Raw genomic sequence first — 55,895 nt, 5'->3', positions numbered from 1 at the left:
AAATCATCGTCATGCCCGGGCTTGACCCGGGCATCCACGTTCTTGCTTCATCGCAAGCGTATAGACGTGGATGGCCGGGACAAGCCCGGCCATGACGGAGTGTGCGGATTATTTCTCAGGCGGCTGCGGCCAGGGGCGTTGCGGGCCGCGCAGGGCCTCGAAGGCCTTGCCCATGCCGAGCACGCCGATGTCGTCGAAGCGGCGGCCGATGATCTGCACGCCGATCGGGAAACCCTTCTTGTCGTAGCCGCCGTTGATCGACAGCGCCGGGTTCTCCGACATATTCCATGGCACGGTATAGCAGATGTGCTCGAACGGCTTGTCAGGATCGTTGAGCGAGGCGGGGAGCTCGGCCGCGAAGTTCACCACCGGTGAGACCGGCGAGATGATGTAGTCGAAGTCGCAGAACAGTTTGGCTGCGGCAGCGCGGATCGCCATGGTCTGGTTGAAGCCGCGGATGACGTCCACGCCCGACAGTTTTGCCCCGGCCTCGCCCCATTTGTAGATATAGGGCAGCACCTTTGCGCGCTCGTCCGCAGACAGTTTCGACAGATCGTCCCACATCCGCGCGCGCCAGAAATTGTCGAGACCCTCGAGCATTTGCCGGGTGAAGAAGCCGTCGATCTCGGTGACGACGGCGCCTGCGGATTCGAAGGTTTTCGCCGCCTTCACCACGACGTCACGCACTTCCTTCTCGAGCGCCTGGCCGACGTCGAGATCGAGCATCAGGCCGAGGCGCATCTTGCGCGGCGACTTCTCCAGCGTCTTCCAGTTGATCTCATGCGCCGGCAGGCTCATGCCGTCGCGGCGATCGGGGCGCGACAGCACGCTCATCATCAGCGCGGCGTCGTCGACGGTGCGGGTCATCGGACCCGCGACGCGGCCGACATAGGGCGGATCGATCGGGACGCGCCCGAGGCTCGGCTTCAGCGCGACCAGGCCGCACCAGCATGCCGGCAGCCGCACCGAGCCGCCGATGTCGGTGCCGAGATGCAGCGGCCCATAGCCGGCCGCACCGGCCGCACCTGCGCCCGCGCTCGAGCCGCCGGGATTCTTGCTGAGGTCCCAGGGGTTGCGGGTGAGGGGATGGAACGAAGAGAGCCCAGAGGACAGCATGCCGTAATCCGGCATCGTGGTCTTGGCGAAGATCACCGCGCCCGCTTCGCGCAAGCGTGCCGCAGGAGGAGCATCCTTTTCCGCCGGCACGTGCTTGACGCTGGCGGCACCGAGCGGCACCGGCTGGCCTTTGGTGGCGATATTGTCCTTGATCGTGACAGGCACGCCGTCGAGCGTGCCCATCGGCTCGCCGGCCTGCCAGCGGTCGGCCGAGGCCTTGGCCACTGCACGCGCGCCATCCGGGTCGTACAGATAGAGCGCCTTGATGTGCGGTTCCCACTGCGCGACATGGGCGATCACCTCGTCCAGCACCTCGAGCGGCGAGAACTGCTTGGCGCGGTAGCCTGCGATCAGGTCGGTGGCGGAAAGGTCGTGCAGCGAGGTGACGGCTTCTTCGGGGGCTGGTTTATGCATGGGCACCTACCGGCAAACGAGTCTCGATGATGCGTGCGAACATGCTGGCGCCAACAGGCAGAATCTTGTCGTCGAGGACATAACCGGGATTGTGCACCGGCACCGAGCCATCATGGCCGACCCAGAAATAGGCACCGGGCACGGCCATCATCATGTCGGCAAAGTCCTCGCTGCCCATCTTCGGCTGCGAGCGGGTGATCACCTTCGACGGATCGACCACCGTGCGCGCGACCTGCTCGACCACCCTGGACTGTTCTTCCTGGTTGACGAGCACGCTGAAACCGTCGCGGATGTCGACGGTGATCTCGGCCTGGAATGTCGCGGCAATGCCGGCGCAGATCGCCCGCATGCGTTCGCGGATCAGCGCGCGCACCTCGTCGGAGAAGGCGCGCACGGTGCCGCACAGCTTCGCGTCGCCCGGAATGACATTGTAGGCCGAGCCCGAGTGTATTTGCGTGATCGACAGGACCGCTGCCTGCAGCGGATCGACATTGCGGCTGACGATGGTCTGCAGCGCCTGTCCGAGCGTCATCGCGATCACGACAGCATCCTTGGAGCGCTCCGGCATCGCGCCATGCGCGCCGTAGCCCTGGATGGTGATGTCGAAGAAATCAGCGCCGGCCATTGCCGGCCCCGGCAGGACCGCGATCTCGCCGTGGTCCAGATCTGGCGCATTATGCAGGCCATAGATCTCGTCGCAGGGAAACTTTTCGAACAGACCGTCCTTGATCATGGCGCGGGCGCCGCCAAGGCCTTCCTCTGCCGGCTGGAAGATGAAATGCACGGTGCCGTCGAAATTGCGGGTTTCGGCGAGATAGCGCGCACTGCCGAGCAGCATGGTGGTGTGGCCGTCATGGCCGCAGCCGTGGAAGCGGCCGGGAATGGTCGAGCGCCATTTCAGGTTGGTGTTTTCCTCCATCGGCAGCGCGTCCATGTCGGCGCGCAGGCCGATGCGCTTGCCGCCATTGCCCTTGCCCTTGAGCACGCCCACGACGCCGGTGCCGCCGAGGCCGCGATGCACCTCGATGCCCCAGCTCGCGAGCTTCTCGGCGACGATGCCGGAGGTGCGGACCTCCTCAAAGCCGATCTCGGGATGGGCATGGAAATCCCGACGGATCGCCGTGAGTTCGTCGGCAAAGCCTTCGATGCGTTCGATGGTGGGCATTTGGTCCTTATCCGGTTGAACGTGATGTGTTGACAGGCGCAAAGGCGGGCCCGTTCGGCTTGATACGGATTCCCGGCCGCAATTTGGTCCACGGCAGCGAGGCGGTGTCGGCCGGCATCGCGCCGGGTGCGGCGCAGATCAAAAGCTTCTCGGCGATCGGCTCGAAATCGGCACGGAAATGCACCGAGCTCTTGTTGACGAGGACCGCCTGCTTGGTCGGCTCGATACCGACATAGCGGTACATCGCCTGGTCGGCGAGCTGCGCCTTGTGCGAGCTGACGACCACCCTGACATCGCCGATGCGCAGGCACGCCGATGGTCCCATGTCCATGTCGCGGCCGCCATAATAGGGACCGGGCGCCACGAACTTTCCATCCGAGAGCTGCTCGACGACGAAGGTTTCCTTGTAGGGCGCATCGCCCGGGATGCCCGACTTGCCGCCGAGCGCGAGCGTTACGGTGGCGCCGACGCCCGCGGCATGCGCCGCCTTCGCCGATTGCGGGTCGTAGATCACGCCGGTTGCGGCGCGGGTCGCATTGTTGCGCACCAATGCGCGCAGCATCCCTGTGGTGTCGGAGTCGCCGCCGGCGCCGGGATTGTCCTGGGTGTCGGCAATGATGATCGGCCTGGTCGCGGTCTTTGCCAATTCCATCGCATGGCGCACACCGTCGTCGGGTGAATAGATGCGGCCGTCGAAATCGTCCTCATGGCCCGCGATCAGCGCCGCAAGCTTGTCGGCGGCGGCATCGGCGTCGGCCTGTGTCCTGCCGTAAGCGAACACGCTCGGCCCGCAATGTTCGAAATCGGCAGCGGGAAAGCCCGGCGCAAAGGACAGGGTCGGCACCGCATCGCTCTCCATCGCGGCGAGCTTCTCGTAGATGCCTCTGGTCGGCTGGTCATTGGTGCACTGCCAACTGATCGGGATCAGGAACGGCAATTGCCGGAACGCTTTTGCAAAGCGCTGCCTGGTCTTCAGTAGCAGCGCGAGATGTCTTGCGGATGCGCGGCCGGTGTCGGCCATGTCGACATGAGGGTAGGTGCGGTAGGCGATCAGCGCATCGGCATGCTCGACCATCTCAGGCGTGACATTGGCGTGTAGATCCAGGCTCACGACCAGCGGCAGGTCGTTGCCGATCACCTTGCGCACGCGCGCCAATATCTCGCCTTCGCCGTCGTCGAGATGCTCGGTCACCATCGCGCCGTGCAGGTCGAGATAGACAGCATCGAGCGGGCCTGCACTGGCGATGCCGTCGATCATTTTCTTGACGATACGCTCGAACGCATCTTCGGTCACATGGGCGGACGGGCTGGCGCCGCAGGAGATCGTGGGGATCAATTCCCAGCCATTGGCTTCGGCGGCCTCGACGAAGCCGGCTAGCCCGACATTGATCTTGCGCATCACCTTCAACACGTCGGCGCCGTGCGCCATCGATGGCCAGCCGCCGCCATGCACGAAATCATCATAGGTCGCTTTGGTCGGCGCGAAGGTATTGGTCTCGTGCAGGAAGCCGCCGACGGCGATACGGGTCATTGATCAGGGTCTCGTAAAGAGGTCGTGGGGCGCGACGTTAAGCGTGTCGCTGCGGCCAGCGCAAGCCGCGAAGCATTGCGAATGATGCGTAGCCCGGATGCAGACGCGTAGCCCGGATGGAGCGTGGGGGCAATCTGGGATACCGGAACGCCGTCATTGCGAGCGGAGCGAAGCAATCCATCTCTCCGCTTGTTGAGGCATGGATTGCTTCGTCGCTGCGCTCCTCGCAATGACGGAGGAGGACCGGCTACTCCGCGGCCTCAGCCACCGGCCGGAAATTGGCAAAATCCCAGCCGCGGCCGGGTGCGGCATCAAGTAGCGCCCTGGTGTAAGCCTCTTTCGGGTGAGTGAGCACTTCCGCCGCCGGCCCCTGTTCGACGACGCGGCCATGCTGCATCACAACGACATCGTCGCAGATTTGCGCCGCAACGCGCAAATCGTGGGTGATGAACAGCAGCCCGATGCCGAGCCGCTTCTGGATCTCATCCAGGAGATCCAGTACCTGCGCCTGCACGGAGACGTCGAGCGCGGACACCGCCTCGTCTGCCACCAGCACCTCAGGGTCGAGCGCGAGCGCGCGCGCAATCGCAATGCGCTGGCGCTGGCCGCCGGAGAACTGGTGCGGATAGCGCGAGATCGCGTCCGCCGGCAGGTGCACCAGTTCGAGCAGTTCGCGCGCTTTGTTCAGCGCCTCCTTGTGCGGCATGCCGTAGTTGATCGGGCCTTCCGCGATCGACTCGCCGACACTGACGCGCGGGTTGAGCGAGCGATAGGGATCCTGGAAGATGATCTGGATTTTCTTGCGGTGCGGCTGCAACAGCCGCCGCGACAGCTCGGAGATTTCGCGGCCGACCAGCCGCACGCCACCGGAGGTCGGGTCGATCAGGCGCACGATGCAGCGCGCCACCGTCGATTTGCCCGAGCCGCTCTCGCCGACGATGCCGAGGGTGCGGCCCTTGCGCAGCGTCAGCGTGACGTCCTTGGCGGCCGCGACCTCGCGGATTTTGCCGAGGAAAGAACGCTCGCGATAGATCTTGCAGAGCTCGTTGGCCTCCAGCACCACCGGTTCCCTGGTCTCCTCGCGCGGTGACCGCGGCACCAGGCTTGGCACCGAAGCCAGCAGGTTGCGGGTATATTCCATCGACGGATTGCGCAGGATGCCGTCCAGCGGCCCGCTCTCGACCAGCCGGCCGTGACGCATCACCGCGACGCGGTCGGCGATCTCCGCAACCACGCCCATGTCGTGGGTGATGAAGAGCACCGCGGTGCCATGGTCGCGCTGCAGGTCGCGGATCAGCGTGAGGATCTGCTTCTGCGTGGTGACATCGAGCGCGGTGGTCGGCTCGTCCGCGATCAGGAGCTTCGGCTCCAGCACCAGCGCCATCGCGATCATGATGCGCTGGCGCTGTCCGCCGGAGAGCCGGTGCGGGTAGGAGGCGAAGATGCGCTCCACGTCGGGCAGCCGCACCTGCTCCATCATCGCAAGGATCTTCTGCCGCCGCGCGCGGGCATCGAGATTGGTGTGCACGCGCAGGACTTCGTCGATCTGGCGGCCGACCGGAACCACCGGGTTGAGCGCCGTCATCGGCTCCTGGAAGATCATCGCCATCCTTGTGGCGCGCAATTGCCTTAAGCGGCGGTCGCTTGCAGTGAGCAATTCCTCGCCCACCAGCTTGACGCTGCCGCCGGTCGGGATCAGCGAGCCCTTCTGCAACAGGCCCATCACCGTGAGCGAGGTCACCGATTTGCCGGAGCCGCTCTCGCCGACCAGGCACAGCGTCTCGCGCTCGCGTACCTGAAGCGAGATGCCGTCGATGATGCGGCTTGCGCCCGGCTTATTGCCGAGGGCGACGACGAGATTGTCGGTGTCGAGGACGATGTCGGTCATTCAGTTACTCTCTCGTCATTCCGGGGCGCGCGAAGCGCGAGCGCGGAATCCATCGGGCCACAAGTGCAAGCGGAGAATGGATTCCGGGTTCACGCTTCGCGCGCCCCGGAATGACGGAGTGAATGGCTTCATCACTTCCCGCTCCCCCGCTGCTTCATGCGCGGATCGAGCGCATCGCGTGCGGCGTCGCCGATCAGGTTCACGGAGAGGATCGCGATCGATAGCAAGAGGCCGGGCCAGAAGATCAGGGACGGCTTGATCTGAAAGTACGCGCGTCCCTCGGCCATGATGTTGCCCCAGGTTGGCGTTTCCGGCGAGATGCCGGCGCCGAGGAACGACAGGATCGCTTCGGTCAGCACGGCGGAGGCGCAGACATAAGTGCCCTGCACGATCAGCGGCGCGATCGTGTTCGGCATCAGGTGCCGCCACATGATCTTCGGCAGGCTGGAGCCGAGCGAGATCGCGGCTTCCACATAGGGCTCCTCGCGTGCGGTGAGCACCACCGAGCGCACCAATCGCGCCACCCGCGGCACCTCGGGAATGGTGATCGCCACCAGCACGGTCCAGATGCTGGCGCCCGACAGCGAGACCACGGCGATCGCGAGCAGGATGCTCGGGATCGCCATCAGGCCGTCCATGATCCGCATCATCACCGCGTCGACCCATTTGAAGAAGCCGGAGACGAGACCGATCACGAGCCCGATGCTGATCGAGAACACGGCGGCACCGAGCCCGATCAGAAGCGAGATCCGGCCCCCATAGATGATCCGTGACAACAGATCGCGGCCAAAGGCGTCGGTACCGAGCGGGAACTCGGCGCTGGCCGGCTTCAGTCGCAGTGCCGGTGCGAGCTGCACCGGGTCATGCGGCGCAAGCCATGGCGCGAAGATCGCCATCAAGATGATCAGCGACAGGCAGATCGTCGCCACCGTCATGATCGGCGTCGAAGTGAGGAATCCAAATCGTGGCCGCAGCGGCGTCGTGATCGGAAGCGATGACTCGGGGAGGGTATCGATCGCCATCAGTAGCGGATCCTTGGATCAAGCAGGGTATAGGCGAGGTCGATCAAGAGGTTGACGGCGACATAGATGCCCGACGTCAGCAGGATCATGGCCTGGATCACCGGATAGTCGCGCGCCAGCACCGCATCGACGGTGAGGCGGCCGATGCCGGGCAGATTGAACACGCTCTCGGTGACGACGACGCCGGAGATCAGAAGTGCAAAGCCGCTGCCGATCACGGTGATGACAGGCACTGCCGCGTTACGCAGCCCGTGCCGCAGCAGCACGCCCATCTCGCCGATGCCTTTGGCGCGTGCGGTGCGGATGTAATCCTCACCCATCACATCAAGCATCGAGGCACGCGTCATGCGTGCGATCAGCGCGACATAGATAAAGGACAAAGCACAGGTCGGCAGGATGATGCGCTGGAAGAACGGGCCGAAGCCGGCGGTGATGCTCTTGAAGCCCTGCACCGGAACCCAGCGCAGATCGATCGCGAAGATCTGGATCAGCACATAGCCGATCACGAACACCGGCACGGAGAAGCCGAGCACGGACAGTCCCATCACGAAGCGATCGATCCAGGTGCCGTGCCGCCAGGCCGCGATCACGCCGAGCGGCACCGCCACCACGATCGAAAGCACGATGGTGGAAAGCGCGATCGAGATCGAGGGCTCGATGCGCTGGCTGATCATCTTCAACACCGGCACGTTCGAGATCAGGGACACGCCGAGATCGCCGTGCAGGAGTTTGCCGACCCAGGTCACGAACTGGATATAGATCGGCTCGTTCAATCCGAGCGAGGTGCGGATGCGCTCGAGCTGCTCGGGCGTTGCGTTGTCGCCGGCGAGGATCGCCGCGGGATCGCCCGGCGTCAGCCGCAGCAAGAGGAACACGAACAGCGCCACCACGCCCATCACGGGAATAGCGGCAAGGATTCGGCGAAGCAGATATCCCAGCAATGTCGATCCGTCAGATTAGGGTCAGTTAAGAGTGACGTCGGCCGTTAACCTGAGTTCCGTCACCAGCGTAGCATTTCAGCAATTCCCGTGCCATCGGCCTACTCACTGCCGTCATGCCCGGGCTCGTCCCGGGCATCCACGCCCTTTCACGCGGCAGCGGCACGTGGATGGCCGGGTCAAGCCCGGCCATGACGAGCCGACTGCAGCGTCTGGGCAATCACTGCAACGTCGCCAATAACCCTGCCATCAGCCGGCCGCGCTCGGCAAGGCTGTCGACCTCGATATGTTCATTGAGCGTGTGTGCATCGGCACCGCGCACACCGAGGCCGTCGAGCGTCGGCACGCCCATCGCCCCGGTGAAATTGCCGTCGGAACCGCCGCCCTTGCTGCCGTGGGGTAGCTTCAAGCCCATCCCTTCCGCAAGCGCGCGGGCCCTTTCATAGAGCGCCATGGTGCCGGCATCCGGCTCCCACACCGGGCGGGTGACGCCGCGCGTCACCGTGAAGGTGACGTCGTTCGACGTGCCCGACAGCGCCAGCATGCGCTCGACGCCGCGGTCGAGATCGGCTTGGCGCTTGGCCATGCTCAGCGCTTCGCCGGTGCAGGTGGTGGCGACGCAATTGACCCATTGGCCGCCATGCACGATGCCGACCGAGAAGGTGCAGTCCTCCGTCGTCATGCCGTCGATCGCGAGGATCTGCCGCGCCATCTCGCGGATCGCCGATCGGCCGGAGGAAAGCGTCGCGCCGGCATGGCTCGGCCGTCCCGTTGCCTCCAGGTTGAAGCGGGCGATCGCATAGCGGCCGGTGACAACGCCGTTGTCGGCGGTGCCCGGCTCCGGCACCAGCACATATTTATTGCGCGCGGCTTCGGCCTCGATGATGTCGCGCGTCGACGGCGTGCCGACTTCCTCGTCCGGCGTGAACAGCACGGTGATCGGCAAGGGGGTCGTGAACGAGGCGCGGATCAATTGCCGGATTGCTTCCAGCGTCAGGTAGTTGCCGCCCTTCATGTCAAAAATGCCGGGGCCGAAGCATTTGTTGCCTTCGCGCCGCCACTTCAGCTTCTCGATGGTGCCGACCGGATGCACCGTGTCGAGATGGCCTGCGATCAAAATGCCGGGGTCGCCGAACTTCATATGCGGAAAGCGCGCACGCACGCAGCCGGCAAAGCCTTGGCGGCCAGCAATGCGCTCGATCGTCGCACCCATGATCGCCATCTCGCGCGCTGCAAGGTCGAGCATGCGCTCGACAGCCGCCGCGTCCCAGGTCGGACTCTCGCACTCCACCCAGCTACGCAGGCCCTGCAGCATCACTTCGGAATCAAAGGGAAGATTGGCTGGATTCATGAGGTCTCTCTCTTCGTTGCTGCAGGTGCGCAATGCAGTCAGATCGCGATCGTCGAAATCGGCCGGCGAAGTTGTAGCGTCAAATGCGGGGAGCCGCACCATTCGTTTGTGTACATCCGATCTCGACTAAAACCCGATTGACGCAAAACACGCTTGGTGCAAGTCTCAAATTTGCCGCCCTTGCAGCATGTTAGTCCGCCTAAATAACGGACCGAGTGCATAACGAATAAGCCGGCTTTGACCAGTTTCACGTCAGGAGAGACACGAATGTTCCAAACGTCCAGTTGGAAGCGCAGGGCGCTGGCATCAGCGTTATCAATCGTTGCGCTCTCGGTGGCGCTGAGCGCGCAGGCGCTCGCGGCCGGCAAGACCATCACCGCGGTGATGCATTCGGACTTGCGCGTGATCGATCCGATCATGACCACGGCCTACATCAGCCGCGATCATGGCTACATGGTCTATGACACGCTGCTCGCGACCGACTCCAATTTCAAGATCCAGCCTCAGATGGCGGACTGGAAGGTCTCCGACGACAAGCTCACTTATACTTTCACGCTGCGCGACGGATTGAAGTGGCATGACGGCACGCCGGTGACGGCCGAAGATTGCGTCGCTTCGCTGCAGCGCTGGGGCAAGGTCGACGGCATGGGCCAGAAGCTGATGGACTTCGCCGAAAGCATCACCGCGACCGATGCCAAGACGATCACGCTGAAGCTGAAGGAGCCCTACGGCCTGGTGCTGGATTCGATCGGCAAGCCGTCCTCGCGCGTTCCGTTCATGATGCCGAAGCGTCTTGCCGAGACCCCGCCCGACAAGCCGATCCCCGAGCAGATCGGCTCCGGCCCGTTCAAGTTCGTGCAGGCCGAATTCCAACCGGGCGTGAAGGCGGTCTACGAGAAGTTCAAGGACTATGTGCCGCGCAAGGAGCCGGCGAACTGGACCTCCGGCGGCAAGGTCGTGAAGGTTGATCGCGTCGAATGGATCACCATGCCTGACGCGCAGACCGCGGTGAATGCGCTGCAGTCGGGTGATATAGATTTCATGGAATTTTTGCCGCTCGATATGCTGCCGGTGCTTGAGCCGAACAAGGATCTCAAGATCGAGGTCCTCAATAAGTTCGGCTTCCAGACGCTGGGGCGCATGAACTTCCTTTATCCACCGTTCGATAACGTGAAGGTGCGGCGCGCCGCCTTCCTGGCGATGAACCAGAAGGACGTGCTCGATGCGTTGGTCGGCAATGCAAAGTACCAGACGATCTGCGGCGCCTTCTTTGGTTGCGGAACGCCACTCGAGACCGACGTCGGTGCTGAGACTCTGGTGAAGGGCAACGGCATGGCCGAAGCCAAGAAGGCGCTGGCCGAGTCCGGCTATGACGGCACGCCCGTCGTGATCATGGCGCCCGGCGACGTGATCACGCTGAAGGCGCAACCGATCGTCGCCGCTCAGTTGCTGCGCGATGCCGGGTTCAAGGTCGACCTGCAGGCCACTGACTGGCAGACCGTGGTGACCCGTCGCGCCAGCCAGAAGCCGCCGAAGGAGGGCGGCTGGAATATGTTCTTCACCAATTGGGTCGCTGCCGACGTTGCCAATCCCATCGTCAACGCCTCCCTTACCGGCCGCGGCAAGAACGGCGGTTGGTTCGGCTGGGCTGAGGACGCCAAGATCGAGGAGCTCCGCGACAAGTTTGCCCGTTCCTCCTCGCCGGATGAGCAGAAGAAGATCGCCGCCGAGATCCAGAAGCAGGCCTACGACCAGGTGATGTATATCCCGCTCGGCCAGTATTCTCTCCCGAGCGGCTGGCGCAAATCGCTCACCGGCGTGCTCGACGGCCCGGCGACGCCGATCTTCTGGAACATCGACAAGAGCGAGTAGGGCGCTTCATCGAATAATGAAGCAAAATGGCCGGGCTCAGCCCGGCCATTTTCATTGAGCGAGCGAGTTTCGTCCGCGCTCAGCAGTGACTCTCGCGCACGCGTTCCAACCCTTCGTTCAGAAGCGGCGGAGCGGGTTCCGGCAGCGAAGCCGGCCTGCGCGTCTCTTGCTTCTGCTCTTGCGGTTCCGGATGCTGTTCCGCCGCCCGTTGTTCCCCTGGATAGTCTTTCGCCATGTCAATCGCACTCCAATGCTGCATCACAACATTTTCGGCGAGAGAATGTTCCGCACCCGCTGCGCGCCCGGCGACGGTCTCTAATGTCCGAATTTACGGGAACACAGTCATTGTCGCGAAATCGCCGAGTGCCGTGCCTGGCGACATCGCGGCGGCGTACAACGCGACGAGAAACAGCCGCGATAAGAACAGAACACCAATGATGATCGCTACGCGGCCGATCCAGGCTGTCTTCTCCGCAAGCCGATCCTGCTCCGAACTTGCCATCGTCACATCTCCAATCCATACGCGTTGAGATTTGACAGCCGCAAGATTGCGGTCGGCGCGCAAAGACTAGGTTTCTGTGGCAGGCGTTGATGTGATCCCAGCCACACCTGACGGGAACGTGATGAGTGAGCGCGCGCGAGCATGCTGTTGCCTCACCGCAACTCGAACGTTCTCGTGCTCTCGCCAGCAATCAAACGGTGCTGATTTACGCTTTGCGTCGAGTTGTTTCGGACGATCTCGTGAGAGTGGCGTGCAGTGATGCGATCGGATGCATCATGGTCTCAAGGCGCGCTCAAAAAAATCTGGCTCAAGCGACCGCACGCACGTTCATCTCTACGACCTGCTCGTCCGCCGCTTTTTGCGCGGAATGGGCTTGGCATAGTAAGGATTGACCACGCACTGAGCCGCCCGGCCGGAGGCTGATGCCTGACACTGGGGTATCGAGGTGTAGCGACATTCGAAGTAGTAATCCACCATGCCCTGGTAGATCTGCAGGCAGACCGGATAGTTCGGATCGTAAGTCTGGGCCTGGGCTGGCGTTGTCTTGCCGAGCATAACGACTGCCAGGATAGCCAAAGCCAGAATGCGCATCATGATATCCTCGTTCCTGGTAGGTTATGGTCTCGGTCCAGACCGCCATGTGCCGGCTGACTTGCCGGCTCTGGTCGTGTCGTCGTCGTAGCCAAAGCGAGATTCGTCTGATTCGATTGGTGCGGGCGGTGGGACTCGAACCCACACGACGTTGCCATCGAGGGATTTTAAGTCCCTTGCGTCTACCAATTCCGCCACGTCCGCGTTCGTCGGGAGAAGGATATCTAGCGCGTTTGGTGACGAAGTGGAAACAGGATAATTGTTGCCGAATACACGTTATTTCAACAGTTTAACGCGTAACGCGACGACGCGACGTCTTGCGTATCGCGCTGCGCGGTGGCCGCCCAGCCTCAATCCCGACATTTCGCGCTGCTTTAGCCAATCTCAACACTTAACCGTTTCCCAAGGCGCCATGTCCGTCCGCACCTTCCTCCACCTGCCGCCGCGCGCGGCCGTGACCGCCGCGCTGCTTGCGCTTGGCGGCCTGCTTTGCGGCTGCGCCCAGATGGGCGAGACGCTCAGCCCGGCCTTCGTCGATCCCGCGAAATACGATCTTTACGACTGCAAGCAACTCGAGACGGAGCGCGCGGCGCTGACGTCGCGCGCGGCGGAGTTGCAGGGGCTGATGTCGAAGGCGGAGACCGGGGTCGGCGGCGCCGTGGTGGCGGAGGTCGCCTACCGCAACGATTACGTGGCGGTGCGCGCGCAGCAGAAGCTCGCCGAGGAAAACTGGCGACGCAACAGATGCCATGAGACGATCGTGGCGGCGCCGGCGCCGATCGTGCCACCGGCGCCCGCCCGAGGCGCGCGTTCGCGCTGAATCGCGCTATCACGCCCGCCAATCATAGATCCAGTCCTGCCGCGCCAGCATTCGCTCCGGACCCATCGCCCGGATGACGAGATCGCGCGTCAGCGCCATCGGCCCGGTGAGGTGATAGATGCGTCCCTGTCGCTGCGCGGTGCGCGCCACCCGATTGACGCGCCCGCGGCGCAGCCTGGTGTACCGCTTCAGCGCAGCGGGAATGCCGGAGATGTCCTCGCCGGTACAGCCAGAGAGGCAATTGGCAAGCACGGCGGCATCCTCGATCGCCATGCCCGCGCCTTGCGCGGCAAAGGGCAGCATCCCATGCACGGCGTCGCCGAGCAGGGCGACCGCGCCCGCGCTCCATTCGCTGACTTCGGGCATCGTGAACAGCGCCCAGCGCCGCCATTCCTCGACCGCGCCGATCAGCGTCCGCGCGCTGTCGGGCCAATCGGCGGAGAACGCGTTCTTGATCTCGCCCGCATCGCCGGCCTCGCTCCAGCCCGGCCGGTTCCAGGTTCCCGGCACGATCGCGACCACATTGATCCGTCGTGCTGCGGCGATCGGATAGGCGACCAGATGCGCGTTCGGTCCCATCCAGAGTTGCACCCGCGGCGAGGCGGATTCGCGCGGCAGCGCCTTCGCATCGAGCGTGCCGCGCCAGGCGATCAGCCCGGAAAACCGTGGATGCAGTTCCGGGAACAGGCGGCTGCGCACGGACGACCAGATGCCGTCGGCGCCGATCAGCGCCGCCGCCAGCTCATGCTGCCGCGCGTCGCCGCAGCGCGCGGCCACCGTCAGTCCTCTGGCGTGGTCGGCGACATCCTCGAACTGCCAGCCCAGGCGGAGTTCGATGTCGGGATGATCCTCAACCTCTGCCTGCAGCGCTCCTTGCAAATCGGCGCGATGCACCACCCAATAGGGTGAGCCGGCGCGCGTGCTCGCGGCCTCGCCGAGCGGTAGACGGGCGATCTCGCCGCCCGCGCGCGCGCTGAGAACGCTGATCGCTTCCGGCGTCACCGCGCGCGGCGCAAGCCGCGGCTTCAGGCCAAGATCGACCAGGATGCTGCTGGCATTGGGTGAAAGCTGCAGGCCCGCGCCGACTTCCTCCAGCCGCGGCGCCTTTTCCAGGATGACGACACGAAAGCCCTTCGCCGCGAGCGCCAGCGAAGCTGTCAGTCCTCCGATCCCGGCACCAGCGACGACAACGGTGCGCGTGATCGCCACGGATCAATCAGCCATGAGCAGTCAGGCGACTTTGTCCTTCAGCACGCATTCGGGCGGGCGCGCTTCGCCGGCCGCGAGATCGGGCGCGAAGCGATACAGCGTCGAGCAGTAGGGGCAGATGATCTCGTTGTCATTGCCGAGATCGAGGAACACATGCGGATGGTCGAACGGCGGGTTCGCGCCCACGCACATGAACTCCTGCGAGCCGATCTCGATCACCGAGACTCCGGCATCGTTATGGAAGTGCGGGACGACGTGGTCGGACATATCTTCACCTTGGGATGGCAATAACGGACGGACGCAATTAACGCGATGCGGCACTGCGAAATGCCCGGCACCATACTGGCGGGTGGAGTTGATTCCTAGAGCCCCGACCATCCATTTGCTCATGCAAATTCGACACAATCTTGTCGTCGGAGAGAAGCCCTTCTTTCGTCGGGGCTGTTGTGTCTTAAAAACGGCACACTATTTCCAAGTTGAGCAAAACCCTGGGTTTTATCGAATGAAGCGAGCGCGGGTCAGTATAGGGGTGGCAGGGATGCTGGTGAGCATCGCCGCCGGCGTCGCGCTGTGGCCGTATGCCAGCGACGCGTATGCCATGCTGGCCGCACAGGACGAGCCGGCGCAATTGGCCGACCTGCAGATCAGTTCTGCTTTACGGAATGACGAGCGCCTGATCGAGCAGAATATCGAACAGGCGCTGGCTGCTGATGACGCCGATCTCGCCAACAGCTTTCTCGAACTCGCGCGTGAGAAGAATGTCGCAATCAGCGATGGACTGACCACGCGCGTGAACGATGCGGTTGCGGAAGCGAGCTCGACCTCGCATGTCGCCAAGCGCTTTGCCACCGGCCTCGTCACCGGCACCGCGGACGATCTCGCCAGCCTGTCCGGCACGGTCGCGGGTGATCTTTTTGTTTTCGGCGATGTCAGGGATGTCGTGCGCGAAGGCAAGCATCTGGCGATGGGCGAGGAGACCGATCATCTCATTCTTGGCCTCGCCGCCGCCGGCCTTGCAGTGACGGCTGCGACCTATGTTTCCGTCGGCGGTGTCGCGCCGGCGCGCGCCGGGCTGTCGCTGGTGAAGGATGCGCGCAAGGTCGGCCGGATCAGTGAGGGGCTCTCGGCCTGGGCCGGCCGCTCCGCGCGCCAGGTCGTGGATGCGCCGATGCTGCAGGAGGCGGTGGCCTCGGCTTCCGCGCTCCGTCCGGGCCAGACCATGACCGCGATCAAGGCGGCGTTCCGCATGGAAAAGGCCGGGGCTCTGGTTCGCCTTGCCAAGGATGTCGGGCGCATCGGCGAAAAAGCCGGCACCCGCGGCGCGCTGGAGACGCTCAAGATCGCGGAGGGACCGAAGGATGTCGCGCGCGCCGCGCGGCTGGCGGAAGCGAAGGGCAGCCAGACTCGCGCGATCCTGAAACTGTTCGGCCGCGGCGCGCTGCTGCTTGCTGCCGGCGCCTTCAACCTCACTATGTGGCTGTTCGGCGCGCTGCTGACGCTGTTCGGCTTCCTGTCCTCAATCAAGGCAACCACCGAACGCCTGACGCTGGCATGGCTGCGCCGGAGCAAGGCGCGGCGCTTGCGGAAACAACTCGCGAAGGCACAAGCGCCATCCGAGGCTGCGGTGGCGGGCGCTACCGCCTGCCGCTAAGCTCTGCGATCGTTCGCCGGTCGTCAATCCAAGAAAATCCCTCAAACAACGGAAGGCGCGATGCCGAGTTTTCATCACGGCGCTGTTGAGATCGCCTATCTCGACGAAGGCGAGGGCGATCCGATTTTCCTCGTGCACGGCTTTGCCTCGAGCAAGAACGTGAACTGGGTCTATCCCGGCTGGGTCTCGGAACTGCGCAAGGATGGCCGCCGCGTGATCGCGCTCGACAATCGCGGCCACGGCGAGTCCGCCAAGCTCTACGATCCCGCAGAGTACGACATCGCCGTCATGGCAAGCGACGTGATCGCGCTGATGGATCATCTCGGCATCCCGCGCGCGGATATCATGGGTTATTCGCTGGGCTCGCGGATGACGGCGGTGCTGGCGCACAACGAGCCGCAGCGGTTGCGCTCGGCAATTCTCGGCGGCATCGGCATCGGCCTGATCGAGGGCGGCGGTCCCGGGGAGAATGTCGCTGTCGCGCTGGAGGCGCCCTCGCTGGAGGATGTCACCGATCCGGTCGGTCGCACCTTCCGTGCCTTCGCCGATCAGACCCGCTCCGACCGCTCTGCGCTCGCCGCCTGCCTGCGCGGCTCGAGGCGGCTGATGACACGGCAGGAGGCCGCCGACATCGACGTGCCCGTCCTGATTGCGGTCGGCAGCAATGACGAGATCGCGGGCTCGGCCGAAGCGCTCGGCCGCGTTATCCCGCGGTCGCAAGTGCTTGCGATCCCGAACCGCGATCACATGCGGGCGCTGGGTGACAAGGTCTACAAGACCGGCGTGATCGACTTCCTGTCGCAAAGAGAATGATCTTCTACGCCAGGAGAATGTTCTTCTACGGAAATCGAACTTAAGCCTGCTTGATTTCCGGCAAATGCCGACCAATTGGATGTGACGTCTCCGCATAGCGGTTAAGCGAGGCTTATCCTTTGCCGAACCGCACCGGGACAAGCGTCGCTCAACCGTGCTATAGCGCACACCGAAACTGGGGCATGATCCGGAAAAGTGGGGACCGGTTCTCCAAGAAGATCATGCTCTGCAAAGATCACGCGAGGCCAGCCATGGCAGTGCATCAGGTCAATCCGCAAGGCGGCAAGCTCGCCGCGCTCGATCCGATCTGGGACCGGATCAGGAGCGAGGCCGAGGAGATCGTTCGCCGCGAGCCGGAGCTTGCCACCTTCATCTATTCTGCGGTGCTGCATCACGAGCGCCTGGAAGATTCGATCGTGCATCGGCTGGCCGAGCGGCTCGACCATTCGGCGCTGTCGGGCGATCTGATCCGCCAGACCTATGACGAGGCGTTGCGTGATGAGCCCGATATCGGCAACGCCTTCCGCGCCGATCTCGTCGCGGTCTACGACCGCGATCCCGCGACCTCGCGCTTCATCGACCCCTTGCTCTACTTCAAGGGCTTCCATGCGCTGCAGACGCATCGGCTCGCACACTGGCTCCATCTGAAGGGCCGCAAGGATTTTGCTTCTTATCTGCAGAGCCGCTCGTCGGAAGTCTTCCAGACCGACATCAATCCAGCCGCCAAGATTGGCCGCGGTATCTTCCTCGACCACGCTACCGGTTTTGTCTGCGGCGAGACCGCCGTGATCGACGATGACGTTTCGATCCTGCATGGCGTTACCCTCGGCGGCACCGGCAAGGAGAACGAGGATCGCCATCCGAAGATTCGCCATGGCGTGATGATCGGCGCCGGCGCCAAGATCCTCGGCAATATCGAGGTTGGTCATTGCGCGCGCATCGCCGCGGGCTCGGTCGTCGTCAAGCCGGTACCGCACAACGTCACGGTTGCGGGTGTGCCGGCGAAGATCGTGGGGGAGGCCGGCTGCGCCGAGCCGTCGCGCACCATGGACCAGATGCTCAACGCGATCGGGCTTTGATTTCACTCGTGTTTCGCGATCGTTTCGATTGCAAATATTAGATTGTGCCAGAGCCGAAAAGGCTCTGGCGATTGCCGCCGTCCCGTCCTAAAACTCCGTCCCAAATCATCGATCCGATTGGAGACCGCCCGTGGACGTTCAGGAAGTCAGGAAACTTGACGCATATCTCAAGCGCGTCTTCGGTAATCCGAAGATCCGCGTCGTGCCGCGGCCCAAGAAAGACGACTCCGCCGAAGTCTATATTGGCGAGGAGTTCGTCGGCGTCCTCTTCGTCGACGATGAAGACGACGATCGCTCGTTCCAATTCCAGATGGCGATCCTCGAAGAGGATCTGGCTGAGTAGGCCTGCGCCAGCCTGTAGTCCGTAGGGCGGGCAAAGCGCAGCGTGCCCACCATCCACGGGCGATGCAAGAAAGGTGGGCACGCTTCGCTTTGCCCACCCTACAAGATTCTACGAAATCACCATTACCCTCTCGGGCCGCGCAATTGCGTCGTCAGGCGGTCCATGGCGGCGGCGACGTCGCGCCATTGTGAGAGCCAGCTTCGCGGAAAGCGATAAGTGAAGTCGGCGCCGTCGACGCGGCGTTCGCTCAGGCACATGCCGGGCGTCGGCGCGTCCCGCGTGCAGCGGGCGCTGAAGGTGGGCGAGGTCGACGTGAATAAATCCTCGCCGCCATAGGGCGAACCGTCGCGGAACGCGCGCATCGTCAGGTCGTCGTCCGTGCTTGCCGCTTGATCGAGATAGCGCGGATAGATTGTGCGCAGGCGGGTGTCGGGCGCAAGTGAATCGTGATGTGCCGCGATCGAAAGAAAGATCCTGTCGATCGGCTGCACCTTGTCCTCCACCGTCTCGGCGGTGACATGCTTGCGCGCCGGCGGTTCGAGTGAGGGATAGGCAAAGCTGAGATCGACGCGCTCCTGCGCGCCCGAGTGGCGCTGGATCTTCATGCGCACCGCCGCCGTCGGCACGTTGAACAGCGTGCCGCCGACACTGACCGGCAGTCTCGACGGATCGCTTGAGGGTACGGTGGTCCAGGTCGGCCACAACAGGTAGGTGACCAGCGCGATCGCGCCGCAGGCGAGGGCGGCTGCGATCAGGATCGGCACGATGTGCGCGCGCGGATTCCTGCGCGTGTCGCGCGCAAGGTGCTGGGCCGTCGAGAGCAATGTCATCGAACGAGAATGGATGGGTTCGCGTGATGCCGAATCATCCGGCGAATATGCCACGCGGCGGCCAATTTCCGTATGATTTCAGGGAATCCGGCAAGCGGTGAGCCATGCGTAAAGGTAGCAATGTAGCTTCCATGTTAACCCTTTCTTAAGGATGATGTGGCGGCGGAGCGGCAATTTTGCCAAAGGAAGCGCGCAGTCTGTTGAGTAGCGGAAGTTTGCCATGTCGCCCGATGCGCTGAACTCGTTCTTCGCCCTTTGCCTCGGCTTCGCGCTCGCCGGCGCACTTACCAGCGGCTATCAGGCGATGGCGCAGCGGCCGGCCGGCTTCGGCCTGTTGCAGGAAGGCGCGGCGCCAAGGACTTTCGCCGCGGTGCCGTTCCTGGTGTTCGCCGCGCCCTTCATCATCATGCGCAACACGCTGCGCGGGGCCAAGATCGAAAGCCGCCGCTTCGAATTCGTGATGATGGCGACCATCATCGCCGGCTTCTGGAGCCTGATGTCCGGCACCTTCTTCCTGATGACATTGCGCGCCGCCGGCGTTCTCGTCTGAGCGCTGCTTTACCGTTGTTCCCTAGAGCTTCGGCTCTGATGGAATCAGAACCGAAGCTCTGGATTTTTGTTTGACGCGTTTTCTTCACGCGAACCGGTATCCACTTCGCTCGAAAACGCCTTGGTCGCTCGCTTGAAAAGCCTTTGACCGCTGTGCCAATGTCGGCTCGAAAGAGGAGACATCCATGGCGATCTATGAACTGGACGGGCAGGGGCCCGATCTGCCGGCCGACGGCAACTATTTCATCGCGGACACCGCAACCGTAATCGGCAAGGTGCGCCTGCTCAGCGGGGCCAGCGTGTGGTTCGGCGCGGTGCTGCGCGGCGACAATGAGTGGATCGAAGTCGGCGAAGGCGCCAACGTCCAGGACAATTCCACCTGCCACACCGACCTCGGCTTTCCGCTCGTGATCGGCAAGAACGTCACCGTCGGCCACAATGTGATCCTGCACGGCTGCACTCTGGAAGAGGGCGCCCTGGTCGGCATGGGATCGATCGTGATGAACGGCGCACGCATCGGCCGCGAGAGCATCGTCGGCGCGGGCTCTGTGATCACCGAGGGCAAGGAATTTCCGCCGCACTCGCTGATCATCGGTTCGCCCGCGCGGGTGATCCGGGCGCTGGATCCTGCGCAGGTCGCGAAGATGGGAAGCGCGGCGAAGTTCTATCAGCTCAACGGGCCGCGCTTCAAAAAGGGCCTCCGCAAGATCGGTTAACGGTCCGAGCGGCGTCACGCTTCGGAACGTCCTTTCCTTGACTTCGGCGCTGCGGACTTGGCGGTATCTGTCTTCGACTTCGCGGCGCTTTTACGTAACGCGTCGCGCAGATCGATCGGAATGCCGTGCTTCTTGAGCAGGTCTGCGAACGCTTCATCGGCCAATTCCTGAAATGTCGCCATCCTGTCGCGCCCGAGCTGCTTGAGCTTGTCGAACGTATCCTCGTCGAAAGCGATCAGTTTGCGCATCCTCGCACCTTGCACTGCGCCGGGCCCAATGGCTCCCGGAGCGTTTGGTTCCGGTAAGGAACGGCCGGCTTATCCCATCGTTAGCACGACAGGATAAGGGAGACGCTCATGACCAGGAAATCGCTCGCGATCTTCATCACCGCTCTCGCGGTTCTCGCGGCGCCCGCGATGTCGCTTGCCCAAGGCGGAGGAGGCGGCGGGGGCGGGGGCGGTGGGGGCGGAGCAGGTGGTGGCGCCGGTGGCGCAAGCGCGGGAGGTGCGGCGGGCGGAGCTTCCGGAGGCACCGGCAGCGCCACAGGGACCACCGGCACCGGTGGCTCGCCGTCCGGTTCGGTCGGCGGCCAGAGCAACCAGGCCATCAACCCCGGCAACACCAACACCACTGCGAACCCGCCGCCAGGGACCAACAGCGCTGGCACTGCACAATCCTCCTCCGGTCCGGGGACCACGACCGGCTCTGCAGCCGGCCGGCAGAGGACCGGGGAAGATTCAGCGATCGATGCTGAGGACGCGCCGCTCGATCGCAAGATCAAGGGCATCTGCAAAGGCTGCTAGATCACTTCTGCCCGGCCTTTCGGTCGCGCAGAAGTGAGCGCATTGTTCAACCGCACTCCCGGAACTCGCTCTAGATTGTGGCGGGCGCTTGCGATGGCTGGCGCAGGCCGCGCCGGTATTGGCAGGCCGTGATGGAGGTGCAGTGATGTTGCGTAAAACGATGGTTGCCTTGCTGGCGGTAGCCTCGCTTGGAATTTTGACGATAGAGACGGCGTCCGCGCGCGGTGGGTTTGGCGGCGGCGGTGGCTTTCACGGAGGCGGCTTTGGCGGCGGTGGCTTTCGTGGTGGCGGTTTTGGCGGCGGTGGTTTCCGCGGCGGCAGTTTTGGTGGTGGAGGCTTCCGCGGCGCGGCCTTCGGCGGAGGCGGCTTCCGTTCGGCCGCGATCGGCGCCGGCGGCTTCCGTGCGGCCGGATTTCGTGGCGGCTTCTACCGGCCGGGCTGGGGGTATCGTTCCGGCTGGGGGTATCGTCGTGGATTTCCGTTCGCCGCCGCAGCGGTTGGTGTTGGCCTCGGCTACGGGCTCTATGGCGACTGGCCTTATGACTCTTACGACTACGGCGATCCCTACTACGGCTATTACGACAATTCCGGCTACGGCGGCTGCTACGTCGCCCAGCAGCGGGTCTTGACGTCATATGGCTGGCGCATCAGGTCGGTTGATGTCTGTGACTGAACCTGGCGCGCTGTAGCGAATTTATCGGGATGATGATTGCAGCCTCGGTGTTTTCCACATCGAGGCTGCATCGTTTCTGCATAGGGGCTGGAACGTCGATTGCCGCGATTTCGAAATGCTGAACACGCTCACCACCGCCGCCTTCACCTTCGTCTTCCTGGGCATCGTCATCGGCCTGGGCGCCGCCTTTGTCCTGATGTTCTGGGAAGTCGAACGGCAATTGACTAAGCCGCGCAACCGCGATCGTCTCGGCTAGAACTCGTCGAGGTGAGGTTGTGGCGACCGCCAATTCCTACAGACTGCGTGTCGAGGGCATGGATTGCGCCGCGTGTGCGCTCAAGATCGAGAACGCGATGCGTCGGCTGCCTGGAGTCACCGACATAGAGGTCAGCTTTACGACCGGAACGCTCGCCTTCCGGCTCGACGAGGACCGCACTGCGCCGCGTCTCATAGAGGATAAGGTCAGGGCGCTGGGCTATACGCCGGCCGGCATGCCGTCCTCATTGGGAGGGAAGGCGCCGCGGAAGCAGGAACGGCAACCCCTGTGGCGGGGAGCCAAAAGCAGGCTCGTCCTCGGGACTGGCGTCCTGTTTGCTTTGGCATTCGTGCTTGCCAGCCTGTTCCCGGAGCTGTAGCGTTGGCTCTATTCGGCGGCGGCGGTTGTCAGTGTCCTGCCTTTTGCGCGGCGTGCGCTTGCCGGCGCCTTGTCCGGCTCGCCCTTCACCATTGAGACCCTCATGACGACAGCGGCGCTCGGCGCGGTTGCCATCGGCGAAGCCGAGGAGGCGGCTGTTGTCGTCTTCCTGTTCGCGGTGGGCGAGTTGCTCGAGACGGTCGCCGCCCGCCACGCGCGGGCCGGGATAGAAGCGTTGATCGATCTCGTGCCGCGCAATGCCAGACGTCAGCGCGCGGCTTCTCTCGATGTCGAGGAGGTTCCGGTCGATGATCTCGCGGTCGGCGATGTCGTGATGGTTCGCCCCGGTGATCGCGTGCCCTCGGACGGCACCGTGATCGACGGCTCCTCGGAGGTCGATGAGTCGCCGGTGACCGGCGAGTCCGTCCCCGTTCTCAAAGAAATCGGCGCCAACGTGTATGCCGGCAGCATCAATGCCAATGGCGAGCTGCGCGTCGAGATCGCGCGTGTCGCCACCGACAACACCATTGCCCGCATCATCCACATGGTGGAAGAAGCGCAGGAGTCGAAGGCGCCGACGGCACGCATGATCGATCGTTTCAGCCGGTGGTATACGCCCGCCGCCATGCTCGTCGCGCTGCTTGTCGTCCTGATCCCGCCGTTCGGCTTCGGTGGTGACTGGATGACCTGGATCTACCGTGGCCTTGCCACGCTGCTGATCGCCTGTCCCTGCGCATTGGTGATCTCCACCCCGGCCGCCATCGCGTCCGGCCTCGCCTCCGGTGCCCGGCAGGGATTGTTGATCAAGGGCGGAGCCGCGCTCGAGACGCTGGGCAAGGTCAGAACGATCGCCTTCGACAAGACGGGCACACTCACGCGTGGTCGTCCGCAGGTGACGGATGTCGTCGCGACGGTTGCGGACGAGCACACAGTTCTGGCCAGGGTCGCGGCGATCGAACGCAGCACCAATCATCCTCTCGGGCGCGCCATCATCGAGGAAGCCGAGAGACGCGGGCTGGAGCTTCCCGCCACCTTCGGCGGCGGTGTCGTGACGCCTGGCAAAGCGGTGACGGCACGTCTGAGAAGCGGCTTTGCCTCGGTCGGTTCGCCCCGGTTCGCGAGCGAGCAGGCGAACGTCGATCCCGGCGTCGTCGAAAGGATCAGCGCGCTCGAAGGCGAGGGCAAGACGGTGGTCGTCCTGCTGTCCGGCAAGGTGGTCGAGGGGCTGATCGCGCTCCGCGACGAGCCGCGAGAGGATGCGCATGAAGGCGTCAAACGGCTGACCGATAGCGGTCTCCGCGCGATCATGCTGACCGGCGACAATGCCCGCACCGCCGATGCCATCGCCGGTCATCTCGGGCTTGAGGCGCGTGCCGGGCTTCTGCCCGACGCCAAGCTCGCGGAGATCGGGCGGCTCAAGGAGGCCGGTCCGGTTGCGATGGTCGGCGACGGCATCAACGATGCGCCGGCACTCGCTGCGGCTTCCGTCGGCATTGCCATGGGCGGCGGAACGGACGTGGCGCTGGAGACCGCGGACGCGGCCCTGCTCAAGAACCGTGTTGTCGGTGTTGCCGAGCTGATCGCCCTGTCGCGAGCGACGCTCGGCAACATCTGGCAGAACATCACGATCGCGCTCGGCCTGAAGGCGGTGTTCCTTGCTACCACTCTGTTCGGTGTGACCACCTTGTGGATGGCCATCCTCGCCGATACCGGCGCCACCGTGCTCGTCACCGCCAACGCGCTGCGCCTCTTGGCGCACCGCTTTGCGGATGGCGGCCTCAGCTCAGCACGCCGTATTTCTTGAACCAGGCCTGCATCTGCGCCCACGCGTCTTCGGCGGCTTCCTTGCGATAGCTCGTTCGATAATCGGCATGGAAGCCGTGCGGTGCGCCCGGATAGATCTTGAACTCTGCGGTCTTCTTGTCCGCGGCGAGCGCCGCCTTGAAGGCTTCGACCTGCGAGACCGGGATGCCGGTGTCGGCTTCGCCATAGAAGCCGATCACCGGCGCCTTCATCTCGGGTGCAAGCTGCATCGGGCTCTTCGGCCAGGCCGGGTTCTGCGGATCGACCGGCGGACCATAGAACGAGGCGCCCGCCTTCAGCGCGGGGTTGTGAGCGGCATATTCCCAGACCGTGCGTCCGCCGCGGCAGAAGCCGACAATGCCGAGGCGGGAGGTGTCGCCGCCTTGCGATTTCGCCCAGGCCACGGTGGCGTCGAGGTCGGACAGGAGCTCGGCGTCCGGCTTGGCGTTCACGAGCGGCAGGAGCTGCTGAATGTCGGTGATCTTGGTGAGATCGCCCTTGCGGAAATAGTAGTCGGGCGCCACCGCAAACGCGCCGAGCTTGGCGAGCCGGCGCGTCACGTCCTTGATGTATTCGTGCAGACCGAAAATCTCCATCGCGACCAGGATGACCGGCGGATTGCTGACGCCGGCTGGCCGCGCGAAATAGGCGGGCATCTCGCCATCGGCCACCTTGATCTTGGCCTCGCCCGCAGTGAGGCCGGCGGGATCGGTCTTGATCACGTCGGCCCGCACGGGACCGGCGGCGAGGGTGTAGCCGGCTGCAACGGCGGCCGAAGCCGTCATGAAGCCGCGGCGCGAGAAGGGGGCGGTTTTTGTCAGTCCGATGACATCCGAAGGCAGGGATTCAGCGCGCATGCGGGGCCTCATTTCAAAATGTTTTGCAGACCATCGACCCGATCGAGGGGTGGGCGAGACCGGGTTCAAAAGCGGCGGCATTCAGCAAGCAAAGCCTGCCGATGGCAAGTCACCAGCGTGAGAGGCGGCCAAAGCGATCGGTGAAAAAGGCCACCCGTGGCGGAAGCGGGGCCCTCTAAAAGAACAAGGCCGTTGACGCAGTATACCGCCAACGACCTTGCCAGCCCCGGATATTGAAATCGGCTCACGCCATCCGGTGGGCGGCACCTTGCCCCGGAATCGGGTTCCCGAATGTGAACTAGTTCACAAAGTCGGCGAAAAAAACCGTATCGAGATTCGGCAGCGACGGTGGATATGTCCCGCCGGTCAGGGGTTTTGCGGTGATTTCGACCGACTCAGCCGCGGCGCTTGCGTCCGCTGCGAATCGCGTGCGACCGGGATCGTTTGCGGACGGGTTCGGCCGCCGGCTCATTGGCCTGGGCGCTGGCGAAGGATTGCCTCAAGCCCTCGACCGCTTCGGTCAGTGCCGTGACCTGCTCGGACAGCTTCTTCGTATCGGCCTGCTGGGAGGCAAGCATCCGGCGCATGGCCTGCAACTGGTCCTGCACCATCTGGAGCTGGTCGATGGATTCCTGCTGGGTCGCTTCCAACCCCTTGGTTTTCTCGACGAGCTGCTCGGACACCTGCGCGGTGCGGGCCTGCAATTGCCGGCTGGCGATGACCCGATCGGACTCCGGCGATGTGCCGGTAGTGACCCGGTACAGCGCGATCGTCCCGATCCCGAACAGGACCAGAAAGAGCCCGACGGCGGTGACCGCAATCGGCTGCACACCAATGCGCAAGGCGCTGGTGGAATTCCCGGGGGTGAGGTCCATCATTCGACACCAAACCGGACTAATTCTAAAGGTTCCGAATACCACAACCTCAGCGCGCCTAAAACCCCGTGATTTGTCCCGTATTGGTACGCATTGGCGCTAAAAACCTGCGAAATCGAGGTTTTTTGGCTCAAGCGACCACCAGACGCGCTATGCCAAACGGGCACGGATGAATTGCCCCGCCCTGAAAGGGCGTGGCGGCCGGAGCTAAGCTTCGCATTCCATAGCGGCCACGCGTGGATCATGTGGGGCCAGATCTCCAGCGTCACCTCGACCTCGGCAGCGCCGGCCGCCTCAGCGAGCCGCGTGGCATCCGCCAGCAACGTCTCCGCCGATCCGACCTGGATCAGCATCGGGGGATAGCCGGTGAAATCGCCAAACACGGGCGAGATCAGCGGTGAACTGCGATCGATGGTGGCAGGCACATAGGCGTCCGCAAGCTCTTCCAGATAGGTCTTGTGGATGAGCGGATCGACAGCGTCCTTGTGCCAAGGGTTGCGCCAGACATCGTGAGATCGGTCCATGGCGAGAGCAGCCAGGCGCAGCCGGGCAAGTCCTCGCGGTCTCTCAGCAAGTGGCCGATCAGTCCGAGCGTAAGATTGCCGCCGGCACTGTCGCCGCCGACGGCGATGCAGTGCGCCGGAATGCCCTGCCTGCGCAGGAAGTGCCAGGCCTTCATCGCATCCTCATGCGCGGCGGGATAGGGGTGCTCGGGCGCGCGGCGATAATCGATGGCGAGCGTTCGAACGCGCGCGGCGCGCCCGGCTTCACTGACCAATCTGCGGTGGCTCAGGATCGATCCGGAGCAGTAGCCGCCGCCATGGAAATAGAGCAGCACGCGCGATGGCTCGTTGCCTGGCGTCAGCGACCATTCGCCTGCCACGCCATCGCAATCGACTGTTTCAAGCTTCACGTCATCGGCCACCGGCCAGACCGAACCCACTTCATCGAGGCGTTCGCGCCGCTCGGTCCATCCGAGCGGCCGCGGTTTTGACGAAAGCAGCACGCGAATGGCTTCGATTTCATTGGTTGCCACGGCTTGTTTCCTGCTGATTGCGCCGACCACGTCTATGGTTGGTCACGCCAGCGCCGGAAAGGTTGCTCACCGGAGCGGCATCGCGCAGTCGCAGACGGGATTGCTCACGTGATCGAAGCTGTCGGTACGCTCTGGATGAACTGCGCGATCACATGGATGGTCACGCTGTATGACAGACCTTTGATGCTTGCCGGCATTAGCAAGCCATGACGAATGTGCGAGAGTCAGTTGTGCACGACACCATTCATTGCACTGGACGGAGCAGTGACTTTCGATAATAGTAATAACGTTATTACCTGACGTTGTACTATTCCCTAAGGTATTGTTATACAGGTGGACCCGGGCGTCGTGTCTCGCCAAGTCCACAATGATTCATGGCGAGACGTTGCATGGCTGATCGCGCACGTAATCAGTATGGATTGGGCAAAGCCGTAACTTTCAACGTGATAACGCCGATGACGCGCTTCGGCACCCTTGTCGTCGGAGTGTTGCTGTCGATCTTCGATCGCTTCAAATCGACCCAAGTCACGGCCAAGGAGCTGGCGTTTCTGCCCTTTGTTCACTGGGTTGTCGTCAAGCGCGACAGTTTTCCGCGGGTGAGCGACAGCCAGCCGGCGGAAGATTTGCACTACGATTATTTGTTCTTTCTGAGCACCTTCAACGGTCCCTGGGGACCTTACATCGAAGCCTTCGCCGACGTGCTCTACAAACCGCTCGACCTGGTCTGGTTCTGGAGCGTCGGATATCCGTTCGCCCGTCCGGTCGGGCCGCTCAAGGCCTATATCCAGCGCAATCAGATCGAGTCGGATCATTCCTATAGCGCCTATCCGGGCGCATCCGTGCGCGATGTGCGCGCAGCACTCGAACTGCGCAACGAAGTCGAGAAGCTTTTTCAAAATTCGAGCGGACTGTCTCCCGAACGGTTTGCGGTCGAGTTCGATCGCTTGCTGATCAGCGTGCAGAACAAGCTCGGTACATTTGGACCAGTGTAGCAGGCCGGTCGAACGGAGTTCGCGACGTGGCTAATCAAAACGGTGAGAAGTACGGCTTCACAGGCCTGTTTCCGATTGCAACCAATCAATCGGACGATCTGAGAGCGTTCCTGCGCACGCTGGATGACCCGCGAGCCTATCCGCGCGGCTCGCCTTTGAGCCATGTGCCGATCATCCACATGGCGCGAATGTTCATTGTCGACCGTCTCGCCTATCAAGGGACGCCGGCGAAGTTCGATGCGCTCAAGTCGGACTATCTGGTGTTCATGTGCGAATTCGATGGCGAGAGCGTCGATGCTTTGGTCCAGGCCCTGGCCGGCAATATCCCGAACGAAGTCGCGACCATTTGGGGACGCTGCCTTGGCTTCCCGGGTATCCATCGGCGCGATCTGCTCTCCGGATATTTCGAGCGGTGCCAGCTCAAGACCACTCTGTTTCTGGCGGACCAGCCGGAGGCGAGCGTAAGCGAGATTCTCATGGCGCTGCTGTGCCGACGGCGCCTCGGCGAGTTCGTCAGGCTTGTTCAAACCAATCCACGGCCTCCCGAAGTGCTCCAACGAGAGTTCAGGCAAATGTGGGAGGGTCTCCAGAACGAGAGGCCGTCCCCGGGAGATTTGTGAGTACGCAACGATCAGAGCAGGGGTCTGGCGATGCTCAACCTTACCAATATTCAAGGCAACATTCTTCGCGGTTACGCCTCGTTTCCGCACGCGCAGTTCTTGTTCTTCGAGATCCAAAACGCTGATGATGCCAGGGCGTTCATCCAGCGGCTGCTCGAGACCAACGCCGTCACGCCGGCACTGTGGCGCGCAAAGCCGGACGCCACCCTCAACATCGCCTTCACCTTTGAAGGCCTCCGCGCCCTTGGCCTGCCTACGGAAAGTCTCGCGACGTTTCCTTGCGAGTTTCAGGAGGGCATGAAACCTCGTGCGAACGAACTCGGTGACATCGACGAAAGTTCACCGGAGCACTGGGACGATCCCTGGAAGACGCATCGCGTTCATATGCTGATCTCGATCTACGGCCGGACAGAGCCGGCGCTCGCGGCGCACTGTCAACAGCTCAGGGATTCGCTGCCGAACGGCGTGCAGGAATTGAAGGACAGTCAGCCGGCGGGGCTGCTGCAGATCAACGGCGAACAGACTCGAAAGGAGCACTTCGGTTTTCTCGACGGCTTGAGCAACCCCGCGATCGAGGGAGTGCCTGACGACGGTGGCAGGGACCGTCAGGACGTTGGCAATCCGGATGAGAAGGGGCGATTTCGCAAGATCCCGCTTGGGGAGTTTCTTCTCGGCCACCCGGGTGAGGGCGGCGAGATGGCTCCCATGCCGCTGCCGCACCTTCTCGCGCACGATGGCACCTATCTCGTGTACCGCAAGCTGGAGCAGGACGTCGTTCGTTTCCGTCGCTACCTTGATGATCAGGCGGACGCATTTGCCCGAACCATTCCCGGTCCTCTGCCGGATGGAATCAGCCCGCAGAAGTTTCTTGCCGCCAAGATGATGGGGCGATGGCAGGATGGCTCTTCGTTGATCGAACACCCCGACGCCCCTCGCGAGGACAGGCGCAATACATTCGGCTACGCTGGGGATCCCGCAGGCGCACGCTGTCCGCTTGGTGCACATGTGCGGCGTGCCAACCCGCGCGATGCGTTTGGCTTCGGCGGCAAGACGATGAGCCGACACCGCTTGATCCGGCGCGGAATCGCCTATGGCAAATTCCTGCCAAAGGGCGAGGAGCAGGGTCCGCAGAGCCAGGAAAAGCGTGGCATCATTTTCATTGCGCTCAATTCCGGATTCGACCAGTTCGAGTTCGTGCAGCAGAAATGGATGAATTTTGGCGACGATTTCGAGCAGGGCAACGACACCGACCCGATCGCCGGCAACCGTCCAACCATCGGCGGTCGTCAAAGCGCGCAAATGATGATCCCGGGCGACGAAGCCACGGGACGACGCCCCTTCATCTGCTTTGACATCCCGCGCTTCGTCACGACCAAGGGCGGCGACTATTTCTTCGTTCCGAGTCTGGCCGCGCTCGGCCTATTGGCGTCTGGCCGAGTCGTCGCATGAACCGGGACACGATCCAACACTGGCTGCGCGGCCGCCGCCGAGACGGTGAGGTTTTTTTCGCGCAGGCGCCGCGCGAAGATCCGATTGTTCAGTCGTTCCGGGTGGTGCGCGATTTCCAGCGATTCTGGCAAATGCTCCGCGGATCAGCGCAATCCGCTCCGGCGCCGGCGCGGAGCTCGGAGGCGACGCCGACAAGATATGAAGAGCTCGCGAACGCGCTGGAGCTGCAGGATCGACCGATGCCGCTCACGAAATTCGAGCGCGCCGTGCCGGGCGAGGCAACCCTGATCGCCAACATGGCGCGTATTGCCGCAAACCTTGTCATCAAGAACTACTGTGAGATGAAGGCATCGGACGCTTCCGCCTGTGCGATGCGCGACCAGCATGCAAAGGCCCATGGTTGCGTCGATGCGGAGTTTATCGTCCGCGACGATCTTCCGGCAGAGTTCTCGACACCGCTGTTTCGACCGGGCGCCCGGTATCTGACGATTGTCCGGTTCTCCAACGGACAGGGCCAGCCACAGAGCGACCGCAAGCCTGACGGTCGCGGCATGTCCATCAAACTCTTCGATGTCGTGGGCGAGTCCATTCTGCGCGGTCTCGAGCCCGGCAGAACGCGGGCCGGCGAGCACGATTTCTTGCTGAGCAGCTTCCCGGTGTTCTTCTGCAAGAATGTGGTCGATTATTCCGAGTTGATGGAAGCCGTTGCGGCGCCGAGCGGGACCTCGCGCGAAAAGTTTAAGCGGCTCCTCAAATGGATCGCGTTTGCCATTCGCAATCGTCGCCAGTTCGCCACGTTTATTCGCACCGCTCTCGTCAGGATCGGCAATCCGCTGACTGCGACCTATCACAGCATGTCACCTTATTTGTTAGGTGAGCAGCATGTCGTGCGCTATGTCGTCGGTCCGGTGCAGCGTCAGGATGACGTCCCGTCGTGGTGGCGTCTCCTTTTCGGATCGCTATCGGAGAAGTTTCTCCAGGAGGCGATGCTTCGCGATCTCAGCCCGACGCCACCTGGAGATGATGTCGTGTTCGATTTCGCGGTGCACGTGCGCCATTCGGCCAAACCGGAAGAGGTCGAGAACGCTCTCCTGCAGTGGACCCGTCCCCAGGATCGGACCGTGTCGATCGGAGAGATCAGGATTCCAAGGCAGAATTTCCTAACGCCGGATCGGGTTTTCGATGGCGAACGCATGATGTTCAGCCCGTGGAACTGCTTGCAGCAGCACCGACCTCTCGGTAGCATCAACCGGATGCGGCTTGCCGTGTACCTTGCGTCCCTGCAGGTACGGCGGAAGCTCAATATGGTTGGACCTTGAGCGGGCAGGCGAAACCGGACCAATTTGATGGACCTCGGCTGGTTGCGGCGCTGCCAAACAACGAAATGGCAGGGCTGCAGGCTGAGCGCCGACAGCTTACCGTCGTGTTTGTCGATCTCATCGGCTCGACGCCGCTGAGCGAGCGGATCGATCCCGAAGAGTTCTTCGCGGTCATCCGAACCTATCGCGATCTCTGCAACGAGCAGATTTGCCGCTATGGCGGTCACATCGCCAGAATGATCGGCGACGGGTTGCTCGCCTATTTCGGCGTCCCCCAGGCGCACGAAAACGATCCCGAGCGCGCCGTGCGCGCTTCGCTCGCCATCACCGCCGCCATCAAGGAGCGGGAATTCCAGATGTCGGATGGCAGCTTCCTCCGGCTGCGGGTGAGGATCGGGGTCAACACCGGGCCGGTGGTCGTCGGCAGCGTGCCGGGCGAGCCCTCCGAGCGGCGGGAAGTGTTCGGCAGCTCGGTGCACGTCGCAGCCCGGCTTCAAGGTCTCGCCGGCGAGAATGCGGTGGTCATCGGTTCAGGCACCCATGAGTTGATCCGCGGCATGTTCGATTGCGAGCCGCTGGGCAAGCGCCGGCTGAAGGGCGTCGAGGAGCCGGCCGAGGCTTGGCGCGTGAACGGCGTTTCGCCGGGCGAAAGCAGGTTCGACCGCGCGCGAACCTTGCCGCTGCCGCCGATGATCAACCGATACGATGAACGCGCGCTGCTGGCCGAGCTGTGGGAGCAGAGCCTCGGCGGAGCAGGACGCGTCGGCGTCATCTCCGGCGAGCCCGGCATCGGCAAGTCGCGCCTGATCCGCGAGTTCAGAAGCTCGCTCGACCGGTCCGCGGTTGATGTTCTCTCCGTTCAGTGTTCGCCGTTCCACGTCAATACGCCGCTTGCGCCGGAAATCGAGCGGTTGAAGCGCGCAACGGGCATCCACGAAACCGACGACCCGCGGCTGTCGCTGGCGAAATTGCGTCACCTGCTGGGAAGAGCCGGTTTCGATGTCGGGCAGGCGCTTCCCTATTACGGGTCACTGCTGTCGATCCCGGCGTGCGAAGGATACGAGCCTGCCGATCTCCGTTCTCCTTCCGAGCGTGCGCGTGCCTTCGAGGTGATAACAGAAGTTCTCGTTGCGGCGTCACGAAGGAAGCCCGTCCTGTTCATCGTCGAGGACGTCCAGTGGATTGATCCGACGAGCGTCGACCTTCTCTCGCGGGTGATCGCTCGCTGCGCGCGCGAGCGAGTGCTGTACCTGATCACGCATCGCGACGACTACGAAGCTGGCTGGCTGTCGGGTCCATCCATCAAGCGCATCGCTCTGCAAAAACTTGCAGCAGACGAATGCGAGCGGATGGTTGCCGCCGTTGCCGGCGTCGCGTTTCTTCCCCGGATCACCAGCCAGATCGTCGAGAGGACCGACGGCGTGCCGCTCTTCATCGAGGAGTTCACGCGGGCGGTGGTGGATTCCGGGGCGATCGAGAGCGCCACCGACCATGGCAAATTGCCAGGGCCGCTGGTGCCGGCGAGCGTCCACGATTCCCTGATGGAGCGTCTTGACCGGCTGGGTACCGCCAAGCGCGTGGCCCAGATCGCCTCCGTATTCGGGCGGCAGTTCGATTATCGCGGCATTTTCAGCCTGCTTCCGGATCAGGACGAGTCGCTGATATCAGCGCTTGAGGCTCTGGAGCGGGCCGGGATCGTGTACCGCATCAACGAAGACGAAGGCACGCTATACGCTTTCAGGCACGCGATGATTCAGGAAGCGGCGTATTCCTCGCTGCTGAAGGAGGATCGGCGCAAGCTGCACGCGCGCGCAGCGTCCTGGCTGCGTCAGCAGGCCGACATCGGGGAGAGCAGCGATCCCGCCGTGTTGGGCTATCACTACGCGCAGGCAGAAAACATTCCGGAAGCCATCGACGCCTGGCTGCAGGCGGGCAAGTCTGCGCTGAGCCGATCGGCCACCAAGGAGGCGGTGGCGCATCTGCGCGAGGGCCTCTCTTTGCTGTCGAAGCTATCAGCTTCGTCGCGCCGCTACGAGGCCGAGATCGCGCTGCAATCCAACCTTGCGATGGCCTACACCGCGATTGCGGGCTGGTCCGATCCGAACGTCTACGAGCCCTATCATCGGGCGCTGAAGCTCTCCGGCAGCCATGGCACGATCCGCGAGAAGACCGCTGTCCTCTGGGGTGTCGCGGTGGCCGAGCTGGTCAATTGCGAACTCACCAAAGTGCTCGAGCATTCGCAGGACTTCCTCCGGCGAGCCGAGGAGTGGCGGGACGGTGAGGCCATCCTCATGGCGTCCACCGCGGCGCTGATCGTCAATTTCTTCACCGGCCGTTTGAAGGAAGCACACGAATTGGCTGTCGCGATTGAAGCGCGCTACAATCCGCGTGAGCACGGCAAGCTGGTTCAAACCTATCAGCACGATCCTCTGGTCGTTGCGCTCGTCTATTCCGGACATATCGAATGGCTGCTCGGCCGGCCCAACCGGGCCAGGGAGTGCTGTGAATCGGCAAGGCGGCTGGCGAACGAGATCGGTCATCCCTTCATGATCGCGCTCGCCCACATCCTTGGCGTCGGCGATCACTGGTATGACGGAGACCTCGCAGCCAATCTGGCCTGCGTCGAGCACGGGATGAAGGTCGCCGCCGACTACGGCTATCCGATGTACCAGGTCATCGGTCCGCTATGGGCGACCTCGGCGCTGGCGGCGCGCGGCCCTGCGCCGGTCGTGCTCGAGAAGCTCTCCGGCCTGATCGGCAGACTGCCGGCGGAGAATCGATGTATTCAGATGCCGCTCTATAAAGCTCTGCTCGCCACCGAGTTCGGACGGATCGGGCAGAAGGACAGGGCGCTTGCATTGGTGACTTCGGCCGAGTCCCTGATCAAGCAGACCGGCGAACGCTGGCTCGCCCCGGAGATCTACCGGATCCACGGTTCGCTGCTGCACGCCGAACCACATCGCGACGACGCTGCCGCCCTCCGCCTGTTCAGGCGCTCGCTCGCCTATGCGAAGAAGCTCGAAGCCGTCGGCTGGGAATTGCGGACCGCAATCGACCTCGCGCGCCTCCTGATGGACCGAAAAGACAGGCGGCGCAGCCTGGCCGAGGCACGCGGGGTGCTTTCATCAGCGCGAGCAAAGTTCCCGTCTGCCGAGACATCGGCCGATCTGCGACAGGCGGATGAGCTGCTGCAGCGGTTGACGTAGGGCTTGAATCCATAAACGCTAAGTGACGGCCGACATCTGCCCTGGCGTGCGCTTCGCACGTTGCCCGGCGTGGCGAGCGCATGGGCTCGCCGCGATGCATGGCATCAACCGTACAACCTCGCGCAGTCGAAAAGGAACCCTTGAAGGGACCCTTGTGTTCTCGGAGAAACTGTATACGTTGTTGTCGTTCGATTAGCCGTTGTGCCTTGTTGAATGGTCCAGGCGGCCCTTTTCCAGAGACATCGTCGGATTGAATTCGGGATTCGTGCGAATGCACGCGAGACGCGCGTTTGCGCTTTGGAGAAATGTTATGGCTACAGGTACGGTGAAGTGGTTCAACGGGCAAAAGGGTTTTGGATTTATTCAGCCCAATGACGGCGGAAACGATGTGTTCGTTCACATCAGTGCGGTCGAGCGGGCCGGGCTTTCTGGACTCGCTGAGGGGCAGCGAGTGAACTACGAAGTCAAGACCGACCCGAAGCGTGGCAAGGTCAGCGCCGAGAACCTCTCGCTGGCGTAAGTAGCTTTCGTCATTCCACGGACGTGCTGGGATGACTGTGCAGCCCGCTCGATCTCGGGATTGAGCGGGCTTTTGCGCGTGCTAGATGGTCGGGATTTACCTCGACGGAGTCGTCGTAACGCTTCGGCTGCCGCGACTTCGGCCAACTTGGCGCAGCAACTCTGATGGAGCAATAACCGTGCAAGTAATCGTTCGCGACAACAACGTCGACCAGGCGCTTCGAGTTCTGAAGAGGAAGATGCAGCGCGAGGGCGTGTTCAGGGAAATGAAACGTCGTCGTTCTTACGAAAAGCCCTCGGAAAAGAAGGCCAGGGAGAAATCTGACGCCGTGCGTCGTGCCCGCAAGCTTGCTCGGAAACAGGCCATTCGCGAGGGGCTCATTGCCGCGCCACCTAAAAAGGAAAGAGTCCCGAGCAAGCATCCGCAAGTGCTGCCCGCCACTACTGGCGGCACGCGAGGGACCTAACAAGCGCGCGAGGTGGATCATCGTCCGCTAACGCCAGAGGCGACTGAGCTTGAGCCGAGAGGCCGCCGGATACTGGATGCCCCGCCTTCGCGGGGCATGACGATGGAGTGTGTGAGCGGTGGCCCCCGGGGCGGCGATCACGTCAACGCAAGACGGTGTCTCATAGTTTGACGTAGCTCCAGCCTTGTTCCTGCAGCTCCAGGACGCGGACGACGCCGGATTTCACAATCGTCGCCTGTGGAACGAGATTGATATCCTTGTTCTCCGCCTTACGCATGTTTTCCCGGGTATTGCCGCAGGCTTTAAAGGAGATTTCCGGGTTGCTCATTGCGAGCCCCTCGATGCGCGCCTTCACCGGAGAGGTGTCATCGCGCAGCATGTGAAGGCCAGGGCCAAACGTGACAACCTCAATCGACACGTCTTCACCGAGATTGCGGTAGTATTGCGCGACGTTGGTCGCATTGTTCAGTGCGAGATTCATCATCGCAGGGTCGTTGGAATTGACCTGCAGCAGGAGCTGATGCGGCTTCTTGGGGATCTCGGTGGGTTTTGTCATCAGCACCAGTTTCTGCTTGCTCGCCTGCTTCTGCGTGCTCAGCCGGTACTGCTTACTTGCTTGCGGCCTCACGTGATCGTCTGGCTGCGCTTGCGTGGTCGGCGCGATCAGGAGCGACATCGCCAAGCTGGCAATGGCTGCTACCGCCAGATTTCCAATTCTAATCATCTTGCTTCTCCCTGTCCCATGACCATCAGTCGCCTGGTCTGGCGACGGCATGTGGCCATCTGCACGCCGCCGCGAGTTTTTCGCGCACAGTCTTCAATCCGCCGAGCAGGAAATGCGCCTCCTGAGCCGCGCCGGTGCGGGTGGAAAGACGGACGGCGATGTCGCCCTCTTCGGGCAACGATTGCAGCAGGCGCACGACGTCACCCCGGAAAGCGGCACCGGGCCCGAATGATGGCGAGGCGGCCGCAAGCTGCACCGGCGGATTCGCATTGACGCGGTAGGAGATGGTGTATTCCTCGGCACGGCCTGATACCGCCGGTCCTGCGAGCACGAGCTCGGTGCGGCCTTTGCGGCAGTGGATCGCGAGTTGCATCGCGGTGCTATCCGACTCACCGCGAGCGGATGTGGTGGCGGTGACGATTGGCGAATAGTCCACCGGCGATGTGGTCTCGCTGAGCAGCCAGTTGTCGTACGGCGCCGGGCGACCAGGCGGCGCTATCTTACGTGATAGATCGTCCAGACATTGTAGCCGGGCCGGCCCCTCCATCACCGAGCACGCCCGAAGATTTATCATCGGATCGTTCGTGCTTTGAGCGTAGGCGATGCCGCAAGCCATTTTGCAAGCCATTTTGAACGTGACGGCGAGGGGAAAAGCAGCGGCCTTCATGGAGGCGCCTGTGCGCTGCGCGCCTTGTGATTCAGCCATTCCTGCGCGGCCGGGAAGCGGGTTAGTCCGGGGACGGTCGCTGCGAGATTGATCGACTGCCATTTCGGGTCAAAGCCTGGCGCCTGCAGGCGGTCTATTCGCGAGAACAGGTAGTCGACGAAGCGCGCGACGCGTTGATAATGGTTCGACCGCGGCGGCCAATTAAACGCGACAAGCGCGGTCGGCACCGCGATCGTCGACACCCGCTCGCCCTGCTTGATCAGATTGGGATACTCATTTGTCTCCAGTGTCGCGGGCAGGTAGTAGTCCTCGAACTTGCTGTCGTATTGGACCGGGAGAAACCTGAATCCTGCCTCCCAGCGCCCGCGCACGAAGGCGTCGACCGGTTTCGACGTGATGAACACCACCGCCGCCATCTCACCTTTGCGCATCTGTTCCAGGGCGAGCTGATGGGGAATGAACGTCTTCTCGACCTCGATACCGAGACGACTGAAGATCAGCGGTCCCGAATAGGCGGCCGCGGTGCCCTTCGTGTTGAAGTTCACTTTCTTGCCGGCGAGATCTTGCAGGCCTGTGATTTCCGGTCGGACGAAAATATGCAGTTCGGACGGGAAGAGATTGAGCAGGTAAGTGATGCGGTTTCGGATCTGCGGCACTTGAATCTTGTACTCTTCGAGCGCGTCCGAGTTGATGATCGCGGTATCGACGCCGCGCAGATAGAGCAGCGAGTTCAGATTCTCGGTGGCGCCCCGGGTGACGATCGGTAGCAGATGCATGTTTGCTCCGTCATCGACGACGCGGGCCATTTCCGCAGCCAGGCGAATTGGTGCTCCCTCCAGCAAGCCGCCAGCGAGCCCGACGGTCCAAGCGTTCATGCGGTCTTTTTCGGTCCCCGGCGGCAAGGACCGTCGAACCACTTGTGCATTGCCCTTCGAGGGTTGCGCGGTCTGTGCGTCCACGTCAGCCGGTTGAAGCATCATGGCGGCCAGCACCAGCGCGGCGAGCAGGAGCAACGAGCGTGGCGTTGACAGTGTGTTCATGTCAGTCCCCCTCTTGATCACCAACTGCAGCAGCCAGCGTCATCATGTGGAACGCAACAATCTCATCCGCTCACCGGGGCAACGCGTCGAGCCGGTCCTTGGCTTCGCGAATACCGCCGCTGTGTGCCTTCGCGTAGAACTCTCGCGCCTTGGCCGCTTCGCCGCGTGTTCCATAGGTGCCCCAGGCGGATAAAACCGCGGGATCATATGTCTCCGCGAGCATAAAACTTGCCCGCGCATTGTCGTTCTCGGCGGCACGCTCGAGCACTATCCTTGCTGCGCCGATATTGCCCTGGCCGAGCAACGCACTGGCGCGCGCGATCAATCGGGCCGCCTCCGTCTTGTCCTGGTCTGCGGCCGTTGGGGACTCCGATACGGCGGCTGCCACGGTCTGTGTCACCGGCACCAGCGGGCCTTCAGTTGCGCGGCCCACGGTTACGCGCTCATCGACGGGGCGCCGCGTCGATGCAAGATCCCGTGCCATGGCTTCGGTTCTGCTCCGCTCCTGCTGCAGAGACTGCCGCAGTTCCGCAATCTCTCGCTCCGCTGCCTGTCTCTGCTGCGCGGCTGCATCGTTCGCCTTGCGCGACTGTACGTCCCTGGCCTCGATCTCGCGGCGCGTTCCGGTAAGTTCGTTTGTGAGCGCCGCGGCGCGGGCCTGCGCCTCTTCGAGCGCGCGACGTTGTTGCTCGGCGCTTGCCGTTGCCGCGTGCGCGGTCTTGGCCTCCTCCACGATACTGGCCGTCTTTTCCCGCTCCTGCTGCAGCGATTGCCGCAGTTCCGCGATGGTAGCCTCCGCCGTCTGCTTCTGCTGGACGGCTTCATCAACTGCCTTCTGCGACTGCGCGGCCTTGGTCTCGATCTCGCTGCTCGTTCCGGCAAGCTCACTCGCGAGTGCCGCGGCACGCATCTGCGCCTCGTCGAGCGCGCGGCGTTGCTGCTCGGCGCTCGCCGTCATCGCCTGCCGCGCCGCGCTGACCTCCTGGGTGAGGGCGGCGGTCTTTTCCTGCTCCTGCTGCAGCGACTGTCGCAGTTCCGCGATCTCGCGCTCCGTGGTCTGTGTCTGTTGCGCGGCCGCATCGTCAGGGCCGGGCGACTGTATGCCCCGGGTCTCGGTCTCGCGGTGCGTTCCGGTAAGTTCGTTCGCAAGCGCCGCGGCGTGGGCCTGTTCCTGTTGAAGCGACTGGCGCAGCTCCTCTGCTGCAATTTCCGCAGCCTCCCAGCGCTGTATCGCATCGTGCTGAAACTTGCTCGACAGCGCCAGCATCGTCTCCAGGTCGCCGCGGACTTTTGTGAGTTCGGCTGTCAGTGCGGCGGATCTGTCGCGTTCTTGGTCAAGCGACCGCTGCAATTCCGCGGACGTGGCCGCCGCAGGCCCGCCCGCCGGTGCGTCCCTGTACGAAGTCTCATCGTCGAGTGCTTGGCGACGCTGCACTGTGCCCGCCAACGACTCCTGTCGTGAAAGATCGGTCTCCTGCATGAGGACTGCCGTCGTTCCGCGCTGAACGAGCGTTTGCCACCCGGCGACCTCAGGCTTCAGCCCGACGGCGCGCCCGGCTTCGACCGTCTTCGAAATTTCGGTTCCGCTGAATTGGTCGAACACACCGATCAGCGCAGCCGCAACGAGGATTGCGGCGATCAAAGAACCCGCTAACCATTGGCTCGCACGACCGATCTGGAGCCGACCGCTCGATCGATCGTCTTGAAACACATCCTCGGTTATCGGGTACCAATGCGCTGGCGCGATTCTGATGGGATGCCCATTTTTCCAAACCCATTCGCCCGCTTCACGTGACCAATGAGCGACATCAAAGGCCCCGGTCGCACTCTCGACCCAGATATCCTGTCCGTCCCTTGGTGCAGTATCAATTGGCCGGCGCATGTATGACGCCTTCGCATGTCTTCGTATTCAATCAGACCACGTGCAATCGGACTGTCGCCGCAGCAATTCGAGCGGTCGCGGCACCCCTAATGTCGCAAGGAGAAAAACATCATTTAAATATAATTTAAAGTCAAATTAAATCACGCAGATCTCGGCGTGGGCTGCTGAGCTGTGCGTCCGGACGCCGGCTTGGCGGCTTCAGGCCGCTGACTGAGCCTTGGAATTCCAACGGAAAGGTGCGCCGCCAGATATATTGCCGTGAAACCAAAGTTCCGTCGGTTGGCGTTTATTATTATAAAAATAGCATTTAATTGTTTAATGAAAAGAAAGAGGTAATAAATATTGCCACCCGAAGGTTGCTTTTATTGGGCTGGCCGTATCAGGGATTGCGACCGCCAGCCTTCGCGGGACAAGCGGTCATTTCCTGCAATCAATGGCGCCTCAGCTAGGCGCTATCGTGCGCAAGCCCGCCAAGCCGCCTGGTTGAGTCCAGCAGCATCAAAGCACGGGTTCGCACGGCGATGGTTGGCACGGGGGGCAGACGCATCTAGCTGGCGCCATCGACCCCCGAGCCAAGGCGGCCAGCGCCAATCATGTCAGCGCAAGCGCAACAAGGCCCGAGCACAACAGGACGATCCCGGCAATGGTGACGGCGAGAAAGCTGTAAGAGGCAAATTCTTCACGCATGGCGCACCTCAAAAAGCAGTCCCCGCAATACCTTCTGATCGTCGTTCTCCAGCACCCAACACCAACATAGTCCGCGCCCGTTTCCGCAGAATTTCGATCAACCGGAAAACGGTTTCGTCACCCGTACCGATTGTTTCGTGATCGTTACACACGTGCGGGCCAAAAAGGTGCGGCCAGGCTTTGGGGGAAGCCTGGCCGCGCGCGAACCGGTCTGGGACGGGGAGGGGTGGGGATGTGACCGGGTCGCGTGTTCGATGGTCCCTTATTGCCGCGAGCTGGCGGTGGCGACCGCCGGGCGGTTGTCGCCGAGCGAGACCCAGACGTTAGGGTCGCTCTGCGACTGCCGCTTGACGAAGCGGTAGCCGGTTGCAGTCCAGGCGACGACGTCCTCGTTCTGGTTGTCGAGGATGAACTCGCCCTTGTCGGTCTTCACGGTGAGCACCGCGTGGCCTTCGCCCTTCTTGTCGCGCACGACAGTGATCAACAGCGCCTCGCGCGGCCAGCCGGCATCGATCAGCATCTTGCGCTTCAAGAGCACGTAGTCCTCGCAGTCGCCGTAGCCGTCGGTCGGCAACGACCATTTCTCGATCACGCCCCAGTGATCCATGTCGGTCATCGGCTTGATGGTCTCGTTGACCCATTTGTTGACCCGGAGCAGATCGCGCCACGCCGTCTGCGACAGCACGATGTCGCGCGGTTGTGTCGCGCCGCCGCGGCAATCGACCGGATTGTCGGCGCAGAATTCGACCCAGCCGATCGGCGAACGCGTGGTGTCGCCGAGGCTGGCATAGACCACGTCGCCCGCTTTCGCCGCGACGCTGGTAGTGACGCTTAGTCCGAACAGGATGGCCGCAACCGCCCATCCTTTCCCCTGTCCCCTGAAAACCATTGTGGCCCCCGTTTTTCTCGTTGGGACCACGTTTCGCACAAAGGTTTTGCGGTGCGGCTAAGTCAGCAAAGGTGATTTGACATGAATGCAAGTAAAGCTAGCAGCGAATTCGATCTATACTTGAAGCAAACTCGATTAAAATTCGAGACAACTGCAATTGATTCAAATTTTACGCGTTAACATCCTGATGCTATGCCAGAAGGTCTTTTGCGTCTCCAAATCCGCCCGCGTTAACCGCGTGCAGTGGGCGCCAGACAAGGCAAAGGCGGCGTCCGCCATCGCGGATGCCGCCTCGTTCGAGCTGAAAATCAGGGGATTTGAGCCTCGCGCGCTTTACCGCGCGGTAACTGCGTCTTCGAGCGTCTCGGCGGCCTGCTCGTGGACGAACTCCAGCGCGAAGCCGTCGTCGAGGTTTCGCACCACGCGCGACTGCACGCGGCCGAGCATCACCAGCGATTTCACCGGCGGCCGGTTCTCGGCGGCGATCGCCGCACCCGACAGCGAGAGGTCGATGATGCGGCAGGTCATCTTGCTGCCGTCCTCCAGCGTGAGCAGCGCGATCGGATTGCGGGGCACGATACGGTCGTGGCGGCGGTCTTCCGGCAGATTGAGAATGTCGCGGTTGGCGAGCCAGGTGAGCTGTGCGGCGAGCTTGTCGCGCTTGCGCGGCGTCGAGACGATGGTCATCGCAAAGCCGTTGTCGATGATGCGGGTGATCTTGCCCTCGACGCGGCCGATATGGTCGAGATAGGCGATCACGCGGTCGCCGACATTGCCGATGCCGGGCGCCAGCAGTGCGAGCCCGCCGGGAGACATATTAATAATCTGGCAAGGAAATTCGCGCCGATCGGGCAGCATGTAGCGGCCGAGCAGATGCACCTTGACGCGCTGGAAGCGCCGCCGTTCCTCCTGTGCCGGGAAGACCGTAGGTTTCTTTTGTGCAAACGACATCACCGCCACCCGACAACCGGCCTTCCGGCGCGGCACGACCCTACGGCTGACAGGGTTAATGAGCGGTTAGCCGCGGTTGCATCAAGTATGGGTACGCACGCGACCGATGGGCGCAATCCGCGCCGCCGGCGAGCGCTCGCGACCGCGCGGATCGTGACCGTTTTGTGTGAAGGCGGCGGCTTACTCATATGCAAATTCTCTTTGCGCATGGGGGCCCGCTACTTCGTCCGGGCTCGGAGGCTGTTCCGATGGCAAGCCGGCGTGTAGTCTGCTCGCGAGGCCCCGTAGAGGGCAGGCAACGAAGAACGAGGGAGGCATCGGACACGAGCATGACCGATATCCGATACGTCGCGCCGCAGACGCTTGATGAAGCGGTCGGCGCTTATGCCGCGGCGGGCAGCGCCGCGCGCATCCTGGCCGGCGGCACGGATCTCCTGGTGCAGATGCGCTCGGGCGCGGTGCAACCGGGTCTGATCGTCGACATCAAGAAAATCAAAGAACTCACTGCCGTCGAAGAACTTTCCGATGGTGGTTTCCGCTTCGGCGCTGCGGTGCCGGGCGCCGTGCTGGCCGAGCATCCGCGCTTTGGCAAGATTTGGCCCGGCGTGTTGGAGGCGGTGAACCTGATCGGTTCCACCCAGGTGCAGGGCCGCGCCTCCGCCGGCGGCAATCTCTGCAACGCCTCGCCGGCCGGCGACAGCGTCCCGGCGATGATCGCTGCCGGCGCCGTCGTCACCGTGCAGGGCCCAAGCGGCCGCCGCGAGTTGAAGGTGGACGATGTTCCCGCCGGCCCCGGCCGCACCAGTCTCAAGCCGGGTGAGATCCTGGTCTCCTTCACGCTGCCGCCGCGCCCCCCTCGCTCCGCCGACGCGTATCTCCGCATGATCCCGCGCACCGAGATGGATATCGCGGTGGTCGGTTGCGGCGTCAGCCTGACACTGACGGACGGCGTCTGCACTCACGCCCGCGTCGGCTTAGGGGCCGTCGCGCCGACCGCGCTGCTGGTCGCGCCGGCGGCGCAGGCGCTGATCGGCTCCCGCCTCGATGACGCCGCGCTGAACGCTGCCGCCGATGCCTGCCGTGCCGCCTGCCGTCCGATCGACGACAAGCGCGGCACCATCGCCTACCGTACCCAAATCGCGGGCGTATTGCTCAAGCGCACCGTGAAGATCGCCGCAGAACGCGCGCAAGGGAAATGACAAATGGCAAAGCTGCACGTCTCCACCACCGTCAACGGCGAGCCCTTGGAATTCCTCTGCGAGCCCTTTGAAACCATGCTGGATGCGCTGCGCAACCAGCTCGCGCTCACCGGCTCCAAGGAAGGCTGCGCCTCCGGCGATTGCGGCGCCTGCTCGATCACGCTGGATGATCGATTGGTCTGTTCGTGCCTGATGCTCGCCGCCGAAGCGGAGGGACGCGAGATCAGGACCATCGAGGGCATGGCGCGCGGCGGCCGCCTGCATCCGCTGCAGGAGAAATTCCTGGAGCAGGCCGCGCTGCAGTGCGGCATCTGCACCTCCGGCATGCTGGTCGCCTCCGAGGCGCTGCTGGCCAAGAACCCGGACCCGAGCGAGGAGGAAGTCCGCTTCTGGCTCGCCGGAAATCTTTGCCGCTGCACCGGCTACGACAAGATTGTTCGCGCGGTGCTTGAGACCGCTCACGAAATGCGGGGGGCCGCACTATGAACATCGTCGTCAACAACAAGTGGATCGGCCAGCGCACCATCCGTCCCGATGGCGTCGACAAGGTCACGGGACGCGCCGCGTTCGCCGCCGACACCACCATGCCCGGCATGATCTGGGGCAAGGTCCTGCGCAGCCCGCACCCGCATGCACGCATCCGCTCGATCGACACCTCCAAGGCGGAAGCCTTGCCCGGCGTGAAAGCCGTCGTCACCTCGCGCGACGTCGTCGATTTCCCGCTGGATAAATCCGTGATGCTCGGCATCCAGGACATGCGCTGGATGTGCCGCAACGTGATGGCCCGCGACAAGGCCCTGTTCCCCGGCCACCCCGTCGCTGCGGTGGCCGCTACCACCGAGGCGATCGCCGCAAAGGCCTGCGAATTGATCGAGGTCGATTACGAGGTGCTGCCGTTCTCGATCGAGATCGAGGATGCGATCAAGCCTGACGCCCCGATCCTGCACGAGTTCAACAAGTTCGAAGGCAAGCCCTCCAACATCGTCGGCACCCTCGAGCACAAGAAGGGCGATATCGAACAGGGCTTCAAACAGGCCGATATCATCATCGAGCGCACCTTCACCACTCGCCCGGTGCACCAGGGCTATATCGAGCCGCACGCCTGCCTGATCTCGGTCACCGCCGACGGCAAGGCCACGATCTGGAGCTCGAGCCAGGGCCAGTTCATGGTCCGCGCCATGACCTCGATGCTGACAGGCATCCCGCAGAGCGACATCCGCGCCATCCCCGCCGAGATCGGCGGCGGCTTCGGCGGCAAGACCATCGTCTATCTCGAGCCGCTGGCGACGCTGCTCGCCAAGAAATCCGGCCGCCCGGTCAAGATGGTGATGACGCGCGAGGAGGTGATGCGCGCCACCGGCCCAACATCAGGCTCGAAGAGCACGGTGAAGATCGGCGCGAAAAAGGACGGCACCATCGTCGCCGCGCAAGGCACGTTCTATCTGCAGGCCGGCGCCTTCCCGGGTTCGCCGATCCGCGGTGCCGCGGGCTGCAGCTTCGCGCCCTACGACATCGCGAACGTGCTCTCGGTCGGCTTTGATGTCTGCTCCAACCGCTCCAAGGTCGCGGCCTATCGCGCGCCCGGCGCGCCGATCGGCGCCTATGCGGTCGAATGCGTGCTCGACGAGGTCGCCGAAAGCCTGAACATGGACCCGCTCGACTTCCGCCTGAAGAACGCGGCCAGGCAGGGCACCAAGGCCGCGCACGGCCCGGTTTTCCCCCGCATCGGCTATATCGAGACGCTGGAAGCCGCCAAGAACTCGCCGCATTACAGCACGCCAACAGGCAAGCTGCAGGGCAGAGGCGTCGCCTCCGGCTTCTGGTTCAACGCCGGCGGTGAATCCTCCGCGCAAGTCAACATCACCGAGGACGGCAACGTCGTGGTCACCACCGGCCATCCTGACATCGGCGGCTCGCGCGCCGGCATCGCCAATGTCTGCGCCGAACTGCTCGGCATCGACTATCGCCGCGTCTCCGTCATCATCGGAGACACCCAGACCGTCGGCTTCTCCAATCTCACCGGCGGCAGCCGCGTGCTGTTTGCTTCCTCGATGGTGGTGACGCAAGCGACCGAGAAGGTGATCAACACCTTGCGCGAACGCGCCGCAAAGATCTGGGAGATCGATCCCGAGGCGGTGAAATGGGAGAACGGCGCCGCGCATCCCGCGAGCCCCAACGCCGGCCAGTTCGAGCCGCTGACCCTGGAAGATCTCGCCGAGAAAGCCCCTCAGCAGGGCGGCCCGATCGGCGCCGGCGTGCAGCTCAACACCCAAGGCGCCGACGGCGGCTTCGGCACCCATATCTGCGACGTCGAGGTCGACATCGAGCTCGGCATCGCCCGCGTCATCAGATACACGGCGGTGCAGGACGTCGGCCGCGCCGTCCATCCCGGCTATGTCGAAGGCCAGCTCCAGGGCGGCGTCGCGCAAGGGATCGGCTGGGCGCTGAACGAGGAATACATCTACCGCAGCGACGGCAAGGTCGATAACCCCGGCTTCCTCGACTACCGCATGCCGGTGTGCTCGGATTTGCCGATGCTCGACACCATCCTGGTCGAAGTCCCGAACCCGAAACACCCGCAAGGCGTCAAGGGCGTCGGCGAAGTGCCGCTGGTGCCCGTGATGGCGGCGGTTGCGAATGCGATCTATCGCGCGGTGGGCAAGCGCTTTTACGCCCTGCCGATGTCCCCGCCGAAGGTGCTCGCGGGTTTGGACGAGCCGGTGCAGCAGGCAGCAGAGTAGCTGGGGAGGGCGGTCAATCCGCTCGCACCGTCATTGCGAGCCGCCGGGTCGGCGCATAGCGCCGCCCGATGACAGGCTCCGCGAAGCAATCCATTTTCACCGCTTGGGGAGAGATGGATTGCTTCGTCGCTTACGCTCCTCGCAATGACGCTGCGGCTATCATGCGCGTAGGATGGGTAGAGCGGAAGCGAAACCCATCAACCTCAACCCATCCGATGCACGGCACACAACTTGTTGCCGTCATGATCGCGCAGATAGGCGATATACATCTTCATCCCGTTGCCTTCGCGGATGCCGGGCGGCTCCTCGCAGGTCGTGCCGCCATTGGCAAGTCCCGCCGCATGGAATGCATCGACCGCCGCGGGCGACTCCGCATTGAAGCCGATCGTGCCGCCATTGGCGAAGGTTGCCGCCTTGCCGTCGATCGGCTTCGACACCGAGAACGTCCCCGTCTTCGTGCGCCAGAACACCCGATGCCGGTCGACAAATCCCGGCCTCACGCCGAGCGTGCCGAGCAGCGCATCATAGAACGCCTTGGACTTGTCGAGGTCGTTGGTTCCGATCATCACATGCGAGAACATTCTACCTGTCCCTCCCGTTGCGCGACGTTCATTCCGCTGCGGCGCCGCTTCGCAGAAGATGTTCCTAGCAGAAGGTTGGGCGGGGATGGAAGTCCGGGACGGGTGCCGGGCGGCGCAAGACGTCCGCCGGGCGGAATAACCTTCTGCTTTCGCCGCACAAGCAATGGCGAAAGGCGCGATCCGCGAGCGCGAGGACGGCGGATTGCGCCAGAGCGTGATGAGATCGGGTCGAGTAGGCGCCACGCTGGAGTGTTTTCACCTCTCCCATAGGGAGAGGTCGGCGCGCAGCGCCGGGTGAGGGGTTACGGTCCCTCGATGGAGTTCATCCCCTCACCCGGATCGCATCTGGCGATGCGATCCGACCTCTCCCCGATGGGGAGAGGTCGGCACTGCGGTTACGGCGCGTCCTGCTTTCAGAAGACGCGGTCTCGGCGCGCCACGTTTGGACAGCACTGTTGTCTCAATATCCCTCCCGCTCGCCTCCCGCCGGTGGCGCCTCAAGAAAAGCCCGGCGCGAAGGGAACCGGATGCGCAAGATCGCAATTCTAGGCCTGCAGGCACATAGCTGCGGCAAGTTGACCCTTGCACAACAACTGACAAAGGGTGCGAAAATGCCACGGGTGAACCAAGCTACAAAGCAGGCGCGTACAACCAAAGCCGCCGCCGTAACGGCGTTCGGTACGGCGGGCCTCGGTCTTTCGCTGGCGGGGAGCGCGTCTGCGTCCGCGATACCCACCGCTGACATCCCGCAGTCCGACGACTTCTCGCCCAATCAGCGCCTGGTCCTTGGTGAAGAGGAAATGGCCGACGTCAGTCTCGCCACGTTCTATCTGTTCGATAAGGAAAACGCAGACCCCGGCGTGCAACTGGCCGCCGTTGTCGTTCGCGGCTGCCGAGGTTGCGGTGGTTGCCGCGGCTGCCGTGGCTGCCGCGGCTGCGGAGTAGGCTGGCGTGGCTGCGGTGGCTGTGGAGGTTGCGGCGGCTGCTGCGCCCGCTGGGGGCGGTGCCGCTGGTGCTAGGTTCACGACCTCACGGCTAACGACAAAGCTTGACGACCTGCCGGGCGGCGCCGTCCGCCCGCAAGTCGGCGACGATGTTCCGCGTCGCCGATCGGCAGCGTTTGGCAAATCCTGAAAGGCCCGCGCACGGCTATCGAACGACAGCCGCCTCGCCGATCCAGCGTCCCTCCCAGAGATAAAAGCGATCAGTTGCCCCGAGCGCTTGCGCTGCCTCTTCGCGACACAAGAACACGAAACCCAGCCGCCTCCGCTCGCCCGGCATCATGGCGCGTTCGAGCAGCGGATAACCATCCCAGCCCTCATCGACACTCCTGTCCTTGGTGCACGGGCAGCCCCAGCCAAGACGAACCGGCCCAGTCCTGCCACCTGCCTCGACCGGATAAAGATAGAGGTCCGCAATCAAGTCAGGCGTTACGGCGTGCAAGGCTTCGCGGAATGCGGTCTCGCGTGTCACAGCCACACCTCAACGCGTAGGGCGGATCAGCCACCGGGTCCGCGCTTCGCGCGGCCCGATGACAGGCTCCGCGTAATCCGCCGTTCACGTACCACAAAACGGCGGATCACGTCTTCGGCTGATCCGCCCTGTGAGCTGCGACGCAGCTTCGCAGGAAGGTCTCAGTTCTTGGCGGGGCACTTGGCCCGAATCTCTCTGAGAAGCTTTCGCATATGCTCAAAGTAAATTTCGTCGAGAGTGGGGGGCATGTCTTCGCAGATGTATTGGTGATGGTACTTGATCTCTTCATCAAAGCTTTTGCGCCATTCCGGCTTGTCGAATGCTTCCAGCATCTCGTCGTACGCAAACAGCAGATGCGCGACGTAATTTTTGTATTGGGCGAGTTTCTTTCGGTCTGCCTTGATCTCCAACAGATCAGGCTCAGCGTACTCCGGGTGCCGCAACGCAGATTCGCTGTATGACATGTAGACTTGGCGGGCAGCTACTTCCTTGAAGTTCTTGCTGATGAAGTAGACTTGAGCAACGACGATGACGAAGGCGAAGCCAGCAATGACCGCGGATGCGATTTGCGCCCAGTTCGACTTCGGCCGAATGTTCTCAGATTGAGCGGACATATTCAGACCAAGGTGGGGTAGATAGGTGGTGGGTGAAGCGAGCCTCCGCGTAGTCCGCGGATTGGCGGAGGGAAGGGCAGTCGGTAGGGCGGATTAGCGCAGCGTAATCCGCCGTTCACGTACCACGAGGTGGTGGATTGCGCCTTCGGCTAACTAATCCGCCCTAGAAGCTGCGTCCCGCTGGGCGCGGTCAACTGTGACCTTTCTGCTCTTCGCGTTGGCGCTCGGCCCGCGTACTGGTTTCGACTGGCAAACCACGGGAGGTCCACTTTTGTAGCTCGCCCACGAGCGCCTTCATCGCATCGGCAACGTCCTGCTCTGGATTGTCGCCAACACGCGTTCTAGCTTCAAACTGACGGATGTCTAAGTGGAAAGTCTCCGAACGTTCTCGCTTGCCAAGGTCACGGTAGGAAACCTCGATTGAGAATGGTTTGAGCTTCGGCTCTCTGAACATCTCAGGCCCCATGCCGAAAAAAGTTTCGTAACGTTCGCCCTGCGGGATGGCAGTCAATGCGACTTCCGGTGCAGGCAGGCGAGCATGATGCTTCACGAAATCGTCGCCACCGGCAACAATACGGAAGCGAACGTTGAAAGCGGGACCTTGGCCGACATTAGCCAAAACGAACTGCAGAGGGCCACTTATGCGGGGGTGCACCGTCAGATACGCGATGACTTGCGGTTCAGTTCCGGCCTTGCGGAGAAGCCGGTTCTCTTTGGCAAGGACGGCGGTCAGCCATGCGTAAGCCATCGTAGTCAAGGTAAGTACGACGGTGGAGATAGCAGTTGTCGCGCTCGCTCCTTCACTGGTCTTCAAGAAATCCCAAATGCTCGAAAGCATGTCAGTGAACCCTCAGGTTATCGTTGCGCGCGGCCGGAATAGCCACCACGAATCGGGCCTCGCTATTTCAACGCGTAGGGCGGATTAGCCGAAGGCGTAATCCGCCGTTTACGTACCACAAAGCGACGGATTACGCCTTCGGCTAATCCGCCGTACGAACTCAACGTTTGATTCGTCCGCTCGAAGATCTCATCTTAGCGACGCTTCCAGCCGCTCAAGCTCTTCCTCGCCGGGGAGCTTTGGTATTTCCATCCAGTATTTTGGCTCACCCACGAGTCCTCTCGGTGGTGCAAAGGGGTCGGAAACTGCGTGATCAGACAGGTCCAGATCAAAAAGAGGTATATGCCGCTCGGGCATCACAGTCTTCATTAAGAACCGCACACCATCAAGAGCCGACAAGGCGGCAGCCTGCGAGGGAGATCGGCCGTCGTGCGCCAAATCATTTCTTGCCTTGCGGGCAACAGAGAGCTGATGCAGAGCGTCGGCGCTCAAATAACCTGTCTGTTGGAGTACTTCGAGCCTTGCCGCGACAGTCCAGGTTCGGTTGTCGGCCAGTTGATCCAACCTTGGTTTGGCCGCTCCTGCTATTTTCGTATTGTGAATGATTCGGGTGTCCCAAAGATGTGAGACGATTTGCTCAATTACTATCCATAGGTTTGAAAGTCCTGCACTCCAGTCACGCCGAGCAATGCCAGTGATACCCTTCAACAACAGGTCTCCGCGCAATCTGCTGATTTGGTCGAGCACCGACAGTCCAATCTCCATCGCCGTCACCAACTCCGAGAATTTTATGACTGGTGCGCCCAACAGGCTGATGGCATCAAGAGGAGAGGCCGCGCGGTATCGAATATGTTCATGGAAGCGATTCGCAAAGGCATGTCCCACTCGCTGACTTCTCACGTATTTCCAATCAAGGATGAAGCCAAGGTCTAGACCATCTGAAGATACAGCTTCGCAGTAGACACCACCGATTAATAGTGCCGCCAAACACCTATTGAAAAACTCAACGGAGGCTTGATCACCCCGCAGGCTTTCGATCGGTGGGAGTGCAAGCGCTCCGTCTCTACCCACGACCAAATTGTAGGGCTTCTGTAATCCCACATCTATGTTGCCAACTAATTCGTGGAGCTTAACGTAGTCCCACCTTCGGCCGTTCACTTCGTCAACGGAGGTCTGCCAAGGCTCAAGTACGCCGTTTTCGACCACGCGAAACGGGGCTAGGTATGCAATCAGGCACGGAACACGGCGCTTCTGAATCTGATCAAACGAATCTTCGTATGTCATTCGCTGTAGAATTACTCCGAGCAATCGGGTGTGGGCCGTTCGGATCGAAAATGCTTGTAAGTCGGCTGATCTGCAAGGCGCCGCCCGCCGAAAAGCATTAAAAGGGAATCTCAGGGATTTTCAAAACGTGCGTGTATAGAATTTGAGCGGAGGATCGCCTTCTGCCCGGCGAGCGTAGCGGTAGGATGGTGGGTTACGCTTCGCTAACTCACCCCACATCCGCTCAATCCGCAAACTGCCCCGCCGCCTCGATAATCGGCTTCCACCGGTCCACTTCGCTCACCAGCTTCACCTTCAGCGCTTCGGGCGTGGCATCGTCCTGCGCCACCGGCTCGGTGTTGATCTCGTTGAAACGCTTCACGAGGTCGGCGTCCCGGAGGGCTTCCTGTAGCGTCTTCGACAGCTTCCGCACGATCTCGTCGGGCGTGCCCTTGGGCGCGTAGAGGCCGTGCCAGGCGCCGACTTCAAAGCCCTTCAGGCCGGCTTCGTCGGCGGTGGGCAGGTCGGGCATGGAGGCGAGGCGGGATTTGGTGGTGATGGCGTAGCTCTTCACGAGCTTAGAGGCGATCGGGCCTGTGGTGTTGGTGGTCTGGTCGCAGGTGAGGTCGATCTGTTTTGCGATCAGGTCGTTCATCACGGGCGCGTTGCCCTTGTAGGGCACGGTGAGCACCTGCTTGTCGATGGCGGTCATGAACAGCATGCCGCAGAGATGCGAGGCGGCCCCCAGGCCCGCATTGCCGAAGGTCATCTTGTCGCCGTTCGCCTTGATGTAGGTGATCAGCTCGGCGAGATTGTTCGGCGGCAGGTCGGGGCGGGCGATGATGGTCATCGGCGCGTTGGTGACGAGGCCGATCGGCGCGAACGCCGTCTTGGTGTCGTAGGGCAGCTTGCGGTATAGCGTTGCCGCCGTCGAGATGCCGATGTGGTGGACCAGCAGCGTATAGCCGTCGGGCTCGGCGCGGGCGGCGCGCGCGGTCGCAATCGTGCCGCCGGCGCCGGTGGCGTTCTCGACGATGATGGTCTGGCCCAGGAGTTTCGACATCGATTGCGCCGTCATCCGCGCCACCGTGTCGGTCGGCCCGCCGGCCGCAAACGGCACCAGCAGGGTGATGGGCCGGGCCGGATAGGTCTGCGCGGAGGCCGCTGAGCTTACCATCGCGAGCGCAGCGGCAATCATGGCCAGTCGTTTCAAGTCGTGCCTCCCTTTGAGCTTGTTCTTCTTTGGCCGTGCATCTCTACACGTTTTGCGCTGCCGCACAAAAGCGAAAGATGTCGCGGCATGCGGCGGGACCAGGCGCGCGGCAGAACTATTGACTTAGATCAACAAAAGGTCCGCCAACTCGTCGCACTCGGATACTGCGCAAGAAATCCGAATCGGAGAGTCTCATGAGAACCTTCAATCGGTTGGTGCTGCCAGTCCTTCTCGTCACGCTATCGGCCTCGGCCCAGGCTGCGGATTTGAACGGAGCCTGGACGATCGACGCCTCGGCCTGCGGTGACGTGTTTACCAAAGAGAATAACAGGCTTGCTTTCAAGCCAGATGCCGATCTCCACGCGGGCGGCATAATCGTCCAGGGAAGGCAGATAATCGGCACATTTGAAAAATGCACTATCAAGTCGTTGCACGATGACGGATCGAATGTGCGAATGATTGCGGCGTGCTCGGACGGCGTCGCGATTTCGGACGTAGAGTTCGACGTGAAGATCTCCGGAGAGAACAAGATCACCCTCAGCTCCAAGCAGCCGGTGCCGGTGGAAATGCCGTATGTTCGCTGCTCCATGTGAAGTCGGCGCGGCGGCGGAGGTTGAACGACGAGCCGGGCGTCCGGCGCAAGACACCCGCCCTGTGCTCACTGGGCTGCAAGGCCGTAGGCGGGCTTCATTCGCGCGAGCGCTTCGTAATGACGGAGATATTCCTTCGCCATCCGCTCGGAGGTGAACCGCTCCTCGAACCGCGCGCGCACTTTGCGGCGGTCGAGTTCGCCGAGCCGGCCGATTGCCTCGATCGCCTCAGCTTCGCCGTCCACGACGAAGCCGGTGATTCCGTCGTCGATCACCTCCGGCACCGAGCCGGAGCGGAAAGCGATGACCGGGGTGCCGCAGGCCATCGCTTCGATCATGACGAGGCCGAACGGCTCGGGCCAATCGATCGGAAACAGCAGCGCCGAGGCGCCGGCCAAAAATTTCTGCTTGGTCTCGTCATTGACCTCGCCGGTCAGCCGCACCTTGTTGCCATCGATCTGGGGTTCGAGCCGCTCCTTGAAATACGCGCGTTCGCCGCGCGGCACTTTCGCCGCGATACGAAGCGGCATGTTCGCGGCGCGCGCAATGCGGATCGCGACCTCAGGCCCTTTCTCCGCGGTGAGCCGGCCGAGAAAGGCGAGATATCGGCCCTCGTCGAAGGAGGGGCGGAACAGGTCGGCAGGCAGCCCGTGATACACGGTGCCGATCCAGTTCGCCTCGCGCAGCGCCGTGTTCTGGTTGTTCGAGATCGAAACGTAGGGCGCTTCGGGAAACAGGCGCGCGACATCGGCAAGTCCCGGAAGATCCAGCCGTCCATGCGTGGTCGTGAGGAAGGGCACGCCGAGGCGCTTCAGGAGCGGCAGCGGCAGCCAGTCGATGTGAGCGTGGATCACGTCGAACTCGCTTGCGCGCCGCGCGAGGGATTCCAGAAGCACCGTCTGGGCCGCCACAGGGTCGACGCGCGGCCGGCCAAGCCGCAAGGCGCGCGGGCAGGCAGGCACTAGCTCGGCCAGCGTTTTTGAATCGCCGCTGGCAAACAGCGTCACCTGATGTCCGAGCTTGACCAGTTCGTCGACCAGCCATGCAACGACGCGCTCCGTGCCGCCGTAAAGTTTCGGGGGAATGCTCTCAGCCAAAGGCGCGATCTGCGCAATCCGCATGTTGCGTCCGAATCCAGCAATCCCCGGGGCCGCCGTCAAAATTCCGAAGCGTCAACTGCACGACGCAGATGCCGTTCCAGCGCTGACGAATATTTTCGGGAATTATTGGCAGACCGGCCGCTCGTAGCGTACGAGCAGATCGAGCCAGTCCTCCAGCAGGCGGCTCATCAGAAATTTCTCGCGCACGGATTCCTTGGCGCGCGCCCCTAACCGCCGGCGCAACTGCGGATCCTTCAGGAGTTGCACCATGCGATCGGCGGCCTGGTCCACCGTGCTGACCAGGAAGCCGTTCTCGCCATCCGTGATCTGGTGGCGGATGCCGCCGACATCGCCGCCGATCACGGCGGCGCCTTTCCACATCGCCTCGGTCACGGTGAGGCCGAATCCTTCGCGTGTCGATTTCTGCAGCACCACAGCGGAGTGGCGTTGCAGCGCATTCACCAGGATCGGATCATCGACAGCGAGCACAATGACGCGATCGTCGATCGAACGCTTGATGGTTTCGAGAATGACGTGGCCTTCGGGATCGTCGCTCGCATTGTTGCCGACCAGCACGAGCGTGCAGTCCACCTGCCGGCGCGCTTTCCGGTGCGCCTCGATCACGCCGATCGGATCCTTCCACCGGTCGAAGCGCGAAATCTGCGTCACCAGCGGGCGATCGGTCGGAATGCGATGGTACTTCAGCGTCTCCCCGATCTCCTGCTCGGACAGTTCGGCATTCTTGGCGGAAAACGGATCGATCGCCGGCGTCATGAACCGCTGATCGGTGCCGAGGCTTTGCCCGTATTCCGGCAGCGAGAAGATGGCGGCGTCGTACGGTTCGACGAACCCACGCAGATAATCCCACACCGGCGGGTGAGGCGAGGAGAGATCCACGTGGCACTGCCACAACCATGGCATCTCCCGCTCGGCAAAGTGTCGCACCAGCGGCAGCGGCTGCGGATCATGCACGATGACCGCATCGCATTTTTCTAGATGCAGCCTGGTGGCATTCTCGAACACCACCTCCTCGTAGATCGCCTTTTCCTGTTCGGAAAACTCCAGCTCCTGTCCTTGCAATGCATTGTGCAGCTTCTTGGTGCAGGCGAAGAAACCCGGCGTGCCCTGCACCAGATGCCAGTCGGTCTCGATCCCCATCGCATTCATCATCAGCGTCAGCGGCGTAAGAATTTCCGTGACGCCGCCGCCATAGAAGGTCGAACTGATATGCGCGACCTGCATCATGCGCACGCGGTCGGCCTTTCGTTCGATCCGTTCCGCCGTCGCGGCGCCGATGAGCGGCGCGTAATGTTCGAGTGAATGCAGACCGAGAGTCGAGCGATCGATGGCTGGGGGGAGCAGAGACATAGCTGCGCGCACCTTGGCTGAAGAGTTGAACCGCATCATCTTCCGATCGCGCTTCAGGCGTGCCTTGCGCGCTGGCCTTCAACTGCGGCTGCAGCGGCGACGTTCCAACCACGTCAGCAATTTTATCGAGCTATGCAACGAGCTATGCAAAAAGTGCCCGTCGGGCAAATCAGTCGAAAGTCTGTCCATCCTTCTTGGCAAAAATATTCCGCTTTCGCCGTCGGGCAAATCAGTGATTTAACTTCGCGCGTCTCACGCGAATGAGGGGCGGATCGCGATCGTCACGAACGTTGCGGTGAGATGCGGTGGACGCGGGTGCTGCGACAGACGAACGCAGCTATCCGTGGACGGCGAAGTCGTGTGGTCCTGGCGCCCCGACGCTGGCGCTAAGTTTTTTTGCGCGAAGAAATCCGCGCGAGAGG

General features: G+C 62.7%; 52 protein-coding genes, 1 tRNA gene and 2 pseudogenes. 23 read left to right on the top strand and 32 right to left on the bottom strand.

The window, feature by feature from the left end; genetic code table 11:
- Window positions 1–108: 108 nt before the first annotated feature.
- The 7 genes from AC5ZG1_RS17555 to AC5ZG1_RS17525 form a co-directional block, all read right to left on the bottom strand.
- A complete protein-coding gene (locus tag AC5ZG1_RS17555; protein ID WP_496133598.1) occupies window positions 109–1,530 on the bottom strand; it encodes an amidase in 1,422 nt (473 codons plus the stop codon).
- Complete coding sequence (locus AC5ZG1_RS17550) at window positions 1,523–2,695, bottom strand: M20 aminoacylase family protein (protein ID WP_496133597.1); 1,173 nt, start codon at window positions 2,693–2,695, stop codon at window positions 1,523–1,525. Before AC5ZG1_RS17550 ends, AC5ZG1_RS17555 begins: the two co-directional genes overlap by 8 nt.
- A 7-nt stretch (window positions 2,696–2,702) precedes the next feature.
- A complete protein-coding gene (locus AC5ZG1_RS17545; RefSeq protein WP_496133596.1) occupies window positions 2,703–4,226 on the bottom strand; it encodes a M81 family metallopeptidase in 1,524 nt (507 codons plus the stop codon).
- A gap of 247 nt (window positions 4,227–4,473) precedes the next feature.
- The gene (locus tag AC5ZG1_RS17540) at window positions 4,474–6,114 is read right to left on the bottom strand and encodes an ABC transporter ATP-binding protein (protein WP_474419551.1); all 1,641 of its coding nucleotides are present in this window, start codon (window positions 6,112–6,114) and stop codon (window positions 4,474–4,476) included.
- 131 nt (window positions 6,115–6,245) lie between these two features.
- Window positions 6,246–7,136 (bottom strand): ABC transporter permease, encoded by an 891-nt coding sequence (locus AC5ZG1_RS17535; protein ID WP_130229428.1) that lies wholly within the window; start codon window positions 7,134–7,136, stop codon window positions 6,246–6,248.
- The gene (locus AC5ZG1_RS17530; protein ID WP_165435526.1) at window positions 7,136–8,077 is read right to left on the bottom strand and encodes an ABC transporter permease; all 942 of its coding nucleotides are present in this window, start codon (window positions 8,075–8,077) and stop codon (window positions 7,136–7,138) included. Before AC5ZG1_RS17530 ends, AC5ZG1_RS17535 begins: the two co-directional genes overlap by 1 nt.
- Before the next feature lie 217 nt (window positions 8,078–8,294).
- The gene (locus AC5ZG1_RS17525) at window positions 8,295–9,425 is read right to left on the bottom strand and encodes a M20/M25/M40 family metallo-hydrolase (RefSeq protein ID WP_496133595.1); all 1,131 of its coding nucleotides are present in this window, start codon (window positions 9,423–9,425) and stop codon (window positions 8,295–8,297) included.
- 267 nt (window positions 9,426–9,692) lie between these two features.
- On the opposite strand from AC5ZG1_RS17525, the gene AC5ZG1_RS17520 reads away from it, so the two are divergent.
- Window positions 9,693–11,297 (top strand): ABC transporter substrate-binding protein, encoded by a 1,605-nt coding sequence (locus AC5ZG1_RS17520; RefSeq protein WP_474419546.1) that lies wholly within the window; start codon window positions 9,693–9,695, stop codon window positions 11,295–11,297.
- A gap of 79 nt (window positions 11,298–11,376) precedes the next feature.
- Here the strand turns inward: AC5ZG1_RS17520 and AC5ZG1_RS17515 are convergent, their stop codons facing one another.
- From AC5ZG1_RS17515 to AC5ZG1_RS17500, 4 genes are all read right to left on the bottom strand, one after another.
- On the bottom strand, window positions 11,377–11,532 hold the full coding sequence (locus tag AC5ZG1_RS17515) for a hypothetical protein (RefSeq protein WP_496114096.1): 156 nt from the start codon (window positions 11,530–11,532) through the stop codon (window positions 11,377–11,379).
- A 93-nt stretch (window positions 11,533–11,625) separates the two neighbouring features.
- Window positions 11,626–11,799, bottom strand: a complete 174-nt coding sequence (locus AC5ZG1_RS17510; protein WP_165435527.1) for a hypothetical protein — start codon at window positions 11,797–11,799, stop codon at window positions 11,626–11,628.
- A gap of 333 nt (window positions 11,800–12,132) precedes the next feature.
- Window positions 12,133–12,393 carry a DUF3551 domain-containing protein gene (locus AC5ZG1_RS17505; protein ID WP_080663895.1) on the bottom strand — a complete coding sequence of 87 codons (261 nt, stop codon included), beginning with the start codon at window positions 12,391–12,393 and terminating at the stop codon, window positions 12,133–12,135.
- 114 nt (window positions 12,394–12,507) lie between these two features.
- Window positions 12,508–12,594: transfer RNA gene (locus tag AC5ZG1_RS17500), tRNA-Leu, on the bottom strand.
- A gap of 208 nt (window positions 12,595–12,802) precedes the next feature.
- On the opposite strand from AC5ZG1_RS17500, the gene AC5ZG1_RS17495 reads away from it, so the two are divergent.
- Window positions 12,803–13,210 carry a twin-arginine translocation pathway signal gene (locus AC5ZG1_RS17495; protein ID WP_474419543.1) on the top strand — a complete coding sequence of 136 codons (408 nt, stop codon included), beginning with the start codon at window positions 12,803–12,805 and terminating at the stop codon, window positions 13,208–13,210.
- Window positions 13,211–13,219: 9 nt separating this feature from the next.
- Here AC5ZG1_RS17495 and AC5ZG1_RS17490 read toward each other — a convergent pair whose 3' ends face one another.
- Complete coding sequence (locus AC5ZG1_RS17490; protein WP_456645559.1) at window positions 13,220–14,419, bottom strand: FAD-dependent monooxygenase; 1,200 nt, start codon at window positions 14,417–14,419, stop codon at window positions 13,220–13,222.
- Window positions 14,420–14,440: 21 nt separating this feature from the next.
- Complete coding sequence (locus AC5ZG1_RS17485; RefSeq protein WP_021077734.1) at window positions 14,441–14,686, bottom strand: zinc-finger domain-containing protein; 246 nt, start codon at window positions 14,684–14,686, stop codon at window positions 14,441–14,443.
- Window positions 14,687–14,921: 235 nt separating this feature from the next.
- Here AC5ZG1_RS17485 and AC5ZG1_RS17480 point away from each other — a divergent pair, with 235 nt between their 5' ends.
- From AC5ZG1_RS17480 to AC5ZG1_RS17465, 4 genes are all read left to right on the top strand, one after another.
- Complete coding sequence (locus tag AC5ZG1_RS17480) at window positions 14,922–16,070, top strand: hypothetical protein (RefSeq protein ID WP_496133594.1); 1,149 nt, start codon at window positions 14,922–14,924, stop codon at window positions 16,068–16,070.
- 60 nt (window positions 16,071–16,130) lie between these two features.
- Window positions 16,131–16,883: an alpha/beta fold hydrolase gene (locus tag AC5ZG1_RS17475; RefSeq protein WP_496133593.1), complete on the top strand. Its 753-nt coding sequence runs from the start codon at window positions 16,131–16,133 to the stop codon at window positions 16,881–16,883.
- 251 nt (window positions 16,884–17,134) lie between these two features.
- Entirely contained in the window at window positions 17,135–17,962 is an 828-nt protein-coding gene (gene cysE / locus AC5ZG1_RS17470; protein ID WP_028166277.1) for a serine O-acetyltransferase, read from the top strand.
- A gap of 130 nt (window positions 17,963–18,092) precedes the next feature.
- Complete coding sequence (locus tag AC5ZG1_RS17465) at window positions 18,093–18,305, top strand: DUF3126 family protein (protein WP_027583509.1); 213 nt, start codon at window positions 18,093–18,095, stop codon at window positions 18,303–18,305.
- A 122-nt stretch (window positions 18,306–18,427) separates the two neighbouring features.
- Here AC5ZG1_RS17465 and AC5ZG1_RS17460 read toward each other — a convergent pair whose 3' ends face one another.
- Window positions 18,428–19,135: a hypothetical protein gene (locus tag AC5ZG1_RS17460; protein WP_496133592.1), complete on the bottom strand. Its 708-nt coding sequence runs from the start codon at window positions 19,133–19,135 to the stop codon at window positions 18,428–18,430.
- A 220-nt stretch (window positions 19,136–19,355) separates the two neighbouring features.
- Between AC5ZG1_RS17460 and AC5ZG1_RS17455 the strand changes: the two genes are divergently transcribed.
- Complete coding sequence (locus AC5ZG1_RS17455) at window positions 19,356–19,685, top strand: DUF6949 family protein (RefSeq protein WP_028163204.1); 330 nt, start codon at window positions 19,356–19,358, stop codon at window positions 19,683–19,685.
- A 184-nt stretch (window positions 19,686–19,869) separates the two neighbouring features.
- Window positions 19,870–20,400: a gamma carbonic anhydrase family protein gene (locus AC5ZG1_RS17450; RefSeq protein WP_028163205.1), complete on the top strand. Its 531-nt coding sequence runs from the start codon at window positions 19,870–19,872 to the stop codon at window positions 20,398–20,400.
- A 14-nt stretch (window positions 20,401–20,414) separates the two neighbouring features.
- Here AC5ZG1_RS17450 and AC5ZG1_RS17445 read toward each other — a convergent pair whose 3' ends face one another.
- The gene (locus AC5ZG1_RS17445) at window positions 20,415–20,648 is read right to left on the bottom strand and encodes a hypothetical protein (RefSeq protein WP_028163206.1); all 234 of its coding nucleotides are present in this window, start codon (window positions 20,646–20,648) and stop codon (window positions 20,415–20,417) included.
- Between the two features lie 108 nt (window positions 20,649–20,756).
- Here AC5ZG1_RS17445 and AC5ZG1_RS17440 point away from each other — a divergent pair, with 108 nt between their 5' ends.
- The 4 genes and pseudogenes from AC5ZG1_RS17440 to AC5ZG1_RS17425 all read left to right on the top strand — a co-directional run bounded on the left by AC5ZG1_RS17440 (window position 20,757) and on the right by AC5ZG1_RS17425 (window position 24,314).
- Complete coding sequence (locus AC5ZG1_RS17440) at window positions 20,757–21,203, top strand: hypothetical protein (RefSeq protein ID WP_456645554.1); 447 nt, start codon at window positions 20,757–20,759, stop codon at window positions 21,201–21,203.
- Window positions 21,204–21,348: 145 nt separating this feature from the next.
- Window positions 21,349–21,876, top strand: a complete 528-nt coding sequence (locus AC5ZG1_RS17435) for a hypothetical protein (protein ID WP_456645553.1) — start codon at window positions 21,349–21,351, stop codon at window positions 21,874–21,876.
- Between the two features lie 115 nt (window positions 21,877–21,991).
- Window positions 21,992–22,132 (top strand): hypothetical protein, encoded by a 141-nt coding sequence (locus tag AC5ZG1_RS17430; protein ID WP_165435485.1) that lies wholly within the window; start codon window positions 21,992–21,994, stop codon window positions 22,130–22,132.
- Window positions 22,133–22,151: 19 nt separating this feature from the next.
- Window positions 22,152–24,314: pseudogene (locus AC5ZG1_RS17425) on the top strand (heavy metal translocating P-type ATPase).
- On the opposite strand, the gene AC5ZG1_RS17420 reads toward AC5ZG1_RS17425, so the two are convergent.
- From AC5ZG1_RS17420 to AC5ZG1_RS17410, 3 genes and pseudogenes are all read right to left on the bottom strand, one after another.
- Window positions 24,289–25,098, bottom strand: a complete 810-nt coding sequence (locus AC5ZG1_RS17420) for a dienelactone hydrolase family protein (RefSeq protein ID WP_456645571.1) — start codon at window positions 25,096–25,098, stop codon at window positions 24,289–24,291. The pseudogene AC5ZG1_RS17425 and the gene AC5ZG1_RS17420 overlap by 26 nt on opposite strands.
- Before the next feature lie 467 nt (window positions 25,099–25,565).
- Window positions 25,566–26,048: a hypothetical protein gene (locus AC5ZG1_RS17415; protein ID WP_456645551.1), complete on the bottom strand. Its 483-nt coding sequence runs from the start codon at window positions 26,046–26,048 to the stop codon at window positions 25,566–25,568.
- Window positions 26,049–26,195: 147 nt separating this feature from the next.
- Window positions 26,196–27,081 (bottom strand): annotated as a pseudogene (locus AC5ZG1_RS17410) (alpha/beta hydrolase).
- A 389-nt stretch (window positions 27,082–27,470) separates the two neighbouring features.
- Between AC5ZG1_RS17410 and AC5ZG1_RS17405 the strand changes: the two are divergent.
- From AC5ZG1_RS17405 to rpsU, 7 genes are all read left to right on the top strand, one after another.
- A complete protein-coding gene (locus AC5ZG1_RS17405; RefSeq protein WP_456645550.1) occupies window positions 27,471–28,073 on the top strand; it encodes a hypothetical protein in 603 nt (200 codons plus the stop codon).
- Window positions 28,074–28,099: 26 nt separating this feature from the next.
- Complete coding sequence (locus AC5ZG1_RS17400) at window positions 28,100–28,693, top strand: hypothetical protein (RefSeq protein ID WP_456645549.1); 594 nt, start codon at window positions 28,100–28,102, stop codon at window positions 28,691–28,693.
- A 30-nt stretch (window positions 28,694–28,723) separates the two neighbouring features.
- Window positions 28,724–30,142, top strand: coding sequence for a Dyp-type peroxidase (locus AC5ZG1_RS17395; RefSeq protein WP_496133591.1), 1,419 nt, complete (start codon window positions 28,724–28,726; stop codon window positions 30,140–30,142).
- A gap of 239 nt (window positions 30,143–30,381) precedes the next feature.
- The gene (locus AC5ZG1_RS17390; protein ID WP_496133590.1) at window positions 30,382–31,461 is read left to right on the top strand and encodes a catalase family protein; all 1,080 of its coding nucleotides are present in this window, start codon (window positions 30,382–30,384) and stop codon (window positions 31,459–31,461) included.
- A 65-nt stretch (window positions 31,462–31,526) separates the two neighbouring features.
- The gene (locus AC5ZG1_RS17385; protein WP_496133589.1) at window positions 31,527–34,667 is read left to right on the top strand and encodes an AAA family ATPase; all 3,141 of its coding nucleotides are present in this window, start codon (window positions 31,527–31,529) and stop codon (window positions 34,665–34,667) included.
- A gap of 310 nt (window positions 34,668–34,977) precedes the next feature.
- Window positions 34,978–35,187 carry a cold-shock protein gene (locus tag AC5ZG1_RS17380; RefSeq protein ID WP_028163216.1) on the top strand — a complete coding sequence of 70 codons (210 nt, stop codon included), beginning with the start codon at window positions 34,978–34,980 and terminating at the stop codon, window positions 35,185–35,187.
- Between the two features lie 178 nt (window positions 35,188–35,365).
- Window positions 35,366–35,653 carry a 30S ribosomal protein S21 gene (gene rpsU / locus AC5ZG1_RS17375; protein WP_130229026.1) on the top strand — a complete coding sequence of 96 codons (288 nt, stop codon included), beginning with the start codon at window positions 35,366–35,368 and terminating at the stop codon, window positions 35,651–35,653.
- A 160-nt stretch (window positions 35,654–35,813) separates the two neighbouring features.
- Here rpsU and AC5ZG1_RS17370 read toward each other — a convergent pair whose 3' ends face one another.
- The 6 genes from AC5ZG1_RS17370 to AC5ZG1_RS17345 all read right to left on the bottom strand — a co-directional run bounded on the left by AC5ZG1_RS17370 (window position 35,814) and on the right by AC5ZG1_RS17345 (window position 42,493).
- Complete coding sequence (locus AC5ZG1_RS17370) at window positions 35,814–36,428, bottom strand: DsrE family protein (RefSeq protein WP_245287251.1); 615 nt, start codon at window positions 36,426–36,428, stop codon at window positions 35,814–35,816.
- A complete protein-coding gene (locus AC5ZG1_RS17365) occupies window positions 36,403–37,044 on the bottom strand; it encodes a hypothetical protein (protein ID WP_496133588.1) in 642 nt (213 codons plus the stop codon). Before AC5ZG1_RS17365 ends, AC5ZG1_RS17370 begins: the two co-directional genes overlap by 26 nt.
- Window positions 37,041–38,084 carry a TAXI family TRAP transporter solute-binding subunit gene (locus AC5ZG1_RS17360; RefSeq protein ID WP_456645543.1) on the bottom strand — a complete coding sequence of 348 codons (1,044 nt, stop codon included), beginning with the start codon at window positions 38,082–38,084 and terminating at the stop codon, window positions 37,041–37,043. Before AC5ZG1_RS17360 ends, AC5ZG1_RS17365 begins: the two co-directional genes overlap by 4 nt.
- Window positions 38,085–38,154: 70 nt before the next feature.
- A complete protein-coding gene (locus AC5ZG1_RS17355; RefSeq protein ID WP_496133587.1) occupies window positions 38,155–39,687 on the bottom strand; it encodes a coiled-coil domain-containing protein in 1,533 nt (510 codons plus the stop codon).
- 1,228 nt (window positions 39,688–40,915) lie between these two features.
- Complete coding sequence (locus AC5ZG1_RS17350) at window positions 40,916–41,542, bottom strand: transglutaminase-like cysteine peptidase (RefSeq protein WP_130229022.1); 627 nt, start codon at window positions 41,540–41,542, stop codon at window positions 40,916–40,918.
- 333 nt (window positions 41,543–41,875) lie between these two features.
- Window positions 41,876–42,493 (bottom strand): PilZ domain-containing protein, encoded by a 618-nt coding sequence (locus AC5ZG1_RS17345; protein WP_130229021.1) that lies wholly within the window; start codon window positions 42,491–42,493, stop codon window positions 41,876–41,878.
- Window positions 42,494–42,831: 338 nt separating this feature from the next.
- Here AC5ZG1_RS17345 and AC5ZG1_RS17340 point away from each other — a divergent pair, with 338 nt between their 5' ends.
- Genes AC5ZG1_RS17340 through AC5ZG1_RS17330 form a run of 3 tightly spaced genes read left to right on the top strand, consistent with a single transcriptional unit; the run spans window position 42,832 to window position 46,433 of the window.
- Window positions 42,832–43,692, top strand: coding sequence for an FAD binding domain-containing protein (locus tag AC5ZG1_RS17340; RefSeq protein ID WP_496133667.1), 861 nt, complete (start codon window positions 42,832–42,834; stop codon window positions 43,690–43,692).
- A 3-nt stretch (window positions 43,693–43,695) separates the two neighbouring features.
- Complete coding sequence (locus AC5ZG1_RS17335; protein WP_496133586.1) at window positions 43,696–44,178, top strand: (2Fe-2S)-binding protein; 483 nt, start codon at window positions 43,696–43,698, stop codon at window positions 44,176–44,178.
- Window positions 44,175–46,433 (top strand): xanthine dehydrogenase family protein molybdopterin-binding subunit, encoded by a 2,259-nt coding sequence (locus tag AC5ZG1_RS17330; RefSeq protein ID WP_496133585.1) that lies wholly within the window; start codon window positions 44,175–44,177, stop codon window positions 46,431–46,433. The genes AC5ZG1_RS17335 and AC5ZG1_RS17330 overlap by 4 nt, the downstream gene beginning before the upstream one ends.
- A 203-nt stretch (window positions 46,434–46,636) precedes the next feature.
- On the opposite strand, the gene AC5ZG1_RS17325 is transcribed toward AC5ZG1_RS17330, so the two are convergent.
- The 6 genes from AC5ZG1_RS17325 to AC5ZG1_RS17300 form a co-directional block, all read right to left on the bottom strand.
- Complete coding sequence (locus AC5ZG1_RS17325) at window positions 46,637–47,014, bottom strand: VOC family protein (protein ID WP_496133584.1); 378 nt, start codon at window positions 47,012–47,014, stop codon at window positions 46,637–46,639.
- Window positions 47,015–48,163: 1,149 nt separating this feature from the next.
- Window positions 48,164–48,487, bottom strand: coding sequence for a hypothetical protein (locus tag AC5ZG1_RS17320; RefSeq protein ID WP_456645539.1), 324 nt, complete (start codon window positions 48,485–48,487; stop codon window positions 48,164–48,166).
- Between the two features lie 161 nt (window positions 48,488–48,648).
- Entirely contained in the window at window positions 48,649–49,101 is a 453-nt protein-coding gene (locus AC5ZG1_RS17315) for a hypothetical protein (protein WP_496133583.1), read from the bottom strand.
- Window positions 49,102–49,291: 190 nt separating this feature from the next.
- Complete coding sequence (locus AC5ZG1_RS17310) at window positions 49,292–49,939, bottom strand: DUF8453 domain-containing protein (RefSeq protein WP_496133582.1); 648 nt, start codon at window positions 49,937–49,939, stop codon at window positions 49,292–49,294.
- A 189-nt stretch (window positions 49,940–50,128) separates the two neighbouring features.
- Complete coding sequence (locus AC5ZG1_RS17305) at window positions 50,129–51,223, bottom strand: hypothetical protein (protein WP_496133581.1); 1,095 nt, start codon at window positions 51,221–51,223, stop codon at window positions 50,129–50,131.
- A 223-nt stretch (window positions 51,224–51,446) separates the two neighbouring features.
- Window positions 51,447–52,400 carry a tripartite tricarboxylate transporter substrate-binding protein gene (locus AC5ZG1_RS17300; protein ID WP_496133666.1) on the bottom strand — a complete coding sequence of 318 codons (954 nt, stop codon included), beginning with the start codon at window positions 52,398–52,400 and terminating at the stop codon, window positions 51,447–51,449.
- 209 nt (window positions 52,401–52,609) lie between these two features.
- Between AC5ZG1_RS17300 and AC5ZG1_RS17295 the strand changes: the two genes are divergently transcribed.
- Window positions 52,610–53,008, top strand: coding sequence for a hypothetical protein (locus AC5ZG1_RS17295; protein ID WP_496133580.1), 399 nt, complete (start codon window positions 52,610–52,612; stop codon window positions 53,006–53,008).
- A gap of 65 nt (window positions 53,009–53,073) precedes the next feature.
- Here AC5ZG1_RS17295 and AC5ZG1_RS17290 read toward each other — a convergent pair whose 3' ends face one another.
- Together AC5ZG1_RS17290 and AC5ZG1_RS17285 are read right to left on the bottom strand one after the other, a co-directional pair.
- The gene (locus AC5ZG1_RS17290) at window positions 53,074–54,126 is read right to left on the bottom strand and encodes a glycosyltransferase family 4 protein (RefSeq protein ID WP_496133579.1); all 1,053 of its coding nucleotides are present in this window, start codon (window positions 54,124–54,126) and stop codon (window positions 53,074–53,076) included.
- A 102-nt stretch (window positions 54,127–54,228) separates the two neighbouring features.
- Entirely contained in the window at window positions 54,229–55,473 is a 1,245-nt protein-coding gene (locus AC5ZG1_RS17285; RefSeq protein ID WP_496133578.1) for a glycosyltransferase, read from the bottom strand.
- Between the last annotated feature and the right edge of the window lie 422 nt (window positions 55,474–55,895).

The sequence above is a fragment of the Bradyrhizobium sp. Leo78 genome (genome assembly GCF_059512425.1).
This window is presented reverse-complemented; position numbering and strand designations above follow the sequence as displayed.

Excerpts from the sequence above, each read along its gene's own strand:
- AC5ZG1_RS17360 (WP_456645543.1), bottom strand. The coding sequence starts at position 38,084 with ATGAACACACTGTCAACGCCACGCTCGTTGCTCCTGCTCGCCGCGCTG.
- AC5ZG1_RS17475 (WP_496133593.1), top strand. The coding sequence starts at position 16,131 with ATGCCGAGTTTTCATCACGGCGCTGTTGAGATCGCCTATCTCGACGAA.
- AC5ZG1_RS17510 (WP_165435527.1), bottom strand. The coding sequence starts at position 11,799 with ATGGCAAGTTCGGAGCAGGATCGGCTTGCGGAGAAGACAGCCTGGATC.
- AC5ZG1_RS17505 (WP_080663895.1), bottom strand. The coding sequence starts at position 12,393 with ATGATGCGCATTCTGGCTTTGGCTATCCTGGCAGTCGTTATGCTCGGC.
- AC5ZG1_RS17290 (WP_496133579.1), bottom strand. The coding sequence starts at position 54,126 with ATGCGGATTGCGCAGATCGCGCCTTTGGCTGAGAGCATTCCCCCGAAA.
- AC5ZG1_RS17325 (WP_496133584.1), bottom strand. The coding sequence starts at position 47,014 with ATGTTCTCGCATGTGATGATCGGAACCAACGACCTCGACAAGTCCAAG.
- AC5ZG1_RS17305 (WP_496133581.1), bottom strand. The coding sequence starts at position 51,223 with ATGACATACGAAGATTCGTTTGATCAGATTCAGAAGCGCCGTGTTCCG.
- AC5ZG1_RS17405 (WP_456645550.1), top strand. The coding sequence starts at position 27,471 with ATGGCTGATCGCGCACGTAATCAGTATGGATTGGGCAAAGCCGTAACT.
- AC5ZG1_RS17515 (WP_496114096.1), bottom strand. The coding sequence starts at position 11,532 with ATGGCGAAAGACTATCCAGGGGAACAACGGGCGGCGGAACAGCATCCG.
- AC5ZG1_RS17385 (WP_496133589.1), top strand. The coding sequence starts at position 31,527 with ATGGCAGGGCTGCAGGCTGAGCGCCGACAGCTTACCGTCGTGTTTGTC.
- AC5ZG1_RS17335 (WP_496133586.1), top strand. The coding sequence starts at position 43,696 with ATGGCAAAGCTGCACGTCTCCACCACCGTCAACGGCGAGCCCTTGGAA.
- AC5ZG1_RS17315 (WP_496133583.1), bottom strand. The coding sequence starts at position 49,101 with ATGTCCGCTCAATCTGAGAACATTCGGCCGAAGTCGAACTGGGCGCAA.
- AC5ZG1_RS17550 (WP_496133597.1), bottom strand. The coding sequence starts at position 2,695 with ATGCCCACCATCGAACGCATCGAAGGCTTTGCCGACGAACTCACGGCG.
- AC5ZG1_RS17535 (WP_130229428.1), bottom strand. The coding sequence starts at position 7,136 with ATGGCGATCGATACCCTCCCCGAGTCATCGCTTCCGATCACGACGCCG.
- AC5ZG1_RS17555 (WP_496133598.1), bottom strand. The coding sequence starts at position 1,530 with ATGCATAAACCAGCCCCCGAAGAAGCCGTCACCTCGCTGCACGACCTT.
- AC5ZG1_RS17370 (WP_245287251.1), bottom strand. The coding sequence starts at position 36,428 with ATGCCGTCGCCAGACCAGGCGACTGATGGTCATGGGACAGGGAGAAGC.
- AC5ZG1_RS17440 (WP_456645554.1), top strand. The coding sequence starts at position 20,757 with ATGACCAGGAAATCGCTCGCGATCTTCATCACCGCTCTCGCGGTTCTC.
- AC5ZG1_RS17330 (WP_496133585.1), top strand. The coding sequence starts at position 44,175 with ATGAACATCGTCGTCAACAACAAGTGGATCGGCCAGCGCACCATCCGT.
- AC5ZG1_RS17545 (WP_496133596.1), bottom strand. The coding sequence starts at position 4,226 with ATGACCCGTATCGCCGTCGGCGGCTTCCTGCACGAGACCAATACCTTC.
- AC5ZG1_RS17540 (WP_474419551.1), bottom strand. The coding sequence starts at position 6,114 with ATGACCGACATCGTCCTCGACACCGACAATCTCGTCGTCGCCCTCGGC.
- AC5ZG1_RS17460 (WP_496133592.1), bottom strand. The coding sequence starts at position 19,135 with ATGACATTGCTCTCGACGGCCCAGCACCTTGCGCGCGACACGCGCAGG.
- AC5ZG1_RS17345 (WP_130229021.1), bottom strand. The coding sequence starts at position 42,493 with ATGTCGTTTGCACAAAAGAAACCTACGGTCTTCCCGGCACAGGAGGAA.
- AC5ZG1_RS17380 (WP_028163216.1), top strand. The coding sequence starts at position 34,978 with ATGGCTACAGGTACGGTGAAGTGGTTCAACGGGCAAAAGGGTTTTGGA.
- AC5ZG1_RS17300 (WP_496133666.1), bottom strand. The coding sequence starts at position 52,400 with ATGATTGCCGCTGCGCTCGCGATGGTAAGCTCAGCGGCCTCCGCGCAG.
- AC5ZG1_RS17365 (WP_496133588.1), bottom strand. The coding sequence starts at position 37,044 with ATGAAGGCCGCTGCTTTTCCCCTCGCCGTCACGTTCAAAATGGCTTGC.
- AC5ZG1_RS17445 (WP_028163206.1), bottom strand. The coding sequence starts at position 20,648 with ATGCGCAAACTGATCGCTTTCGACGAGGATACGTTCGACAAGCTCAAG.
- AC5ZG1_RS17350 (WP_130229022.1), bottom strand. The coding sequence starts at position 41,542 with ATGGTTTTCAGGGGACAGGGGAAAGGATGGGCGGTTGCGGCCATCCTG.
- AC5ZG1_RS17395 (WP_496133591.1), top strand. The coding sequence starts at position 28,724 with ATGCTCAACCTTACCAATATTCAAGGCAACATTCTTCGCGGTTACGCC.
- AC5ZG1_RS17430 (WP_165435485.1), top strand. The coding sequence starts at position 21,992 with ATGCTGAACACGCTCACCACCGCCGCCTTCACCTTCGTCTTCCTGGGC.
- AC5ZG1_RS17495 (WP_474419543.1), top strand. The coding sequence starts at position 12,803 with ATGTCCGTCCGCACCTTCCTCCACCTGCCGCCGCGCGCGGCCGTGACC.
- AC5ZG1_RS17435 (WP_456645553.1), top strand. The coding sequence starts at position 21,349 with ATGTTGCGTAAAACGATGGTTGCCTTGCTGGCGGTAGCCTCGCTTGGA.
- AC5ZG1_RS17485 (WP_021077734.1), bottom strand. The coding sequence starts at position 14,686 with ATGTCCGACCACGTCGTCCCGCACTTCCATAACGATGCCGGAGTCTCG.
- AC5ZG1_RS17455 (WP_028163204.1), top strand. The coding sequence starts at position 19,356 with ATGTCGCCCGATGCGCTGAACTCGTTCTTCGCCCTTTGCCTCGGCTTC.
- AC5ZG1_RS17450 (WP_028163205.1), top strand. The coding sequence starts at position 19,870 with ATGGCGATCTATGAACTGGACGGGCAGGGGCCCGATCTGCCGGCCGAC.
- AC5ZG1_RS17295 (WP_496133580.1), top strand. The coding sequence starts at position 52,610 with ATGAGAACCTTCAATCGGTTGGTGCTGCCAGTCCTTCTCGTCACGCTA.
- AC5ZG1_RS17390 (WP_496133590.1), top strand. The coding sequence starts at position 30,382 with ATGCCGCTCACGAAATTCGAGCGCGCCGTGCCGGGCGAGGCAACCCTG.
- AC5ZG1_RS17420 (WP_456645571.1), bottom strand. The coding sequence starts at position 25,098 with ATGACGGCTTCGGCCGCCGTTGCAGCCGGCTACACCCTCGCCGCCGGT.
- AC5ZG1_RS17415 (WP_456645551.1), bottom strand. The coding sequence starts at position 26,048 with ATGATGGACCTCACCCCCGGGAATTCCACCAGCGCCTTGCGCATTGGT.
- AC5ZG1_RS17525 (WP_496133595.1), bottom strand. The coding sequence starts at position 9,425 with ATGAATCCAGCCAATCTTCCCTTTGATTCCGAAGTGATGCTGCAGGGC.
- cysE (WP_028166277.1), top strand. The coding sequence starts at position 17,135 with ATGGCAGTGCATCAGGTCAATCCGCAAGGCGGCAAGCTCGCCGCGCTC.
- AC5ZG1_RS17310 (WP_496133582.1), bottom strand. The coding sequence starts at position 49,939 with ATGCTTTCGAGCATTTGGGATTTCTTGAAGACCAGTGAAGGAGCGAGC.
- AC5ZG1_RS17520 (WP_474419546.1), top strand. The coding sequence starts at position 9,693 with ATGTTCCAAACGTCCAGTTGGAAGCGCAGGGCGCTGGCATCAGCGTTA.
- AC5ZG1_RS17480 (WP_496133594.1), top strand. The coding sequence starts at position 14,922 with ATGAAGCGAGCGCGGGTCAGTATAGGGGTGGCAGGGATGCTGGTGAGC.
- AC5ZG1_RS17285 (WP_496133578.1), bottom strand. The coding sequence starts at position 55,473 with ATGTCTCTGCTCCCCCCAGCCATCGATCGCTCGACTCTCGGTCTGCAT.